This window comes from Actinomadura pelletieri DSM 43383 (genome assembly GCF_003634705.1).
Taxonomy (GTDB): Bacteria; Actinomycetota; Actinomycetes; order Streptosporangiales; family Streptosporangiaceae; genus Spirillospora; species Spirillospora pelletieri.
Genome location: NZ_RBWU01000008.1, coordinates 1 through 57,671, shown reverse-complemented (window position 1 = coordinate 57,671; position 57,671 = coordinate 1). Strand labels below are relative to the sequence as shown.

48 protein-coding genes, 4 pseudogenes and 1 CRISPR repeat array (1 of these 53 running past the window's edge) are annotated in these 57,671 nt (G+C 66.7%); of the genes and pseudogenes, 21 read left to right on the top strand and 31 right to left on the bottom strand.

Annotation, left to right across the window (positions count from 1 at the left end):
* The 10 genes from cas7e to BZB76_RS31165 form a co-directional block, all read right to left on the bottom strand.
* A protein-coding gene (gene cas7e / locus BZB76_RS31210) for a type I-E CRISPR-associated protein Cas7/Cse4/CasC (protein WP_121438036.1) crosses the window boundary here: on the bottom strand, window positions 1-139 show its 5' end (the start). Its footprint begins 1,016 nt before the window's first position; the window shows 139 of its 1,155 coding nt (coding positions 1-139); its start codon is at window positions 137-139; the stop codon falls past the left edge of the window.
* A complete protein-coding gene (gene casB / locus BZB76_RS31205; protein ID WP_121438035.1) occupies window positions 136-795 on the bottom strand; it encodes a type I-E CRISPR-associated protein Cse2/CasB in 660 nt (219 codons plus the stop codon). The genes cas7e and casB overlap by 4 nt, the downstream gene beginning before the upstream one ends.
* A complete protein-coding gene (gene casA / locus BZB76_RS31200) occupies window positions 792-2,336 on the bottom strand; it encodes a type I-E CRISPR-associated protein Cse1/CasA (RefSeq protein ID WP_121438034.1) in 1,545 nt (514 codons plus the stop codon). Before casA ends, casB begins: the two co-directional genes overlap by 4 nt.
* A gap of 184 nt (window positions 2,337-2,520) precedes the next feature.
* Window positions 2,521-5,310 carry a CRISPR-associated helicase Cas3' gene (gene cas3 / locus BZB76_RS31195; RefSeq protein WP_121438033.1) on the bottom strand — a complete coding sequence of 930 codons (2,790 nt, stop codon included), beginning with the start codon at window positions 5,308-5,310 and terminating at the stop codon, window positions 2,521-2,523.
* Between the two features lie 176 nt (window positions 5,311-5,486).
* Window positions 5,487-6,122: direct repeats of the CRISPR family, unit length 29 nt; unit sequence GTGCTCCCCACGCCCGTGGGGGTGGTCCG.
* Between the two features lie 4 nt (window positions 6,123-6,126).
* Window positions 6,127-6,633, bottom strand: a complete 507-nt coding sequence (locus BZB76_RS31190; RefSeq protein ID WP_121438032.1) for a tyrosine-type recombinase/integrase — start codon at window positions 6,631-6,633, stop codon at window positions 6,127-6,129.
* A 214-nt stretch (window positions 6,634-6,847) separates the two neighbouring features.
* The gene (locus BZB76_RS31185) at window positions 6,848-8,035 is read right to left on the bottom strand and encodes an FUSC family protein (protein ID WP_170180847.1); all 1,188 of its coding nucleotides are present in this window, start codon (window positions 8,033-8,035) and stop codon (window positions 6,848-6,850) included.
* Window positions 8,036-8,098: 63 nt separating this feature from the next.
* The gene (locus tag BZB76_RS31180; RefSeq protein ID WP_211343288.1) at window positions 8,099-9,688 is read right to left on the bottom strand and encodes an FAD-dependent oxidoreductase; all 1,590 of its coding nucleotides are present in this window, start codon (window positions 9,686-9,688) and stop codon (window positions 8,099-8,101) included.
* Entirely contained in the window at window positions 9,672-10,097 is a 426-nt protein-coding gene (trxA, locus tag BZB76_RS31175) for a thioredoxin (protein ID WP_121438029.1), read from the bottom strand. Before trxA ends, BZB76_RS31180 begins: the two co-directional genes overlap by 17 nt.
* A gap of 40 nt (window positions 10,098-10,137) precedes the next feature.
* Window positions 10,138-10,587 (bottom strand): Hsp20/alpha crystallin family protein, encoded by a 450-nt coding sequence (locus BZB76_RS31170; protein ID WP_211343287.1) that lies wholly within the window; start codon window positions 10,585-10,587, stop codon window positions 10,138-10,140.
* A gap of 89 nt (window positions 10,588-10,676) precedes the next feature.
* Window positions 10,677-12,251, bottom strand: a complete 1,575-nt coding sequence (locus tag BZB76_RS31165; RefSeq protein ID WP_121438028.1) for a Na+/H+ antiporter — start codon at window positions 12,249-12,251, stop codon at window positions 10,677-10,679.
* Window positions 12,252-12,422: 171 nt separating this feature from the next.
* On the opposite strand from BZB76_RS31165, the gene BZB76_RS31160 reads away from it, so the two are divergent.
* Window positions 12,423-14,960, top strand: a complete 2,538-nt coding sequence (locus BZB76_RS31160) for a winged helix-turn-helix domain-containing protein (RefSeq protein ID WP_147449614.1) — start codon at window positions 12,423-12,425, stop codon at window positions 14,958-14,960.
* Between the two features lie 82 nt (window positions 14,961-15,042).
* Here the strand turns inward: BZB76_RS31160 and BZB76_RS31155 are convergent, their stop codons facing one another.
* Window positions 15,043-16,944: an MFS transporter gene (locus BZB76_RS31155; RefSeq protein ID WP_117404670.1), complete on the bottom strand. Its 1,902-nt coding sequence runs from the start codon at window positions 16,942-16,944 to the stop codon at window positions 15,043-15,045.
* Between the two features lie 188 nt (window positions 16,945-17,132).
* Here BZB76_RS31155 and BZB76_RS31150 point away from each other — a divergent pair, with 188 nt between their 5' ends.
* Window positions 17,133-17,561 (top strand): DUF2267 domain-containing protein, encoded by a 429-nt coding sequence (locus tag BZB76_RS31150; RefSeq protein ID WP_121438026.1) that lies wholly within the window; start codon window positions 17,133-17,135, stop codon window positions 17,559-17,561.
* Here the strand turns inward: BZB76_RS31150 and BZB76_RS31145 are convergent.
* Window positions 17,548-20,400: a helix-turn-helix transcriptional regulator gene (locus BZB76_RS31145; protein ID WP_121438025.1), complete on the bottom strand. Its 2,853-nt coding sequence runs from the start codon at window positions 20,398-20,400 to the stop codon at window positions 17,548-17,550. The two genes, BZB76_RS31150 and BZB76_RS31145, sit on opposite strands and share 14 nt — an antisense overlap.
* A gap of 133 nt (window positions 20,401-20,533) precedes the next feature.
* Complete coding sequence (locus BZB76_RS31140; RefSeq protein ID WP_121438024.1) at window positions 20,534-20,983, bottom strand: DUF1931 family protein; 450 nt, start codon at window positions 20,981-20,983, stop codon at window positions 20,534-20,536.
* Window positions 20,984-21,325: 342 nt separating this feature from the next.
* Here BZB76_RS31140 and dnaK point away from each other — a divergent pair, with 342 nt between their 5' ends.
* Genes dnaK through clpB form a run of 5 tightly spaced genes read left to right on the top strand, consistent with a single transcriptional unit; the run spans window position 21,326 to window position 27,629 of the window.
* Window positions 21,326-23,206, top strand: a complete 1,881-nt coding sequence (gene dnaK, locus BZB76_RS31135) for a molecular chaperone DnaK (RefSeq protein WP_121438023.1) — start codon at window positions 21,326-21,328, stop codon at window positions 23,204-23,206.
* Window positions 23,169-23,744, top strand: coding sequence for a nucleotide exchange factor GrpE (locus tag BZB76_RS31130; RefSeq protein WP_121438022.1), 576 nt, complete (start codon window positions 23,169-23,171; stop codon window positions 23,742-23,744). The genes dnaK and BZB76_RS31130 overlap by 38 nt, the downstream gene beginning before the upstream one ends.
* Window positions 23,744-24,688 carry a DnaJ C-terminal domain-containing protein gene (locus BZB76_RS31125; protein WP_121438021.1) on the top strand — a complete coding sequence of 315 codons (945 nt, stop codon included), beginning with the start codon at window positions 23,744-23,746 and terminating at the stop codon, window positions 24,686-24,688. The genes BZB76_RS31130 and BZB76_RS31125 overlap by 1 nt, the downstream gene beginning before the upstream one ends.
* Window positions 24,688-25,032, top strand: a complete 345-nt coding sequence (locus tag BZB76_RS31120) for a chaperone modulator CbpM (protein WP_121438020.1) — start codon at window positions 24,688-24,690, stop codon at window positions 25,030-25,032. Before BZB76_RS31125 ends, BZB76_RS31120 begins: the two co-directional genes overlap by 1 nt.
* Window positions 25,014-27,629: an ATP-dependent chaperone ClpB gene (clpB, locus tag BZB76_RS31115; RefSeq protein ID WP_121438019.1), complete on the top strand. Its 2,616-nt coding sequence runs from the start codon at window positions 25,014-25,016 to the stop codon at window positions 27,627-27,629. The genes BZB76_RS31120 and clpB overlap by 19 nt, the downstream gene beginning before the upstream one ends.
* 19 nt (window positions 27,630-27,648) lie before the next feature.
* Here the strand turns inward: clpB and ligD are convergent, their stop codons facing one another.
* Together ligD and BZB76_RS31105 are read right to left on the bottom strand one after the other, a co-directional pair.
* Entirely contained in the window at window positions 27,649-28,587 is a 939-nt protein-coding gene (gene ligD, locus BZB76_RS31110) for a non-homologous end-joining DNA ligase (RefSeq protein WP_246007335.1), read from the bottom strand.
* Between the two features lie 152 nt (window positions 28,588-28,739).
* Window positions 28,740-29,804, bottom strand: coding sequence for a hypothetical protein (locus tag BZB76_RS31105; RefSeq protein ID WP_121438017.1), 1,065 nt, complete (start codon window positions 29,802-29,804; stop codon window positions 28,740-28,742).
* Between the two features lie 1,772 nt (window positions 29,805-31,576).
* Between BZB76_RS31105 and BZB76_RS31100 the strand changes: the two genes are divergently transcribed.
* A complete protein-coding gene (locus BZB76_RS31100) occupies window positions 31,577-32,545 on the top strand; it encodes a tyrosine-type recombinase/integrase (protein ID WP_121438340.1) in 969 nt (322 codons plus the stop codon).
* 54 nt (window positions 32,546-32,599) lie between these two features.
* Here BZB76_RS31100 and BZB76_RS31095 read toward each other — a convergent pair whose 3' ends face one another.
* On the bottom strand, window positions 32,600-32,830 hold the full coding sequence (locus BZB76_RS31095) for a hypothetical protein (RefSeq protein WP_211343285.1): 231 nt from the start codon (window positions 32,828-32,830) through the stop codon (window positions 32,600-32,602).
* Between the two features lie 495 nt (window positions 32,831-33,325).
* On the opposite strand from BZB76_RS31095, the gene BZB76_RS31090 reads away from it, so the two are divergent.
* From BZB76_RS31090 to BZB76_RS31080, 3 genes and pseudogenes are all read left to right on the top strand, one after another.
* The gene (locus BZB76_RS31090; protein WP_121438015.1) at window positions 33,326-34,882 is read left to right on the top strand and encodes a UvrD-helicase domain-containing protein; all 1,557 of its coding nucleotides are present in this window, start codon (window positions 33,326-33,328) and stop codon (window positions 34,880-34,882) included.
* A gap of 137 nt (window positions 34,883-35,019) precedes the next feature.
* On the top strand, window positions 35,020-35,589 hold the full coding sequence (locus BZB76_RS31085) for an SLOG family protein (protein WP_121438014.1): 570 nt from the start codon (window positions 35,020-35,022) through the stop codon (window positions 35,587-35,589).
* Between the two features lie 400 nt (window positions 35,590-35,989).
* Window positions 35,990-36,274: pseudogene (locus BZB76_RS31080) on the top strand (IS5/IS1182 family transposase); the annotation flags it as partial.
* A gap of 67 nt (window positions 36,275-36,341) precedes the next feature.
* Here the strand turns inward: BZB76_RS31080 and BZB76_RS36790 are convergent.
* The 8 genes from BZB76_RS36790 to BZB76_RS31050 all read right to left on the bottom strand — a co-directional run bounded on the left by BZB76_RS36790 (window position 36,342) and on the right by BZB76_RS31050 (window position 43,583).
* Complete coding sequence (locus BZB76_RS36790; RefSeq protein WP_420534845.1) at window positions 36,342-36,779, bottom strand: hypothetical protein; 438 nt, start codon at window positions 36,777-36,779, stop codon at window positions 36,342-36,344.
* Between the two features lie 383 nt (window positions 36,780-37,162).
* Window positions 37,163-38,338, bottom strand: coding sequence for an ABC transporter permease (locus BZB76_RS31070; RefSeq protein WP_246007356.1), 1,176 nt, complete (start codon window positions 38,336-38,338; stop codon window positions 37,163-37,165).
* A 122-nt stretch (window positions 38,339-38,460) separates the two neighbouring features.
* Window positions 38,461-39,117, bottom strand: a complete 657-nt coding sequence (locus tag BZB76_RS31065) for an ABC transporter ATP-binding protein (protein WP_121438012.1) — start codon at window positions 39,115-39,117, stop codon at window positions 38,461-38,463.
* Between the two features lie 14 nt (window positions 39,118-39,131).
* Window positions 39,132-40,388: a peptidoglycan-binding domain-containing protein gene (locus BZB76_RS31060; RefSeq protein ID WP_147449613.1), complete on the bottom strand. Its 1,257-nt coding sequence runs from the start codon at window positions 40,386-40,388 to the stop codon at window positions 39,132-39,134.
* Window positions 40,389-40,524: 136 nt separating this feature from the next.
* Window positions 40,525-41,463, bottom strand: a complete 939-nt coding sequence (locus tag BZB76_RS34400; protein ID WP_147449612.1) for a hypothetical protein — start codon at window positions 41,461-41,463, stop codon at window positions 40,525-40,527.
* Between the two features lie 162 nt (window positions 41,464-41,625).
* Window positions 41,626-42,120 carry a hypothetical protein gene (locus BZB76_RS34395; protein ID WP_147449611.1) on the bottom strand — a complete coding sequence of 165 codons (495 nt, stop codon included), beginning with the start codon at window positions 42,118-42,120 and terminating at the stop codon, window positions 41,626-41,628.
* A gap of 492 nt (window positions 42,121-42,612) precedes the next feature.
* Window positions 42,613-42,735 (bottom strand): hypothetical protein, encoded by a 123-nt coding sequence (locus BZB76_RS36785; protein ID WP_420534842.1) that lies wholly within the window; start codon window positions 42,733-42,735, stop codon window positions 42,613-42,615.
* Between the two features lie 473 nt (window positions 42,736-43,208).
* Entirely contained in the window at window positions 43,209-43,583 is a 375-nt protein-coding gene (locus tag BZB76_RS31050) for a helix-turn-helix domain-containing protein (RefSeq protein ID WP_211343283.1), read from the bottom strand.
* A gap of 600 nt (window positions 43,584-44,183) precedes the next feature.
* On the opposite strand from BZB76_RS31050, the gene BZB76_RS31045 reads away from it, so the two are divergent.
* The 4 genes and pseudogenes from BZB76_RS31045 to BZB76_RS36780 all read left to right on the top strand — a co-directional run.
* Complete coding sequence (locus BZB76_RS31045; protein ID WP_121438010.1) at window positions 44,184-46,397, top strand: glycoside hydrolase domain-containing protein; 2,214 nt, start codon at window positions 44,184-44,186, stop codon at window positions 46,395-46,397.
* Between the two features lie 50 nt (window positions 46,398-46,447).
* The gene (locus BZB76_RS31040; RefSeq protein ID WP_211343282.1) at window positions 46,448-46,858 is read left to right on the top strand and encodes a hypothetical protein; all 411 of its coding nucleotides are present in this window, start codon (window positions 46,448-46,450) and stop codon (window positions 46,856-46,858) included.
* A 215-nt stretch (window positions 46,859-47,073) separates the two neighbouring features.
* The gene (locus BZB76_RS31035; RefSeq protein ID WP_246007334.1) at window positions 47,074-47,619 is read left to right on the top strand and encodes a hypothetical protein; all 546 of its coding nucleotides are present in this window, start codon (window positions 47,074-47,076) and stop codon (window positions 47,617-47,619) included.
* A gap of 465 nt (window positions 47,620-48,084) precedes the next feature.
* Window positions 48,085-48,234: pseudogene (locus BZB76_RS36780) on the top strand (hypothetical protein); the annotation flags it as partial.
* A 51-nt stretch (window positions 48,235-48,285) separates the two neighbouring features.
* On the opposite strand, the gene BZB76_RS36190 reads toward BZB76_RS36780, so the two are convergent.
* Window positions 48,286-48,747 carry a hypothetical protein gene (locus BZB76_RS36190; RefSeq protein ID WP_246007333.1) on the bottom strand — a complete coding sequence of 154 codons (462 nt, stop codon included), beginning with the start codon at window positions 48,745-48,747 and terminating at the stop codon, window positions 48,286-48,288.
* 302 nt (window positions 48,748-49,049) lie between these two features.
* Window positions 49,050-50,156, bottom strand: a complete 1,107-nt coding sequence (locus tag BZB76_RS31010) for an IS256 family transposase (RefSeq protein WP_170180845.1) — start codon at window positions 50,154-50,156, stop codon at window positions 49,050-49,052.
* A gap of 8 nt (window positions 50,157-50,164) precedes the next feature.
* On the opposite strand from BZB76_RS31010, the gene BZB76_RS35460 reads away from it, so the two are divergent.
* The 3 genes from BZB76_RS35460 (at window position 50,165) to BZB76_RS35450 (ending at window position 51,570) form a co-directional block, all read left to right on the top strand.
* Window positions 50,165-51,010, top strand: a complete 846-nt coding sequence (locus tag BZB76_RS35460; RefSeq protein ID WP_337959799.1) for an ISL3 family transposase — start codon at window positions 50,165-50,167, stop codon at window positions 51,008-51,010.
* Window positions 50,983-51,156, top strand: a complete 174-nt coding sequence (locus tag BZB76_RS35455; protein ID WP_211343280.1) for a hypothetical protein — start codon at window positions 50,983-50,985, stop codon at window positions 51,154-51,156. The genes BZB76_RS35460 and BZB76_RS35455 overlap by 28 nt, the downstream gene beginning before the upstream one ends.
* Window positions 51,157-51,330: 174 nt before the next feature.
* Entirely contained in the window at window positions 51,331-51,570 is a 240-nt protein-coding gene (locus BZB76_RS35450) for a hypothetical protein (RefSeq protein ID WP_211343279.1), read from the top strand.
* A 129-nt stretch (window positions 51,571-51,699) separates the two neighbouring features.
* On the opposite strand, the pseudogene BZB76_RS31000 reads toward BZB76_RS35450, so the two are convergent.
* Window positions 51,700-52,290, bottom strand: a pseudogene (locus tag BZB76_RS31000) (transposase); the annotation flags it as partial.
* A gap of 98 nt (window positions 52,291-52,388) precedes the next feature.
* On the opposite strand from BZB76_RS31000, the gene BZB76_RS30995 reads away from it, so the two are divergent.
* The gene (locus BZB76_RS30995; protein ID WP_121438005.1) at window positions 52,389-52,976 is read left to right on the top strand and encodes a hypothetical protein; all 588 of its coding nucleotides are present in this window, start codon (window positions 52,389-52,391) and stop codon (window positions 52,974-52,976) included.
* Window positions 52,973-53,761: an IS21-like element helper ATPase IstB gene (istB, locus tag BZB76_RS30990; RefSeq protein WP_121438004.1), complete on the top strand. Its 789-nt coding sequence runs from the start codon at window positions 52,973-52,975 to the stop codon at window positions 53,759-53,761. The genes BZB76_RS30995 and istB overlap by 4 nt, the downstream gene beginning before the upstream one ends.
* 319 nt (window positions 53,762-54,080) lie before the next feature.
* Here the strand turns inward: istB and BZB76_RS30985 are convergent, their stop codons facing one another.
* From BZB76_RS30985 to BZB76_RS30970, 4 genes and pseudogenes are all read right to left on the bottom strand, one after another.
* Window positions 54,081-54,515, bottom strand: coding sequence for an NUDIX hydrolase (locus BZB76_RS30985; protein ID WP_121438003.1), 435 nt, complete (start codon window positions 54,513-54,515; stop codon window positions 54,081-54,083).
* A 169-nt stretch (window positions 54,516-54,684) separates the two neighbouring features.
* Complete coding sequence (locus BZB76_RS36185) at window positions 54,685-54,966, bottom strand: tyrosine-type recombinase/integrase (RefSeq protein ID WP_281273936.1); 282 nt, start codon at window positions 54,964-54,966, stop codon at window positions 54,685-54,687.
* Between the two features lie 218 nt (window positions 54,967-55,184).
* Window positions 55,185-55,422: pseudogene (locus BZB76_RS36770) on the bottom strand (Fur family transcriptional regulator); the annotation flags it as partial.
* Window positions 55,423-55,553: 131 nt separating this feature from the next.
* Window positions 55,554-56,765 carry a phospholipase D-like domain-containing protein gene (locus tag BZB76_RS30970; protein ID WP_121438002.1) on the bottom strand — a complete coding sequence of 404 codons (1,212 nt, stop codon included), beginning with the start codon at window positions 56,763-56,765 and terminating at the stop codon, window positions 55,554-55,556.
* A 338-nt stretch (window positions 56,766-57,103) separates the two neighbouring features.
* Between BZB76_RS30970 and BZB76_RS30965 the strand changes: the two genes are divergently transcribed.
* Window positions 57,104-57,277: a hydrophobic protein gene (locus BZB76_RS30965; protein ID WP_117404706.1), complete on the top strand. Its 174-nt coding sequence runs from the start codon at window positions 57,104-57,106 to the stop codon at window positions 57,275-57,277.
* Window positions 57,278-57,671 lie beyond the last annotated feature (394 nt).

Below are 57,671 nucleotides of genomic sequence, written 5' to 3'. Positions count from 1 at the left end.
TCCACGCCTGGCTGGACACGCGCGTACGCGGTGTCCCCCCGTAGACCAGGGTCTTCGGCGAACCGAGATCATCGCGGTTCACGTTGCTGTAGGGAAGTGTCTGGAGGATGTGGACGTCCAGGTACTTGGGGGTCTTCATCGGCCCTCGCTCTCATCGATCGGTGGGGGGGTCTCATCGGTCGGCTTCAGCCGGAAGTAGGTGCGGTAGTAGTCCTGCAGCCATTCCTTGGCGACGTAGTCCGCATCGGTGCCCCAACGGGACAGGTCGACAGTGAGCCGCGACCAGTCGACCGGCACGCGGATCGCCTTCAACTGGGAGACCAGGCGGGGCAACTGGCGGTGGAGCCCGTCGATCCGCTGGCGGCAGAGCAGGTGCAGGCGAGCCTCGACCGTGTCGAACTTCAGCGGCGAACCCGGCAGCGCCACGGCCCGCCCGAGTGTCGCGCCGAGGTTCCATGACTCCGGCGCTTTGACGCCGGTTGCGGCGTCCAGCTCATCAGCCGTTTCACCGTTCGGGACGTCGTCGTCCGAATCGTCCTGCGGAGACTGGCGGGGCTGCGCCGCGATCAGTGCCGCCACCGCGTAGAAGGCTCGTTCCACGGCCTCGTCGCTCTCCGGTGGAATGTGGCGGGCGACGAGCGCGATTGCGTGCCGAGACTGCGGGTGTTCGGGAGCCCGCCCGACCGAACGACGCAGGGCCGCTCTGTTTCCGGGACTCCTGGCGATTTGTTCACTGACGCTCTCGACGAGTCTGTCCGCAGCAGCGGAGACTCGCCTTCTCTCTTCCAACTTCATGATTCGTCCCTCGGAGTGGACTCGTTGAGCGCTCGGTAGATGAAGCCGCGAGCGCGTTCGATGGAGCGCTTGGCGCGCGGACGATGCGCGGCGGGCTCGGTGACCTCGTCGAACACCGCGGTTGCGGTGTTGACGAAACTGCGTGCCGCGTCCTCGAAGTCGCGGTGTCGGAGGCGGCGCCAGAAGACCGCCTCGGCCCGCGGCCAGTAGCGTCCGGCGGCGGCCCCGGGCCAAGGGCCCTGCCCGATGTCGCTCTCGCGGCGGACCGGGCGGCCGTCGCCGTTGGACGGATCGTTGATCGCTATCCAGGCATTGCGCAAGGCTCGTTGGAGGTGCCATTCAGCGCGTTCCGCGGCGTCCCGCGCCCGACTGAGCGCACCTGCGGTCTCGTGATCGCCGATCAGGGTACCGAGCACCGCCGGGGTCGTCGCGGCGAACCATTGCTGGTCACGCGTCTGACCGTCCTGGTGAAAGCCGTAGGCGCGGACCCGGAGCGCGTCACGGATGTCGAACGGCAGGCACTCTGCGGCGTCTCCGAAGACGGCGGGCCGTTTGCTCCTGCCTCCGCGGACACCGACATCGTTGAGGAGAAGAGCGTCCAGATCGCGCCACAGGGCACGCGCCAAGTCGGCGCGGCGCGGGTAAAACTCGCCCTCGTTGTTCGCCTGGTAGATGAGATACGGATCGTTGACCATCGGGTGCGGTTGGCGCCACCCCCACGTGAAGTAGGCATTGACGACCTTCGTCCGGTCGGGGTCTGGTTCCAGAAGCAGGGCGTGCCGGAACAACCCGGTGAGGACGCCGCCGACTCCGACGGGACTTGGAGGGACGCCGAGAGGGTCGGGCAACTCGTCGTACTCCCAGGGCGCGCGGTCGTCACCGCTCGCGCGTCCAAGAAACGGGATTCCGATAACGAGCGACTCGAACAGGTTCCGGCCCAACGGATGGAAGGAGACCACCCGCCGCAACGGTCCAGCGGTCGTGTTCGCGTACTTCTTGCCGTTGACGGTTCGGGCCGTGCAGCGTCCCGACGGCCCGTTAAAGAGTTGCGCGACGAGGTGGAACAGGGCCGTCGTCAGGTCGAGTGGTCCGGCTTCACCGTCGTGGTGGTGGTCGAGCCAGACCTGGTTGTTTCCGGCCGGGCGCTCCAGTGTCAGCTTGTTGATGCCTGACCGGCTATCGCACTCGGTCGCCAGCCGGGGGTCCTGAAGCCATGGCCGCTCGGGATGGAACAGGTTGAAGCGGTCGCGGTAGCGGTCGAAGTACGCGGTCACGGCGTCAGGGTCGAAGGCGCCCTGGTCGAGTACGGCGTCCCGCCGGTCGAACCACTCGTTGGCGCCGTCGTCCTGTCTGTCTAGCCCGGTGATGCGCGCTGCGAGGACCGTTAGGATGCGCCGGAAGCCCGCCGCCGCGGGCGGCATCGGTATATCAATGTCGAGCAGTTCGTGCGCGCGGGTCATCAGTTCCCGCAGACCAACACCACCGGACGGGTAGACCGGGATCAGTCCATCGGTGGCCAGGTCAGACCCGGTAGGGGGCATGACGTCCTTTCGAGAGTCTCGGTACAACGAGGCGACGAAATTCCCCACGACAGTGGGGGTGATCCGGTTGCGGTGGGCCGACGGGCAGCAGCTAGGTCAAGTTCCCCACGACAGTGGGGGTTGCAGGCAGAGCACCGAACACGGCAAGCTTCCTAAGAAGGTTGCTGTGGGCCGTCGTTCTGCGTCATCGGCACGCTAGACGCACGAGCCCCAGTTGTGGCGACAGAACGAAGGAATTGTTTCCGAACTCGGCTGGCCGTATTCGGCCATCGCCGTCAACGGGATGTCTCAGCAAGAGGACATCGCGCAGATGGGCGTTCTCACGCCAGGCGACCAAGTGCGGGTCCTTTGGGTCTGGTCCTCGCACCCACGCGGCAGGAACAGGGATCATCCGGGCGAGGAGCATCCGTACTTCGGCCTTGGTGAACCGTCCTTTGTCCAGGCTCCCCCGCACAGGGAGTTCGTCCCTCAGAGAAGGATCAAGGAACAACCTTCCGGATGGGGCCTGGTAACAGCAGATGATCCGCGCCGAATCGGCGCCGAGCCTGGTCCGGATGACCTCCTCGTCAATGTCCGAACTCGTCAGCGCATGAAGACTGGTGACGTCCGCGGGCTCCGGAATGGTGACCTGTTGCGATATGAACGTCTTGACCTGCTCGTCGGCGATGCGCTCAACATCGTCATCGGCCATCTGACTGTTCGGGTCGAGGAAGTCTTCATCGTAGACGGCATCGACCAGTGGCTGAACATCGTCGGGGATCCGGATCGGCGCCGTTGCGAGCTTTGCTAGCTCTTCCCTCGTACGGCGCAAGAGGGCGGCAGGATAGACGAACGGCCACGAATCCGGCACGGCGGGACGCCCACCCGCCGAAACCGGCGACAGGACCGCCAGCCGGGCCCGTGATACCCAACTGGGACGGGGATTGTGCGGATGCCGCCAGCACCGGCCAGCACGTTGCAAGAGCAACGCTATCGGCGCCAGGTCGCTGATGAGAAAGTCGAAATCCAGGTCGATGGATTGCTCCACAACCTGAGTCGCGACGAGAATCGCGGCGGTCGTCGGGCGTTTTCCGCTCGCCTTCCCCATCTTACCGAAAGATTCTACGACCGTCCGGGTGATTTCGGCACGCTCTTCCGCAGGGAACCGAGAGTGCAATAGTTGAAGCTGTGGCCGCCGTGTGCCATCAGCAAAGCTCTTGCCCAGCCAATCCTGAAGATCCTCGAAAGTCTGCTGCGCCTCGGCGACGGTGTTGCAGATGATCCCCACGCAACCTGAGTTCGTCTCGACCAGCGGCTTCAGGAGCTCTCGGAGAAAGGAACTGCGCTCGGCTCGGCCGTCCTTCCCGATGGGAACTTCGTGAAGCTCGACGTCCAGCGACCGCGATTCGGTGTCCAACGCCCTGGACGTGACCCGCCCGCTCCCAGCGTCCGCATACAACCACCCTGGATAACCAGCGGTCACCTCGATCGGCGAGCGGTGACCTGCGCCGAGAAGGTAAGCCTCGACCAATCGGTGGCCGATCTGCCGTGGAAGCGTGGCCGACAAAAGGACGACCGGTACGCCCAGCCTCCCGAGCCAGGTCAGCAGACGACGCAAGAGCCCCTGCATATAGGCGTCGTAGGCGTGGACCTCGTCGATGATGATGACCTTGCCTGATAAGCCCATCATTCTCAGCATGTTGTGCTTACCGCACAGCGCGGCGAGCAGAGCCTGGTCGATCGTGCCCACAGAGAAGGGGGCCAGTACTCCCCGGTTCCGCGCCTGGAGCCAGTCCGTGGCAGCAGTCCACGCCCCACGTGCGCCCTCCCCCGTCAAGATCTCGGCATCGGGCTCGCCGCTCGGCGGGACGTCTCGCGAATACACCGGATTCAGCCACGCCATGCTGTGCAACAGCGTCAACGGCGCCGGGTCGATCGCACGGCGCAGCCCGTACTCCATCACGCGCTCGTAGATCTGATCGGCCGTCGCCATCGTCGGAAGCCCCACGAAGATCCCGGGCACACCACAGGCCTCACCCATGACCCGAGCCGAGTGCAACGCGATCTCCGTCTTGCCATCCCCCATGGGCGCAGTGATCAAAAGCAGGCCAGGACGCTCACCAACCAGCGCGGGAAGCGCGTCGGCCAGCGACCGCTGGAGGTAGTTCGGGTTGAACGGGAACTCGTCCTCGAACGTGCCGGGTTGAAGCCTGAGCCGGCCCAGGCCCGCCTCCTTCAGCAACCCCGGTACCTGGCGCGTACTCTCCACCAGATGCGCCTTCAGAGAAGCCGCATCGTTCGCGTTCGGTCGCGCCTTGAGCCGCCCTTTGACGAAGAAGTCCTGGCTGACCAGCCAGTCCGCCAGAACCACGAGCCCGCACACCAACCCGGCAACGTCAGCGTCCATACGCTTTTCCGGTGGCTCTGGCTCCCCGAGAACAGAATGGACCGCACCGAGCAGGGCTTGACGCTGCTGCTCCCACTTACCGCCTCCCAGCGACGGGAAGTACACCAGCGGGTCACTCATATCCCGCTTCAACTCGAAGAACCGCCCATGATGCCCACCAAGGAGTTGCGCAACCATGAACGCCTCATCACGCAAGCTCCGCGCGCGGTAACCGACCTGCCGCAAAGCGGGCCCGAGCCACTGATGCACGGCCTGGTCGTGACGAATCCGCTCCCTGGGAACATCCGGATACCCCACCAACTCGGGGAACGCATCATCCGCCAGAGCCTGGAAGGTAAAGGTGACCTTCCCGATGTCATGAAGCGCCGCCCAGAACATCAACACCCGCCGAGCACGCTCATCATCGACGCCGAGCCCCGCAGCGATGTGCCGTCGTCCGGCAGGACTGACATAGAGATCCCACAGCACACCCATCGCGGCAGCCGCGTCCAAAAGATGACACACCACCGGATAGGGACCCGGCAGACCACGACGCTTTCCCCACAGCGCCAGATCGACACCGGGGACCTCAAGCGGATTCCCCGTCATGACCTCATTCCCTCATAGCCCGTGACTCACGATAGACCGACCGTAGCGACGAGGACTGACAGTCCGGGACCACCAGCCGAGAGTAAGCTCCACCCATGCGGCGGCAGACGGCACAAGAGCCGAACAACCCGAAATATAAACTCCAAGCGCACTTGTGAACCCGCAGGTCACGAAGTGTGCTCCCCACGCCCGTGGGGGTGGTCCGGGTCCTCGTCTGCCTTCTGCGGATTTGAGATCGTGCTCCCCACGCCCGTGGGGGTGGTCCGGCCGGGAGTCAGCAGCTCCCGGCCTCTCACGCGTGCTCCCCACGCCCGTGGGGGTGGTCCGCCTAATCCCGGTGAGCTGATCATTACTCTCCGGTGCTCCCCACGCCCGTGGGGGTGGTCCGGTCCCGCTCTCACGGCTCGCCCTGTGCCGGTGGTGCTCCCCACGCCCGTGGGGTGGTCCGGAGTTCACCGACAAGGCCGCCGCGCGGGCCGAGTGCTCCCCACGCCCGTGGGGGTGGTCCGTTCGACTACCGCACCCTCGAAGTGAACAAGAAGTGCTCCCCAAGCCCGTGGGGGTGGTCCGGAGCAGAGACCAGCGACGGCTCGATCAGGTGTGCTCCCCACGCCCGTGGGGGTGGTCCGTACAGGTTCGGCGGCGACCAGACGGTCACCTAGTGCTCCCCACGCCCGTGGGGGTGGTCCGACGGCTCTTGGCAGGTCGTGGAGAGTGCGCACGTGCTCCCCACGCCCGTGGGGGTGGTCCGAGCAGCGGCAACGGACGATCGAGCGGCACATCGTGCTCCCCACGCCCGTGGGGGTGGTCCGATGACTAGTTGCTCGAACCCGGCGCCGATCCCCAGCCGTCCGCCGGTTCCTGCCAGCTTTCCGTTTGGTCGTCCCAGACCAGCCGCGGAAGGGTGATGTTCTCTCGACGCAGGTTGACAGCCTCCTCCGGGCGTAGGCCGGCGTAGTAGAGCACGGCGAAGAATGCGGCAAGGCGCGGGCCGCTCGGCTGCTGTCCCCGTACGGCCTTCAGCAGGCGCCGGGCCTGACCGTGGTTAACGACCGAGCGCCGGTCGACCTCGGGCGAGGCTTTCGGGGCCTTCCACTTGATGGCCTTGACGGGATTGCCCGAGAGCGCGTTCAACTCGACCGCGTATTCACAGGCGTTGTGGAGAATCGCGCGGTTGCGTTGGACGGTCGAGGGAGCGGCGAGCGACCCGTCAAGCAGCGTCGCCGCCCGGTCGAGGACGGCGCGCATCACCTTGGGGTCGGCCAGCGCCGATACAGGCTTGGTGTTGCGGGCAAGCCACTTGAGGGTCTGGGTGGACTCCACCTGGTTTGTTTCCCTGTTTGGTTGCCGGCTTGTGCCGGCTCTAGCCGTGTTGCCCTTGATTCGGTGACGGCCGCCGTGCCGACGAGCTGGCAGGCGTGGATAGGCACGCGGACATGATCGCTTAAGGCTTGAATTCGGTGGGCTTCACCCCAGTTGATTCGGTTTGGGTTGGTTGGGGCGTGACGAGGCGCGGCTTGTCGATGGTGGGTGTGGGTTAGGAGCGTGCTCGGCGGAGGTCGGTTCGTCGCCGGATCGGGCTGAGTGTGGCGGGGGGTGAAGGCTTGGGGATGCGGAGTCGGCGGCTCGGGCGCCTTGCCGCTCGGGTTCGTCGCCCGGATTCCAGTTCGCTTCTCAGGCGGTCCAGGTGGACGAGGAGTTCGCCATGGAGCGGCCAGTCGGGGCTGTCGGCCCGCAGCATCCCGGTCAGCTTGACGCAATCTTCCCTCGCGGTGTCCAGGTGGGAGGCGATCGGGTCCTCGAGGTCGGTGTCGCCTGTGGTGAACTGCTGCCGGCGCATCCGCCCGTAGGTGCCCAGCGCCGAGGCCAGATGCCTCGTGGTCGTGGCCAGCAGGACGCGGGTGTCGCTGTTGGACAGGGGGTCCTCGCGCCCCTGCTCGGGTTCGTTGGCGTGGTCGGCGAGGCAGCGGGCGAGACCGCGGATGGTGACTCCGCAGTGTTCCAGTGCGACCAGAGTCTCCCGCAACGCCACCATGGACCGCAGCATTCCGACGCCTTGCGGATTGAGGCGGACGCTTTCCTCGGCGTGTACGAGTTCGGCGTCCACGCGTTGGACTTCCCAGGTGAGGGAGCGGGCCCGGGAGAGCAATTCGTCGAAGATGCGTGGTTCGGGGCGTTCTTCGACCGCGTCGGCGATGGCGTGGAGGTGACGGGCCATGGTGTCGCTGAGGTCCTCCAGCGCCTCCTCGGCTGCTTGGATCTTGATGGGCGAGGTCAGCAGCCCGGCGATCAGGCCGGTGAGCGCGCCGACGAGGGTCTCCACTATCCGCCCCGTGGCCGCGGCGCCGGTTTCGAGGGCGAGGATGAGCATCGCGCTGATCGGCACCTCGAGGACGTAGTTGCCTAGCCGCATGACGAATCCGCAGATCAGTGCGGCCGTGATAGCCAGGCCCAGGCTCCACCAGCTGAATCCCAACACGCTCGACAGCAGTGCCGCGACCAACACGCCGACGACGACGCTGACGACGCGTTGCCAGACATGGTGAATGGTCTGGTACAGCGTGACCTGGACGACGAGGAGTGCGGTCAGAGGGGCGAGGACGGGTCTTGGGCTGGTAGCGGGTAGCCAGGACGCGAACTGGAACGCAAGAACCGCTGTCACGGCGAGGCGGGCGATCACGATGGTCGTCGGCTGTGTGCGCAGCCGCTTCAATCGCACCCGCACCGGCGTGACGGCAGTGCGTGCCGCCCCACGTAGCCGCTGGTCACCGTTCATTCCACGCCCACATCACCCCAGGCGCTCGAACGCCAGGTGGACGGCCATCGCTCCCTCTCCCACCGCGGAGGCGACCCGCTTGATCGAGCCGCTCCGCACATCACCCGCGGCCAGCACGCCGGGGAGATTGGTCTCCAGCGGCAGGGCCTGTGGGCCGCCGGTGCGCACATACCCTCTGTCATCGAGGTCGACCATGCCGGACAACCAGGCGACGCAGGGGTCGGATCCGATGAAGACGAACAATGCGCGCACCCCGAAGCGGCGGACCTCACCGGTCCGGTGGTTCTTGGTGACGACCTCCTCCAGGAGATCATGACCGCGCAGTTCACGGATCTCGGTGTGCGGGAACACTTCGATCTCGGGGCAGTGTTCGATCCTGTCGATCAGGTAGCGCGACATGTTCTCGCCGAGTTCTCCGCCCCGGACGAAGAGCAACACGCGCGTGGCGTACCGGGCCAGGAAGACGGCCGCCTGACCCGCCGAGTTGCCGCCACCGACGATGGCCACCGGTACGTGACGGCACTGGAGCGCCTCCACCTGGGTCGCCGCGAAGTACACGCCGGCGCCGTCGTAGTCGTCAAGGCGCGGGACGTCCAGCCGGCGGTAGCGGGCGCCGGTCGCGATGACGACCGTGCGGCCGGACACCTCACCGCCTCCGTCGAGATCGACGGTGTACCGGCCGTTGCCCGCGTGCAACCCCGTGGCGCCGCCGGGCACGTGCAGTCTCGCGCCGAACCTTCTGGCCTGGATGACCGCCCGTTCGGTCAGCTCCGCGCCCGAGATGCCGGCGGGGAAGCCGAGGTAGTTCTCGATCTTGGACGACTTCCCGGCCTGTCCCCCGGTCGCGATGGCATCGACGACCATCGTGTCCAGGCCGTCCGAGGAGCCGTACACGGCCGCGGCCAGCCCGGCGGGGCCCGCGCCGATGACGAGCATGTCGTGCGCCGAGGAGGACGGCGCCGACGGCGGCAGCCCGAGCAGCCGGTAAAGCTCGTCGTCTCCCGGATTGCGCAGCACCCGCTCACCGTTCAGGATCACGACGGGAGTTTCGGACGCCGGGACGCCGAGCTTCGTGAGAAGCGATTCGGCGTCCTCGTCGTCCTCGACGTCGATCCACCGGTGCGGCAGCCGGTTGCGGGCGGCGAAGTCGCGCAGGCGCAGGCAGCGGGGAGAGAAGCGCGAGCCGATGATCCGTAGCCCGGCGCCGTGCTCGATGAGCAGGGAGCGACGGATGAGAAACGCGCGCAGGACGAGGTCGCCGAACCAGGGCTCCCGTTCGGCCAGCTCGCGCAGGCATCGCGGCCGTACCGCGATCACCTCACCGGGGTCCTCGACGCGGGCGGTGAGGAACGTCGGTTGACCGGTCAGCAGGCCGAGCTCGCCGAGGAAGCGTCCCGGTCCGTGCACGCGGATGACCTCGCCCTTGTCGAGCATCGCCACCGTCCCGGCCACGAGCACGATGAAGTCGTGGTCACGGTCCCCTTCCGAGAAGAGGACTTCGCCGCGGCGGGTCGGGCGTCGTTCCCCGTATGCCGCGACCAGCCCGATCTGCTCCCGGTCGAGTCGAGGGTAGGCGCCGTACAGATCAGGTGTCTCTTCCAAGGGCTTCCTCCACCCACGTGCGGAGCGGACCGGCAGGTGCGGCGCCCGCTCTCCGGTCGATCACCTTCCCGTCGCGCATCAGCAGCAGCGTGGGAACGGCACGCACGGCGAAGCGCTCCCGGATCTTCGGTGCCCGGTCTATGTCGATCTTCACCAGTTTCAGCCGCCCCGCCATCTTGTGGGCGATGCGCTCCAGTGCCGGGCTGACCGTGCGGCACGGCGCGCACCAGGTCGCCCACAGGTCGACGAGGACCGGTACGGAGGAGCGCTCGGCGACCTCGGTGAAGTCCTCGTCTCCGGCGTCTGCGATCCACGGGAGCGGCCGGTGACATTTGCCGCAGACCGGTCCGCCGGCGGCGGCGCCCGGCACACGGTTCTTCGTGCCGCAGTGCTCGCAACGGACGATCATCGGTCCCTCCCGCGGATGCGGGGGAAATGCCCCGTACGGGTCAGCCCTTGACCTCGATGTGGCGGTCCTTCTCGGTCGTGGCCTTGGGGAGCGACACGGTGAGCACGCCGTCTGACAGTTTCGCGTCGATCCGCTCGGCATCGATGTCACCGGGCAGGTACACGCGGTACTCGAACCGGCCGGTGCGCCGCTGCTTGTGATGCCGCAGCCCGCGCCTCTCCCGCTCCTTGACCTCCCCCGTGATGGTCAACTCCCGGTCGTGGAGGGATACGTCGATCTCGTCCTTCTTCAGACCGGGAAGTTCGGTCTCGATCACGTAGGCGTCGTCGGTCTCGCTCACGTCCCCCGCAGGCGCCCAGGGCAGATCCGTGGCGGTACCGGCGAAGGCTGCGTTGACCAGTTGTTCCATCTGCTCGTAGAGGGGGTCGAAAGCCCTCGGCCTCGGGTTGAGCATCGTGTCGGCGGGGCGGCGGATGCTGGGCAGTGCCATCGTCTGAGCCTCTCGTTGGACGTTGTCTCAATGGGACGTTGCCCGCCCGGCCGGTCCGGCACATCCTCAGGGTTGACAGGTCCTCCCGGTCAGCCGACTTCCCGGATGTCGGGGTCCTCGAGATCGAGCCACCGGTCCACGGCCCGCATCACCTCTGCGCTGATCCTGCCTTCGGAGTAGAGTCGGCGCAGCTTCTCGCGCTGCGTTCGCACCAGTTCGCGGCGCAGGGCGAGGACGTCGGTGACCTCCTCGTCGAGGTCCTCGCCGGATTCGGTGCGGACCTGGTCCAGGAGGCTCTCGTACAGCCGGCGGAAGGTCCCGCCGGTGCGATCGTCGACCTCGCCGTTCTCGATGAGCTCGTCCAGCCGGGCGAGGGCGGCGTCCACCACGGCCTTCCGCGCCTCCTGGTACTCGATCCGGACGCGGTCGGACTCGGTCATGCCCAGCCGTCTCAGCAGGCCGGGCAGCGTGGTCGCATACCCGATCAGGGCGATGAACACGACGGCGCCGATCACGAAGAGCCGCTCGCCGCGCCGTTCCGGCGGCAGACCCGGCGCGGACACCGGCAGGGACAGCACGATCGCCAGTGAGATCGCGCCGCGCATACCGCTCCAGCCGATGACGAGCCGGTCGCGCCAGGGCAGATGGTCGAAGGCGAGGTGCCGGCCGGGCAGGTACCGGGAGAGCGGGAAGACGAACTGCGTCCAGGCGAGCCGCAGGGCCACGATGACGGCCGTGACCGCGACCGCGCCGAGGATCGCCGACGACCACGCCGCGCCGGTCAGCTGGCGCACGATGAGGCGGACCTCAAGGCCGAGCAGCACGAACAGCGCCGATTCGAGGAGGAAGACCAGCACCTGCCAGAACAGCTGTCCGGGCAGCCGGGACGCCGGCTGGAGCATGCCCTCTCCGCGGGTACCGAGGTAGAAGCCCGCGCAGACGGTGGCGAGCACCCCGGAGAAGCCGAGCTCGTCGGCCGGGACGAACGCGAGGTACGGCGTCAGCAGGCTCACGACGATCTGGCTGCCGGGATCGCGGATCCTGCGGCGGAGGCGGGACGCGACGAAACCCACCAGGAGGCCGTACGCCACACCGCCGGCGACGACCTCGGCCAGCCGCGCGATGCCGTGCCCGAGGGTGAAGGACGTCGTCAGCGCCTCGACGGCAAGCACGAAGGCGGTGAGCGCAACGGCGTCGTTGATGAGGTTCTCACCTTCGACGATGGTCACGAGCCGGCCCGGCGCGTTCAGCCGCTTCATGATCGAGATCGCGGCGACGGGGTCGGTGGGGGCGACGGCGGCACCGAGGGCGATGGCGGCCGCCCAGCTCAGGTCGGGCAGGATCCCCCGCAGGACCGCGGCGACGGCGAGGGTGGTCACCGTCGTCAGGCCGATTGCGAGCGCCGTGATCGGCACGGCGTCCGCCTTCGCCTCGCGAGGGGCGCTGAAGAACGCGGCGTAATAGACGAGCGGGGGCAGGAAGCCCAGCAGCACCACTTCCGGTGGTAGCGCGATCTCGGGCATGCCCGGCAGGAATGCCGCCGCCGCGCCGAGCACGACGAGAAGGATCGCGTCGGGCACTCCCATACGCGCGGCCAGGGCCCGGGAGAGCAGTACCACGACCGTGACGGCCAGGCCGACGATGAACAGGGACTCCGGACCCATGATCGTGGCCTTCCCGGGAAGGCCACGTCCAGCCGAAGACGCAGGTAGGGAAATGTACAAGCGGAACTGATCCTCCGGTGACCACCGCCGGGTCACTCGAGGGCGCTCATCGTCGGTTGCTACCCGTACTGAGGATATGGGGCGCGTTGCGGCACGCGCAGGGTGGTGGGCGTGACCGAGGTACCACTGCTGGGTTCGAAGCTGGAGGTGCCCGCCCCTCCACCGGGGCTGGTGGAGCGTCCACGCCTCGGCCGCGTTCTCGACACGGGACTGCGACGGCCGTTGACGCTGGTGAACGCTCCGCCCGGCTGGGGGAAGTCCGTGCTGCTGAGCTGGTGGACGAGGGCGACGGACCTCCGGGTCGGCTGGCTCGGCGTCGAAGACGGGGACGACCCCCAATTCTGGTCCTACCTGCGGGCGGCGCTGAACTCCACGGGAGGATTCCCGGGCGACGCCCTGCCGTCGCCGGACGAGGCGCCCTATGACGTGTTCCTGGCCCGGCTGGCGGCCGTGCTGGCCGGATCCGCCGCACCCGTAGGCGTCGTCCTCGACGATTTCCATCGGATACGCGACCCGCAGATCCTGAAGGGGCTGGAGTATCTGGTCCGGCACGCCGGGCGGACACTACGAGTGATCATCGTGACGCGCGGTGGCCCGGGACCCCCGCTGGCACGTTCACGGCTCGCCGGCGCGGTCACCGTGCTGGAGGCCGCGGAGCTTTCGTTCACCATGGCGGAGACCGTCGAACTGCTGGCCACGCTGGGCCTGGAACTGCCCGACCGATACACGCGCATGCTGCTCCAGCGGACAGAGGGCTGGCCGGCGGGCCTGCGGCTCGCGGGGCTGTCCATGCGAGGACACTGTGATCCGCCGCGCTTCGTGGCCGGGCTGACCGGCGACCACGAGACCATCGCGGGCTACTTCGCCGCGGAAGTGCTGGACGGTCTCGACGGCGGGCATCTGGAGGTCCTGCTGTGCGGCTCTGTGCTGGAACGGCTCACCGGCGGCCTGGCGGACGCCCTCACCGGCCGGTCGGACGGTGAACGGATTCTGGCCGAACTGGGCGACGCCGGCGCCTTCCTCGACCCGGCCGGCGACCGGCGCTCCGCGTATCGCTGCCACCGTCTTCTCGGCGAGTTCCTTCGCCGTGAGCTGGCCAGGCGCGCGCCTCGGCGAGTCCCCGACCTGCATCGGCGCGCGGCCGCATGGTACGCCGCGCGAGGCTCATCCCCGGAGGCGCTCCGGCACGCCCTCCTGTCCCCGGACTGGCGGATGGCCACGGATCTCCTTGCCGATTACTGGCCCGATCTCGTGCTGTCGGATTCGGCCCCACCGTTCTGGGCGTCCGACCCCGCGCCACCGGAAGCGGCGCTGCGCGACAACCCGGATCTTGCGCTGGCCTGCGCGGTGAACCAGCGGATCCTCGGTGATCGGCGAGGAACCGACCGCTACCTGCGGCTCGCCGAGGACCACCACGCGGCCGAGGCCGGCGATGAGAAGGCCACGGCGATCCGCCTTACGCGTTCGGTGGCGGCGGGGGACGTCGCCGCGACGTTCTCCCAGGCATCGCGGCTTCTCGCGCACCGGGAGGACGGCGAAGGCGCCCGTTCGGTCGCCCTTTCCGCACTCGGCACGGCCCGGCTGGCGACCGGGGACCTGCGCACGGCGGAAAGGGCACTGGACGACGGGCTGGCCGCGGCCGAGCGTGCGGGCCTGGACCGGGCCCGGGCGGTGTGCGTCAGCAGGCTCGCCGTGGCCCGTGCCCTGCTCGGCGAGCTCCATCTCGCGGGACGGACCGCCCAGGACTCGCTCGGCTTCACGGCGGCGCCCGGAGTCCGCGGGTACGCCTATCTCGCGTTGGCGATCACGCACCACGAGTGGGGTGAAGGGAACGAGGCCGCGCGGTACCTGGATCTCGCGGAGAATTCCGGTGACCGGCTGCTCGCCGCGCTGATCGGCATCGTCCGGCTGTGGTCGCTTCAGGCGGGCGAACACCGCTCCCACGCGGACGAGGTACTGCGTGAAACCCACCACGAACTCACCGGCTGGGCGGTGCCGACATACATCGCGCACCGGTTCACCGCTGCCGAGGCGGTGCTGCGGACGAGCCTCGGGGACACCGGTACGGCCGCCAGGCTCCTGGCCGACCAGGCGGGGGCATCGGGCGGCTCGGCGCCGCTGGCGGTCGCGCTCGCGCGCATGCAACTGCAGGACGGCGATCCGGACACGGCGATGCGGACGGCCGCCGGCGCGCCGAACGGTGAACTGGGGCTCAGCCTGGAAGCGGGCCTGCTGGAAGCGTTGGCCGCCGACCGTCTCGGCCATGACCGGCACGCGTCCACGACCCTGGAGAAGACCCTGCGGCTCGCCGATCACGAGCGTTTCACGGGGGTGTTCCTCCGCGAGGGCCGGGCCGCGCGGCGGCTGCTGAGCGCCCATCTGGACTCGGGGACGGCATGCCGGCCGTTCATCATGGAGATCGTCGGATGCGCCGCCGAGGGGACGGACGGCCCCCTCGAACCGCTGACCGAGCGGGAGTTGACGGTGCTGCGGTACCTGCAGAGCGTCTTGACGACCGAGGAGATCGCGGCCGAACTGCACCTCTCGGTCAACACCGTGAAGACACACACGCGCCACATCTACCGGAAGCTCACCGCCTCCCGGCGCCGGGAGGCGGTGCGCAAGGCCCGGGAGGCTCGGCTTCTCTGAACCTCCCGGGCCTTGCAGTCGCTCACCGCAGCCGATCACCCGACCTGCTACGGCGGCGGTTCGCCAGGAGGGCGGGCGAGCGTCATTGCTCGTCCCTTCTGGGGTCTCCGGGGCCGTACCTGTGGTGCGGTAGCCGCCGCAGGCGCCCCTCCTTGGTCGCCTCGACCAGGGCGCTTCTGAACCGGCCGGGGCCCCAGCCTCGGGCACCGACCCGCTCCGCCAGGTCGCGCCGCTCCACCGGACCCTCCGCGGTCGCGCGGGCGAGATCCTCGATCTCATGGTCGAGTTCCCGCTCGGCGACCGCCGTCGATCGGCTTGGCGTGCCCGTGGTCCCCATCATTCCCGGCGAGTAGGCCTGCGAGCCCCCGGGGCCGGGACGGAAGCGCTGCGGCCCCGTCGTCTCCCGCTCATGGCGCCGGGCCGCACGTTCCCGGACGCGGCGATCGCGTTCGGCGGCCAGGCGCATGTCCTCCGGCGACAGCTCCCGCTCCATTTCGGCCCGCCGGAGGCTCTCCTGCTCCTGCGGCGTGGCGGCGTCGGCCTCCTCCGCGGTCAGCGGACGGGCGATGTTCTCCAGAGACTGCTGTTCGGCGCGGACACCGAAGATCAGCTCGGCGATCCCGCCCAGCATCATCGCTCCGCACCCGATGAAGAACCCGAGAGCGACCAGATCCAGGCGGCCGCTGCCGATGAACTGGCCGAAGAGCGCCGGGCCGGTGATCCCGCCGACCGCGGTGCCGACGGCGAAGAACAGGGCGATCGCGAGGGCCCGGGTCTCCATCGGGAAGATCTCGCTGACCGTGAGGTAGGCGGAGCTGGCCCCGGCCGACGCGACGAAGAAGCTCAGCGCGACAAGGACGATGAACGTCGTCGAGGTCAGCATGTCCGCCATGAGCAGGGCGGCCGTCGTTGCGATCAGCGCCGCGGAGCCGAAGTAGGTGCCGGCGATCATCGGCTTGCGGCCGACGGTGTCGAAGAGGCGTCCGAGCACCAGCGGCCCCATCAGGTTGCCGAGCGCGAACGCGGCCATGAAGTAGGGCACCGTGCCGGATGCGACGTCGAAGAAATCGCTGAGGATAGTGCCCAGGTCGAACGTGACGGCGTTGTACATGAACGCCTGGCCGACGAAGAGTGAGAGCCCGAGCACGGTGCGGTTGGGATAGCGCCTGACCGTCACGCGGGCGATCTCACCGAAGCCGATCGACCTGCGCTGGCGCACGGTGATGCTCTGCGCCGGAGGAGGCAGCGGCTTCCGCTTCTCGGCCTGGACCTCCCGTTCGATCCGGGCGACGATCCGTTCCGCCTCGTCCTCATGTCCATGAATGAACAGCCATCGGGGGCTTTCCGGGACGTTCCGGCGCACCAGCATGATCCCCAGCCCGAGGACCCCGCCGATGGCGAAGGCCAGCCGCCAGCCGAGATTCGCCGACAGCAGGGCATCGTTGAGGAGCAGCACGCTGCCGAGGCTTCCGACGGCCGCGCCCAGCCAGTAGCTGCCGTTGATGGCGAGGTCCACCCGGCCGCGGTTGCGTGCGGGGATCAGCTCGTCGATGGCCGAGTTGATGGCCGCGTACTCACCGCCGATACCGGCGCCGGTGAGGAAGCGGAACAGGAACAGGTACCACGCCTCGGTAGCGAAGGCGGTCGCCACGGTCGCCACCAGGTACAGCCCCAGTGTGAGCATGAACAGTTTCTTGCGTCCGAAGCGATCGGTGAGCTGGCCGAAGAAGAGCGCACCCAGGCATGCGCCGGCGACGTAGAAGGCCGCGGCGGTGCCTATGCCGCCGCTGGAGATGTCGATCCCGCTGCCCGGCTCGGTCATCCGGGCGGCGATCGAACCCACAATCGTGACCTCCAACCCGTCCAGGACCCAGACGGTCCCGAGGCCGATCACGATTCTCCAGTGGAACCTCGACCAGGGCAGACGATCCAGCCGAGAGGGAACCTGCGTCTGGATAGTGCCCAGTTCACTGGCAGTCGTCATTTCTCCCCCCTTGCAAGGCAGGTCGCTGCCATCGACCAGCGTCCGGGCCAAGGGGGTGAACGAGCATCGCCCAGGCCGGGTGAAACGGGCCCGTCTCCGGCATCACCCTGATCGGGTGACGTGTTCTCACCCGATCCGGCGCGATGCTCGGGGACGGAACGTCCACCTCATCCGGAAGGCAGGCTGACATGGGCGCTACGGGGTTCTCGACCTTCGACAAGACCATCGACAAGACGAACCACGTGCTGCGGGAGATCGAATATGCCTACGGGTGGTCGAAGGAACAGCGGAACGTGTCCTATGACGCGTTGCGCGCGGTCCTGCATGCCTTGCGCGACCGGCTGACCGTGGACGAATGCGCGCATCTGGCCGCCCAGTTGCCCTTGCTCGTCCGCGGCGTCCACTACGAGGGCTGGGACCCCAGCCGGGTGCCCGTGAAAATGAGCAGGGAAGCGTTCCTTCAGCGCGTCCGGCGCGACTTCCCGCACGAGGTCGGTGATACGGAGCAACTGGTCTCCACCGTCCTGCAGGCGCTGCGGCAGTACGTCACAGAAGGCGAGTGGGAGGACATCAAGTCCAGCATCTCCCGGGATCTGCGCCCGCTCATTCCGGTCTAGGCCGTCGGCGGGCCAGAGGCGACCCGGCCTCCGTGCCGTCGTCAGAGTCCTTGGAATGCGCGCGGGGAAGGTCGTCGGAGTGTTCGAGGACCTGGCGCGCCAGCTCGACGCGCGAGCGGACGTCGAGTTTGCGGAAGACCTGTCGCAGGTGGAACGCGACGGTGTGTGCGCTGATGAACAGCTGATCGGCGATCTTCTGGTTGGTGAGCCCCTGGGCGACGAGCCCGGAGATCCGCTGCTCGGCCCCGGTGAGGCTGGCCCAGCCGCTCGCGGGCCGGTCCCGGTGGTGCCAGTGCCGGCGGCGTTCCCCCATACGCCGCAGGCGCCCCCGGATCCGGGCCGCGTCCCGCTCGGCACCGGCCGCCTCGTAGCAGGACAGGGCCTCGTCGAACCATTGGATCGTCCGGCCGCGTGTGCCGTCCCGCCCGCCGAGCAGCGTGCCGAGGTCCTCGTAGGCGGAGGCGCGCGCCCACCGGTCGGCATGGTCCGCGGCGGCGTCTCGCAGGAGGTCGGGTTCACCGTGCAGCAACCCGCGGGCGTGCCCGGCGGCGGCGGACAGGCTGAGCAGCCCCGGGTTCAGCCGGGCGAGACGGTCGGCCGCCGCGACGACCTTCTCGGCCGGTCCGGCCTCACCCGCCGCGACCGCCGTCCGTACCAGCCAGGCCGCCGCCGTCGGGTCGCAGAGGAGCGCCCGGCTGTGCTCGGTCAGGTCGTCGAGAAGCCGACCCAGCCCGGTCATGGCAACCCGTGGCCCGTCGCAGGCCTCGGTGACCTGCGCCCGGACCAGCTCGCTACGGGTCAGGTCGAACGGAGGAGGTGCCGGTCCGCCCGCGTCTTCCTCACCGTGGGTGTGCTCGACGGCCGTTTCGAGGTCGCCGGAGCGCAGTGCCGCGACGCTCAGCGCGGACCGGGCGGAGGCGCTCAGCAGGCGCGCGCCGGCCGCGTCGGCCGCCTCCAGAGCCGCCCACGCGTCGCGGATCGCCTCCTCTGGACGCCCCTCCGCGAGGGCGATGCGTGATCGCACGATCGCCGGTCCGGCCGCCCAGCCGCCCCTACCGATCCCGTCGACCCCACCGGTTCCCAGCACCATCGTTCGCTGTGCCTCGTCCATGAGCCTGGCGTCCACCAGCAACGCGGCCAGGACCAGGCCAGGGTGGAGTCGACCATCCTGCGCGCCGTCGCTGGAGGCCTGCCGCACACTCGTCCGTGCGAGGCCGAGCGCGTCGTCCAACTCGCCCTTGTCCCAGCCGTTCAACGCGAGGACGATGAGCGCCCCGGTCGCCAGACCCTGGCCGGGCGCGTCATCTGCCTTGACGAACGTTCTGGCCCGGTCCAGTGCGCCCGCGCCCTCGGGCAGGCCCGTGCCGGCCTGCAGGAGGGCCAGTTCGGCGCGGTCGCGCACCTCGTCCGGCAGATCCGGCATGTCCAGCACGGCCCTGGCCGTGTCCGACGCCCTGACGGCCTCGCCTTTCGGCACCAGGACGAAGGACAGCGCAGTCAGCAGTTCGGCGGTGGACGGGCCGGGCGCGCAGTGGTCGAGCGCGGCCTCCGCGAGTTCCGCGGCTCCCTCTAGGTCACCGGCGGCGGCGAGCGTGCGGATCGCCGTCATCGTGCGCGCGAACCACCGCGGGTCGGCGAGCTCGGTGAGGTCGAGCGCCCGGCGCGTCAGCTCGGCGGCGACCGCCGGGTGGGTGTCGAGCATCTCCGCGCTCGCCCGGTCCAGGCTCGGCAGGACCTCCGGAACGCCCGGCACCGCCCCCGCCATGAGGTGGGACGCCGCGGCCCGCACCCGGCCGCCGTGCTCCAGCAGGGTCCTGCCGATCTGCACGTGCAGCGCCTGCCGGACGGGACCGGGGATATCGGCGATCACCGATTCGCGCACCACCTCGTGCCGGAACACCAGCGCCTCTTCCCTCGCCGCCAGCAACCCGGTCGCCAGCATCGCCTCAAGGGACGGCAGCAGTTCGGAGGGGGTGATGCCGAGCAGGTCGGCGGCGACCAGGGGGTGGAACGCGGGCCCCAGCATCGCCACGAGTTCGAGGAGTCGCCGGGCCGCCGGATCCAGGTCGTCCAGCCGGCCTTTGACGGCGAGACGGGCCCGCTCCGGCAGCCGGGAGGTGACGAGGCGGGCGCGGCCCTGGGAGATCACCACCCCGCCCTCGTCGAGCAGGCCGTTCATCAGCTCGAGAAGCAGCAGCGGATTGCCGCCCGCCCCGTCCGCGAGCACGCGCAGGTCGAGGTCGGGGGACGCGCCCAGCGTGGCGGTGACCAGGTCGGAGACGGCCTCGTCCGGCAGCGAGCGGAGCCGGAGCAGCGCGGCGCCACCCTCCTGCAGGCGGAGGAACAGCCGATCGAGTTCGGCGTCGCCGCGGCCGGTGCGGCGCGCGAGAATCCAGTGAACGGGGGACGACGCGAGCCGGATCGGCAGCGTCTGCAGCGCGCGAAGAGCCGCCGGGTCGGCTCCTTCGAGATCGTCCAGCACTACCAGCAAAGGGGTGGAGCGAGCCCGCTGCTCCAGGGCGGCCCGCAGCCGCTCGGCCGGCCGGTCCTGTCCGCCGGACGGCCGCGGAGGCGGGCGGGGCTCGTCGAGTACCGGCAGCAGTTGCTCCAGGTCGGCGGGCCGACCCAGGCCGGAATCCGGGTCCGCGACCACCACCGCGAAGCCCCCGTCGGCGGCCCTCCGCGCGGCGTCTTCGAGTAGGTGGGTACGCCCGATTCCCGACTCCCCCTCGACGAGCATGACCCTCGGGCCGTCGACACGCGTCAGCAACTCATCGATGCTCGCTCGTTCCCGTCGGCGACCGAAGGTCGCGCCCCGCGTAGGCGGCCTGCCATCCATGGAGGCACCGTGCCCCTGATTCGGCAGGGGATACACGCTGTCACCGCGTCACAGGCCCATTCTCGGGCAAATCAGAACATTTTTGAACAAAGGCGGATTGTTCGCCGCGAAGCAGCCAGAGCGGCGGTCCGGCTCACAGGAGCAGGTCGAAGATGCGCTGGACCTCCTCCCACTGCTCGGTCTGCGGGTTGCGCCGGTCCGGGAACATGATGCGGAAGGCCTGCGCCAGCGCGTAGGAGAGACCGCCCGCGATCTCGGGAAGCCTCTCGTCCGTGACATCGCGGACCGTGAGGTCCAGCGGCGGTCGCCTCGCCAGCAGCTCCAGGATCGGCTCGACCTCGATCTCCTCGTCCAGCCGGCGGAACCGGTGGATGCTCTCCTGCAGGCCCTTCGTGATCGGCAGGTCGAACGGCTCGATGATGTCGCGCCCGCTCGCCTTCGCCCTGGCCTGTCCGATGAGGAGGAGATCGTACAGTTTGGCGTCGAGGAACTCGTGGTAGCGCCGCAAATCACTCTTGTCGATGTCCAGCCCTGCGGCGGCCCTGAAGAAGCGCTCGAACCTGCTGATTCCGATCACGGCCATGGAACCACCTCCCCTGTCATCTCCCGCCGAAGCGGAAGAACTCCTTGCAGCCTCGCCATCGGTCGCGACCTTCACATCGTCAGATCTTGTAGGCACGGCTCGCGCGAGGAGGCCGCCCGCCCGCGCCGGTCGGCGTGAGGACCGCGTCCCGCCCGATCGTCTTCCTAAAAAACGGCGGCCTCACCCACCCTCCACAGTGGGCGCCGAGCACATACCTACACGGTCGGTGGATGCGCCGGGCCCACTCATCACGCAGCGTCGGTGGCGAAGGCGTTGCCACCTCCGGCAACGGTGTACGCCATCTCGCCGGTATCCGCGGTGAGGACCATCGGAAGGAACCTGATGGCTAGAGCAGTTGGCATAGACCTCGGCACCACCAACTCGGTCATCGCGGCGATGGAAGGCGGCGAACCCCGGGTCCTCCCCAACGCGGAAGGGGCACGGACGACCCCGTCCGTGGTGGCCTTCACCGAACAGGGCGAGAGGCTGGTCGGCCAGCTCGCCCGGCGGCAGGCGATCCTAAACCCGAAAGGCACCATCACCTCCGCGAAGCGCTTCATCGGACGGCGCTACGACGAGATCGAGAGCGAGAAGGACGCCGTCTCCTTCGACGTGGTCGAAGGGCCGGACGGAACCGCGCGCTTCGAGGTGCGCGGCAGGCAGTACGCACCGGAGGAGATCTCGGCCCAGGTACTGCGCAAGCTGGCGGACGACGCCGGAAAGTCGCTCGGCGAGAAGGTCACCGAGGCGGTCATCACCGTGCCCGCCTACTTCAACGACGCCCAGCGGCAGGCGACGAGCGACGCGGGGAAGATCGCCGGGCTGGAGGTCCTGCGCATCATCAACGAGCCCACGGCGGCGGCACTGGCCTACGGCCTCGACAAGAAGGCCAACGAGACCGTGCTGGTGTTCGACCTGGGCGGCGGCACCTTCGACGTCAGCCTGCTGAACATCGGCGACGACGTGGTCGAGGTCCGCGCCACCTCCGGTGACGGCCATCTCGGCGGGGACGACTTCGACCGCCGGATCGTCGATCATCTCGCCGACGGCTTCCAGCGGGACAACGGGATCGACCTCCGCGCGGACCCCCAGGCCCTGCAGCGGCTGTTCGAGGCCGCCGAGAAGGCCAAGGTCGAACTGTCCACGGTGTCCCAGACGCAGATCAGCCTGCCGTTCATCACGGCCGACGCCACCGGCCCGAAGCACCTCGACGCCTCGCTGATGCGTTCCACGTTCGAGCAGATCACCGCGGACCTGATCGAGCGCTGCGTCGGGCCGGTGGAACGGGCGATGAGCGACGCCAAGGTCACCGCCGACGACATCGACGAGGTCATCATGGTCGGCGGGTCCACCCGGATTCCCGCCGTGCAGAGCCTCGTCCGCAGGCTGACCGGCGGCAAGGACCCCAACATGTCGGTCAATCCCGACGAGGTCGTGGCGCTGGGCGCCGCGATCCAGGCCGGCGTCCTCAAGGGCGAGGTCAAGGACGTCCTGCTGCTCGACGTCACGCCCCTGTCGCTCGGTGTGGAGACCATGGGCGGGGTGATGACCAAGATCATCGAGCGCAACACGACCATTCCCGCCCGCCGCACCGAGACGTTCAGCACCGCCGAGGACAACCAGAACGCGGTCGACATCGTGGTCCTGCAAGGGGAACGGGAGCGGGCCGCCGACAACCGGGTGCTGGGCCGCTTCCGGCTGGAGAACATCCGCCCCGCGCCACGCGGCACGCCGCAGATCGACGTGACCTTCGACATCGACGCCAACGGCATCCTCAACGTCTCCGCACGGGACAAGGACACCGGCGCCGAGCAGCGCATCACGATCAGCCAGAGCTCGAACCTCGATGAGAGCGAAGTCGAGCGCATGATCGCCGATGCGGAGCGGCACCGGCAGGAGGACGCGCGGCTGCGTGCGCAGGTCGACGCGCGCAACGAACTGGACTCGGCCGTTTACCAGGTCGAACGCCGGCTCGGCGAACTCGGCGACTCGGTGCCCGTGCACGAGAAGGCGCGGGCCGAGGGGCTGATCGAGGACGCCCGGCAGGCCGTCAAGGAGGAGGCGCCGCTCGACCGGCTGCGCACGCTCACCTCCGAACTCCAGCAGATCCTGCACGGCCTGGGAACCACCACCGGAGCGGCGGGCGCGGGCGAGCGCTCCGCCGGGGCCACGACGGAAGGCTCGGATGACGATGTCATCGACGCGGAATTCACGACGGACTGACCAGACCGGGCAGCCGGCCGACCAGGACCGGCCGCCCGAGCGCCCCGAGCAGGACGGCGCCGCCGAGGCGGCCGGCCCGGATCCCGGCGAGGTCGAACGGCTCAGGGCGCGGGTCGAGGAACTCGAGGACCTGTGGCGGCGCGCTCTCGCCGATCTCGACAACATGCGCAAGCGCATGACGCGTGAGCTGGAGACGCAGCGCCGTGCCCAGCGGGCGGAGGTCACCGCGATGTGGCTGCCCGTTCTCGACGACCTCGAACGCGCCCTCCAGCATGCCGAGTCCGATCCGAAAAGCGTCATCGAGGGCGTTCGCCGCGTGCGGGACCGGGCCGTGGCAACGCTGCGCGACCTCGGTTACCCGCGCCGCGATGAGTTGGGGGTCCCGTTCGACCCGGCCCGGCACTCGGCGGTCGCCGTGCGCACCGACTCCGACGCTCCACCCGGAACGGTGGTCGAGGTGCATCAGCCAGGTTACGGCGACGACGAGAACCAGTTGCGTCCGGCGCTGGTGTCGGTGTCGGCCAAGGCCGATGACTGATGGCCGTCCGCGATCCGTACGAGGTGCTGGGGGTCTCCCGGGACGCCGACCAGGACGAGATCCAGCGGGCCTACCGCAAGCTCGCCCGTGCCCATCACCCCGACATCAACAAGGACCCCGAAGCCGAGGAGAGGTTCAAGGACGTCTCCGAGGCATACGCCATCCTGTCCGACCCGGAGCAGCGCCGCCGCTATGACGCCTTCGGGCCCGACTTCCGGCGGGTTCCGGAGGACGTCGACCCGGACATGTGGGCGCGGTCCCGGGCGGGTGCCACCGCGGGACGGGCCGGCTCCTACGCCACCACGGGCGGCGCCCACACCGGCGGGTTCGGCGAGGACATCGACCTGGAGGACCTGTTCGGCGGGATCTTCGGCGGCCGGTGGCGGGGCGGCGACCGCAGGTCCGCCTGGTCGCCGTCACGCGGCGCCGACCAGGAGGCCGAGATCGAGGTGAGCGTCGAGGAGGCGTACCGGGGGACCAGACGCACCCTCACCCTCAACCGTCCGGAGGGCCCGCGGAACATCGACGTCACCGTTCCCGCCGGTGTGACCGACGGCCAGCGCATCCGGCTCGCCGGCCAGGGCGGGAGCGGCGACACCGCCGGAGACCTCTACCTGGTGGTGCGGATCACCCCACATCCCCGCTACCGCGTCGAGGGACGCGACGTGTACACCGACCTCCCCCTCGCGCCTTGGGAGGCCGCCCTCGGCACGACGGCGGGACTGCAGACGCCCGGCGGCGAGGCCAAGGTGAAGGTGCCCCCCGGCACGTCCAGCGGGCGGCGGCTCCGGCTGCGCGGCCGCGGGCTGCCCAACCCGCGCGGCACCCCGGGCGACCTGTTCGCCGAGGCCCGCATCGTGGTGCCGCCCGAGCCGTCCGAAACCGAACGCCGGCTGTTCGAGGAGCTCGCATCGGCGTCACCGTTCGACCCGAGGAGATCGTGATGGAACATCTGCTGCCCGGCACGGTCTACGCCATCATCCCGACCCGTCCCCGGCGGATGGACCTCGACGCCTTCGCCGACGCCGCCGGAATCCATCCGGAGCTGGCCCGCCGGCTGGTGCGTCTCGGCCTGCTCGACCCTGAACGCGACGCGTCCGGCCGACTCTGGTTCGCGCCCGTGCACGTCGCCGCGTACGCGCGCCTCGAACGCCTGCGGACGGGACTCTGCCTCAACTACGCCGCGCTGGGACTCGTGGTCGAACTCCTCGACCGCATCGCCGAACTCGAGCGGGACCTGCGCACCCGACACCACACCGGAGGCCGAACGTGGACCCCAACCGCCTGACCCAGAAATCCCAGGAGGCCCTGCACGACGCCCAGACCAAGGCCCTGCGCTTCGGGCACGTCGAAGTGGACGGCGAGCACCTGCTGCTCGCCCTGCTCGACCAGGCCGACGGGCTCGTCCCGCGGCTGCTCACCGAGGCGAAGGCCGACCCGGCACGGTTGCGGGAGGCGCTCGAGGCCGAGCTGGGTCGCCGTCCGAGCGTGAGCGGTCCGGGCACCGAGCCCGGCAAGGTGCTGGTGACCCAGCGGCTCTCCCGCCTGCTCGACACCGCCCAGCAGGAGGCCGAACGGCTGAAGGACGACTATGTCTCCGTGGAGCACCTGGTCATGGCCCTGTTGGAGGAGGGCTCGTCGACGGCGGCGGGACGGCTTCTGGAGCGTCAAGGCATCACCAGAGACTCCTTCCTGGAGGCCCTCACCCGGATCCGCGGCAACCAGCGAGTGACGTCCGCCATGCCCGAGGTCGCCTACGAGGCACTGGAGAAGTACGGCCGGGACCTGGTCGCCGACGCCGCGGCGGGCAGGCTCGACCCCGTCATCGGCCGGGACGCCGAGATCCGCCGCGTCGTCCAGATCCTGTCCCGCAAGACCAAGAACAACCCGGTGCTGATCGGCGACCCCGGCGTCGGCAAGACCGCCATCGTCGAGGGCCTCGCCCGGCGCATCACCGACGGCGACGTCCCCGAGGGCCTCCGCGACAAGACGATCTTCAATCTGGACATGGGCTCGCTCGTCGCGGGCGCCAAGTACCGGGGCGAGTTCGAGGAACGCCTCACCGCCGTCCTCAACGAGGTCAAGGCGGCCGAGGGCCGGATCCTGCTGTTCGTCGACGAACTCCACAACGTCGTCGGCGCGGGCGCCACCGAAGGTGCCATGGACGCCGGCAACATGCTCAAACCGATGCTCGCCCGCGGCGAACTCCACATGATCGGCGCCACCACGGTGGAGGAATACCGCAAGCACGTCGAGAAGGACGCGGCCCTGGAGCGGCGCTTCCAGCCCGTCCTGGTCGACGAACCCACCGTGGAGGACACCGTCTCGATCCTGCGCGGCCTGCGCGAACGCCTTGAGGTCTTCCACGGCGTGAAGATCCAGGACGCCGCCCTCGTCGCCGCCGTGACGCTCAGCCACCGCTACATCTCCGACCGGTTCCTGCCGGACAAGGCCATCGACCTGGTCGACGAGGCGTGCGCCATGCTGCGCACCGAGATCGACTCCATGCCCGGGCCGTTGGACGAGCTCACCCGCCGCGTCATGCGCCTGGAGATCGAGGAGGCCGCGCTGTCCAAGGAGGAGGACGCGGCGAGCAGGGGCCGCCTGGAGAAACTCCGGGGCGAACTGGCCGACCTGCGCGCCGAGGCCGACTCCATGCGCGCCCAGTGGGAGGCCGAGCGCCAGGCATTGCGCAAGGTGCAGGCGCTGCGTCAGGAGATCGAACAGGTCCGGCAGGAGGCCGATCGGGCCGAGCGCGACTACGACCTCAACCGCGCCGCGGAGCTGCGCCACGGCCGGCTGCCCGAACTGGAGCGGCGGCTGCGCGCCGAGGAGGATCGGCTGGCCGACAAGCAGAACGGCGGCCGGCTGCTGCGGGAGGTCGTCACCGAAGAGGAGATCGCGTCGATCGTGTCCCGCTGGACGGGCATCCCGGTGAGCCGTCTACAGGAGGGCGAGCGGGACAAGCTGCTCAGACTCGACAAGGTTCTGCACGAGCGCGTGGTCGGGCAGGACGAGGCCGTCCAGCTCGTGTCCGACGCCATCATCCGCGCCCGCTCGGGCATCAAGGACCCGCGCCGCCCCATCGGTTCGTTCGTCTTCCTCGGCCCCACCGGCGTCGGCAAGACCGAACTGGCCCGCACCCTCGCCGCGGCCCTGTTCGACACCGAGGAGAACATGGTCCGCATTGACATGAGCGAATACCAGGAGCGGCACACCGTCAGCCGGCTGGTCGGCGCGCCCCCCGGCTACGTGGGATACGAGGAGGGCGGCCAGCTCACCGAGGCCGTCCGGCGCAAGCCCTACTCGGTCGTGCTGTTCGACGAGATCGAGAAGGCGCACGGCGACGTCTTCAACACGCTGCTCCAGGTTCTCGACGACGGCCGCCTGACCGACGCGCAGGGTCGCACCGTCGACTTCCGCAACACCGTGATCATCATGACGTCCAACATCGGGTCGGAGCACCTGCTGCAGGGCGCCACCGCGGAGGGTGAGATCGCACCGGACGCCCGCGACCGGGTGATGGGCGAGCTGCGGCGCCATTTCCGTCCCGAGTTCCTCAACCGGGTCGACGACATCATCCTGTTCAAGCCGCTCACGCTGCCGCAGATCGAGCAGGTCGTCGACCTAATGTTCAACGACCTGCGCGCCCGGTTGGCCGACCGGCGGATGCGCCTGTCGATCGACGAGGACGCCCGGCGGCTGATCGCCGAGCAGGGCTTCGACCCGGTGTACGGTGCCCGCCCGCTCCGCCGCTTCATCGCCCGCGAGGTCGAGACCCGCCTCGGCCGCGCACTCATCGCGGGAGACGTCCGGGACGGCGCCACCATCCATATCACCGCCGCGAACGGGGAGCTGAACGTCCGCTACGAGAACCCGGAGTGACCGGTCGGGCCTGCCGGCCCTATTCGCGGCGGACCTCGCCCGGTTCCTTGTCCGTGCGGACTCCGCGCCAGCTCGGATGCCGCAGTCGGCCATCGCCGGTCCACTCCGTGAAGACGACCTCACCGACCAACTCCGGCCGCACCCAGCGGGCGTCCCGCGCCTGCTGGGACGGTACGTCGGGAACCGGCGGTTCGTCCTGCCGCAGCGGCGCGAGACGCCCGGCGAGGCCGTTCAAGATCGCCTCGGTGAAGCCGGTACCGACCTGACCGGCGTATCTCAGGCGTCCCCGCTCATCGTTGACGGCCAGCAGAAGCGCGCCGATCCGGTCGGCGCGGCGGCCCTCCCCGGGCTTCCAGCCGACCACGACCACTTCCTGCGTCCGAAAGTTCTTCGTCTTGGTCCAGTCCCGGTGCCGTTTTCCCGGCCGGTACGGGGAGTCGACGCGCTTCGAGACCACGCCCTCCATGCCGAGACGGGACGACTCGGCGAAGACGTTCGCGACGTCATCATGGGAAGTGGTCGTCTTCCAGCGCGGCCCGTCCAGCCCGAGCCCCTGAAGAACCCGGCGCCTCTCGGCGTAGGGCAGGGCGATCCGCGACTCATCGCCGCAGTGCAGCACATCGAAGATCATGTAAGAGACGGGGTCGGACCGGGCCAGGGCTTTGATACGGTCCGGCTGACGCAGGTGCATCCGCGGGCCGAGCGCCTTGAATGACGGCCTGCCGTCCGGTCCGAACGCCACGATCTCCCCGTCCAACACCACCGGCACATCGACCGCGGCGGCGAGCGGGGCGAGCTCGGGCCAGGCGACGGTGATGTCCTTTTCGTTGCGCGACATCAGCTGTAACCGTTCGTCGCGGATATAGGCGACGGCCCGGACTCCGTCCCACTTCAACTCGGCCGCCCAGCCTTCCGTGGTCGGCAGTTCCCCCAGCACGGCCAGCATCGGCGGATACATCGGCAGGCTCCCCATCACCACGATCTACCGCCCAGGGGACGGCGACATGCCGGCCTACTGCAATGAACAGGGAAATTCCGCTTCCGCCCGTCCGAGATCCGCGCCTGGGCAACCAAAAACCCACCAGCGGTGACCATCACGACAGACCCCGATCACGAGGTGTTGCGCTTCCTCTGCTGTTCCAGGCGGCTGCGTTGACGGACTCCGTACGCGGAGTCACGCACGGCCGACTCGTCTTCCAGCCCCGATCCGAGCGCACCACCGGCCGTCGCCATGGACGTGGCGAGCCAGGCCATCGACAGATAGAAGCCCCACTCGGCCCCATGGCCGAGGCTGGGCCGTAGCGCGCTGCCGGTCAGCACCACGGGCACCAGCACGATCGTCAGCACGAAAACGGCCCCATAAAGGCACAGCACACCGATCAGCAACGTGACCAGGGTGACAGCGTTGTACAGCTTGGCGCGCTGGCGATTGATGACGTCGTCCGGACGTTCCCACAACCGATGGTCGATGATCAGCCACGCCAGCAGGGCCGCGACCGCCAGCACCGCCAGGATCGCCTGCCGGACCGGGCCGAGCGCATCGGTGATCTGCCAGACGGAGGCGTTGACCACCGCGAACGCCACGGTCGCCAGCACCCCCGCCAGCGCCTTGGACAAGCCGGTGAACAGCCGCCAGGGCCGGTTCGCCCGGATCATCCCGGCCAGCAGTCGGAACCGGCCCGGCAACCCCGGCGTCACGAACCGCTGCTCAGCCTGCCGTCCGGAATCGGCTCGGCGGACGGTGTACTCCCGCGCGAACCTCGGCGGCGTCCCGTCGCAGACCAGCGCGACCAGGTCCACCACACCGCGGCGAGCCCGACTCTTCCGAGAGAACCAGCCAAGTGCGGGAAGCGACAACAAGGCGAGCTTTTCAGCCCTGCTCACTTCCGCCAGAATCGGCTGAGTTTCCCGACGGCGCGGCAGATCGGTCACGAACACGGCGATGTCGTACCCGTCATCGGGGAACTGACCGGCCAGGACATCCGACAGGCGCTCCGCCTCCACCTGCTCGTCGGCCGTCAACGCCCCAGGCCCGGCGTCGACCTCCCAGTCCACCGGCGCCGCCGAACGTTCCCGCATGTCGGCGGGCAGCGACTCGGCGATCTGACGGACGATCTCCAACGACAGTCCAGGATCAGCACGCAACACCACGCGCACCACGTTGTCGTCGGCCACCGCCGCACCCCCCGACACGAACAATCGAGTGCCTTACCCGAAAGAGGCAACTGAAACACCGCACACGACCTTCGGCGGGAGGTCGCGAACGACCTATCGCCAACTGGTCGCATCGGCTCCTTGCCAGCTCGGCGGTTCCGAACGGACTAGCACGGAGCGGAATGAACCGCCCCGACCTAAGACCTGGACACCCGCGGGCGCGCGGCCACGCTTCGAGGGTGTCGGCCTCGCGGTCGGTCAGCACCTCGACGTGCTGCCTGGTCGGGCGTCGATCAGCACGGCGGTGTCTCTGCGGCGCTTGCGCGAGTCAAAGCCGTCCATGGAAAGTCTGGGTGCAGCCGTGGATCGGACCGTGTACCAGCGCCGACCCGGCCCCGCAACCCGGGCACGCCGCCGGGCCGTTGGGCGCCCTCCTCAATGACCAGCGGAGACAGTTCGGAGAACACCAGCCCACAAGATCGTCGATCTCCTGCAGACGGACTTTGATATCACGAGACCAGGCTCTGCGCCTCCCCCGCCTTGCTGCGATCCTCGCCCGCCAGCGAAGGCGGGCGCCACGGCACCTGAACTGCAGAAACTACCATCTGTTACCAGAGCAGTACAGCATCAGTGCAGACAATTCCCCCAAAGCTTCCCATAGTTACTTCGGAACCTCTCGGGATTTCCACGCGCACTCCTGGTTCCGAACCTGTCGCAGGGGTCGGGACACTTCGCCAGCAATGGGCTAGACCACGAGTGTCTTCCTCCGTAGCTAGTGGAGGCAACGCTTCTGAGGGTGAGGGAGAGGTGTTTCGTCGGATTTGTGGGAAGTTGTCCGGTGAATCGTTCAATGCTTGTTTGGCCATAGTTGCTCCGGGAGACCTGCCACTGTCGCCCGTCGGCGTCGGTCCACCGGATCTGCGCGGCTCGAAGCGGTAGTGCCAGCTCCGGTTCGGGCACCATGGGCGGCAAGCGTCGAGGCACAACTCTCCGTGATTGCCACTGGGAATCACGATCCCGCTCTCCGAACCCCAGCCAGCGGGGCCGAAGCAACAGGTCGGCATGGCTCCCAGATCTCTCCCACCACGCCCATGATAAATCGCTCGCCGTGATTGACAACCGCGCCCGTCACAACGTGGTGGCTCTGGCCCGTCTGGGTGCGTTAAGTGTCCGGATCGGTATCGAAATCAGGGCCCTTCACTCCAGGCGGGGCTTGGGTGAGTAGGACGAGGAGCTCTTCGGACGGAAAGGTACCTGGCCGCCCGAAGGGACGGGCTCTCGTGCGGAGTGGTCCGCGGCAGGCGTCGACGAAGAAGACGACCGGCCACGCTTGGTAGTCGGTGAGCTCGGCTGGATGGACCAGCTCCAAGTTGGCCCGGATGAGCACCGGTCTCACTAATGGCAGACACGAATGAGTTTCGAACGATCCACTTCACACAAAAGCGACCCGATCGGAGCAAGCGCCTGGATTACGAAGTACGTCCCCAAGGGACACCGAACCTACGAGGGCTCGCTGAAGGTTGCAGGGCAAGGTGATGATTCTGCTGCCTAGGCTTGACCACACAGACGCTGGGTATGCAGATCGTAGCGCAGCGTGTTAGCCTGGTGGGGAACACAATCCGCTTATCGGCTTCTCGCTCGTGGGCGACCTGGGTTTTTGCAGGTCAGTACAGCGCTCAGGCGTTGTGACCTGAAAAGCGGAAGGTCGGCGGTTCGACCCCGCCCCTGCCCACACAGGTCCTCTGACCAGCGAAAACACCGATAACGGGTTGATCACCGACGGTGTACACCGCTTGAACAGAGGAAAACTATCCCCCGATGGGTACCGCCCGTACGCGGCGTTCGAAGGACCTCCGCGCAGGCACCTTCCAAGCCGCCATCAACTCCTTCACCCTCCACCTCCACGCAGAGGAAAGTCCCCCAAAACCGTCCGCACCTACACCGAAGCAGCACAGTGGTTCGCGGCCGAGCACCTTCGACGCAACACCGACCACACCGACTGGGACCAGGTCACCGCCAACGACGTCCGCGCCTGGACCGTCCGGCTCCTGGACACCTACTCCGACAGCTACGCCAACAACCAGTACCGGGCCCTGCAGCAGTTCTTCAAGTGGTGGTCCACCGACGAAGAACAGCCCAACCCCATGGCCAAGCTCCGCCCACCCGCCGTCGGCGAGAAGATCGTCCCCGTCTTCACCCACGAGGAACTCGCCAAGCTCCTCAAGCACTGCGAAGGCAAGACCTTCACCCAACGCCGCGACTTCGCCATCCTGTCCCTCTTCCAAGCCACCGGCCTGCGCCTGTCCGAACTCGCCGGCATCACCTACGACCCCGAGGACACCCACCGCAGCGACCTCGACCTGATGCGCCGAGAACTCCTCGTCACCGGCAAGGGCAACAAACAACGCATCGTCCGATTCGGACACCCCTCCGCACGCGCCATCGACCGCTACATCCGCATCCGCACCAAACACACCCACGCATCCAGCCGCCGCCTATGGCTGGGCACCAACAACCGCCCACCCATGACCGCCAACGGCATCTACCAAATGGTCGTCCGCCGCGGCGGAGAATGCGGCGTCACCGTCCACCCCCACAAGTTCCGCCACCACTTCTCCCACACCTGGCTCGACAAAGGCGGAGCCGAAGGCGACCTGATGGAACTCAACGGCTGGTCATCACCCCAAATGCTGCGCCGCTACGGCAAGAGCGCCGCCAGCACCAGAGCCCGCCGCACCTACGACCGCATCATGGAAGACTAGAAGCTCTCGACGACAAAGCCCCGGCGCACCCAGCGCCGGGGCCTCGCCATTGATTCAGCCCTTCCTCCGCACCTGGGCCGACCGCTTGGCCAGCCGCAACATGTACGCCCGCTTTGCCAGCTCAGCCCGCTCCCGCCGCTCCTCAACGGGAAGCACACCCTCCGGATCGACCTCCCGCTCGAACCTGGCCAAAAACGCCTCCCTGGCCGGCCTCGTACGCCGCTTTCTATCCCTCGTCCTGCTCCAGGACACAAGAACAGCGATCCGCTTGTCGATCTCCGCCACAACAACCCCCACATCCAGCAGCGGAAAACCTCAGGCCATCTCCCTCCACCACCAGGCCGATCCCAAGGAACGCCCACCACACCTAAGGCGTCACGTTCCCACTCACCCTCCGGGAGATGCCCCCACCCCCACCAGCACAAACACCGATCAAACCACCTCCCCCAGACAACCATCCTCTAAGCCACCCCAAACCGCCACAAAGGCAACCCAACCCTTCGACCCCACGCACCACCCAGAACCAACACCACGGCGCGATTCTTCGGACCCGATGTCGAAAATGCCGCAACCCTCGCCCGCAGCCACGCTAGACGCCGGGCGGCACGAGCTGCGATCCTCGCCCGCCAGTGAAGGCGGGCGCCACGCGTACCCACTGGCCGACCGCGACGGCGTTCGTGGTGGTGTTGGATCCTCGCCCGCCGGCGAAGGCGGGCGCCACACCACCGGCCCCGCTGTCTGATCTGCACGTAGTACGCTCACCAACCCGCAGCTGATCAGTTGCGTGAACGCCTCACCGACCTATGGGTCGAGTCTCGTTCGACGCTATTTGTCGGGACGGTGCACGGGTTTGCTTTCAGGCGCATCATCGCCCCGTTCGCTCGCGCGGCCGGGAAATCCAATGTTGCAGACCTCCAAGTCGCGGACCCCAGGCTCGCACGTGGCTTGCTCGGTCAGGTCGTTGATCGCCATTTCGGGAGATACGAGAAGCGCGAGCGGAGGCTGGCGAAGTTTACGATTGAGCACAACCGTAAGCAGCCCGCAACTGATCAACAATGGTTGCGATCTGAGCAGAGGATAGTCCAGGCAGGACGCCAGTACGAGCAAGAGCTGCACCAGCGCGGTCTCATGGACTTCGACGACATTGTGCGCTTCGCAGTGGAGCTGGTCGAGGGCGATGAGACCGTCCGAAAAACACTTGTCGCCTGCTACCCGCACCTCTACGTCGACGAGTACCAAGACCTTGCGCCAGGACTCGACCGACTCGTACGTGCGCTGTGCTTCGACTACCGAACGCCCGTCGACTTGTTCGCCGTGGGGGACCCGGACCAAGCCATCTTCGGTTTCACCGGCACCCGGCCCGAGCTCCTACTCGAACTCACAGCGCGGCCGGGCGTCACACGAGTGCCGCTCACCGTGAACTATCGGTGCGGCATCGAGATCATTCGCTGTGCCAAGCGCCTACTCGCCGACCCTGATCGGGAGATCACGGGCCAACGATCCGGAGGCCGCGTCGAGGCACACCACGAGCCCGAAGGCTTCTCCGCCCAGGTCAACGCTGCTGCACAAATCGTCCGCACTGCTACTGCTTCCGGAACTCCACTCCACGAGGTGGTGGTCCTCTGCGCTACCAACACGAACTGCGAATCGGCGGCTGCGGGCCTGCGCGCGCAGGGCCTCCCCGTGTACGTCCGCGGTTCGGAGTATGACTGCACCCCAGCCACGCAACTCATCGAAGGTCTTGCTGCTTGGACCACCCTGGGGCGCGAACGCAGCGGTCACCGTTTGAACGATCTGCTCTACCGGTGGCGTGACGCCATGGGCGATCAATGGAGCAAGCAAGGCGAAATCAAGCTCGTGGAGAAGATTCTGGAGCTGTCTAAGAAGGTGGACGCGCCAGCGATGCAGTTGATCGACGAGCTTGACCTCCTTGGATTCACCAGTGCGCTCGAGAAGGCGAAGCGGGGGGACGATGCGGCCTCAATTGGGGACATGATGGCGGCGCTCACAAGCGGCAGCCTCAGAGGGCACACGATCACCGAACTTGGCGAGCGTGCCCGCAATGCAGACCGAATCGAAGTCACCACAATGACATCAGGTAAGGGGCTCGAGTCTGACGTTGTCATCATTCTCGGTGCCGAAGATGGTGTCATCCCATTCTTCGCCTCAGCTGATGGCTCCAAAGAGATGAACGAAGATCGCCGAAAGTTCTACGTTTCGATCACGCGAGCTCGCAGAGCTGTCGATATCTCTTACTCCGGATTCACGGTCACGCAATACGGCAAAAAGTACAATCCACCGAGCAGGTTCATCAGGCAACTTGGGATCATTGCTTAGGCGAGCGGGGGGCTTCCCGTAGCCAGCCGAGGCAGCATGTCGGTCTGCAGCTGCGCTTCTGTGGTGTTGGTCGGTCACGGCGATCTCCGTCCGGTCGGGTGAATACCCTCAGGCCCGCCGTTGAACGAGCGGAGGTCATGGTGCTGGACCTGGATGATCCGAGGGTGCTGGTGTGCGGCGGCCGGACCTACCGGTCGACGGCGACTGTCCACGAGGTACTGGACCGGCTGCTGAAGCGGTACGGCACCCGGCTGGTCGTCATCGAGGGTGCCGACAAGGGCGCCGATGAAGCCGCCCACCACTGGTGTGAGCTGCGGGGGCTCGGTGCCGACCGGCACCTGTGCCAGCCGGTTAACTGGGAGCGGGAGAAGCAGGTGCGGCCGCGGTCGTGGCGTGCGGCAGGCCCAGAACGCAATACCCGGATGTTGAGCGAGGAGCCGCAGTTGGTGGTCGCCTTTCACACCTGGTTCCGGCCGGGCACCGGAACCGGCGGCACCGTCGACATGACCCTCAAGGCGGTCTTGGCGGGGGTGCCGGTGTGGTTGGCGCCCGGCCAGGATCTCAACGTCGGACGGTGGATCCGCCTGCAGGAGTTCCCGCACAGCCGTGCCGCCGAAGCCGCCAAGGCGCTGCGCCGGGCGGGGCTCGGCGACCGGCTGGTTGCCGATTTCGACGCAGACTCGGCGGGGAAGCGGACATCGCGTTGACCCTGGGGTGGCCGAGCCCGCATTCCCCGACCACACTCCCATCCGCCGACTCCGCATTGCTGACCCGTTGTAACAGGCCTACCGACAGCAGGACGTTCCTTGGAAGCACTGCACGCCCGCCGAGCTCGCCCAGCTCGCCGAGGCCGAGCGGCAGCACGCCTCACGGTAAGAGCGGCGCCGCACCGGCCGACCGCCGCGAAAAGCAGCCGACGAGCAGTGCGGCGCGAGTCTCGGCAGAGGACCTAGCCGACGATCACCCTCCCGAGCCCTCAAGGCCGGAACCGGCGCCGCCCTTTGGCCACACACCCGACTGGCACAAGAGCACGCGCACGTGCCGGACAGGACGATCCCTCGCGGGTGGACCGCCCCGGCAAAGTTGGAGGCTAGGTCGGTTGGTTCTCGGTCGCGGCGCGGACCGCGCCGGCGCCGCCCTGGCAAGCTGCACGCCGACCCGGGATACGACTCCGCCGACCTGCGGCTGCGTCGCCGGGGCATCGGCCCACGCATCGCCCGCCGCGGCATCGAGGCTTCCAACCACCTGGGGCAGCACCGTTGGGTGGTGGAGCGGACGGCGTCGTGGCTGAACGGCTTGTGCCGCCTGCACCGCCGCTACGAACGCAAGCCCGAGTACTTCCTGGCCTTCGTTGGCGTCGCCGCCGCCCTCATCTGCCACCGCCAACTCACCAAAAGAGACGACGTCGAAGAAGCGCCATCCCCCATGCGCGCGGAGCACCTGCGGCAGTGCGAACAGGTCATCCAGCAGGCGGGACCATCCCCGTGCGCGGGGAGCACAAGTGCGGCGAGGGCCGGACGCTGGTCACGGGGGACGAGGCCGGACGACCATGGGCGCCTCCTTGCGCTGCTCGGCCCCCGTCGGCCCTCCCCGCGATGAGTGCGCCCAGCCCCCGCCAAGCGCCGCGGGTCGGATCGTCCACGCGGGGCAGGTAGACTTGGACCTGTTTGAGCTTCTTCTCCTGGGCAGGGCTACGCCGCCAGGCCGTCATCTTGAGCATCTCGGCGCGGTCGAACGCCGCATCGGCGGCCGGCCGATCGCCCGCCATGGTGATGCCGTGGCCAAGGTGGACCAGCGCTAGCACGCGGACCTTGGGGCACATGCGCGGCTCGTCGTCCAGCGCGGCGTGGGCGTAATCGACAACCGCCCCCGCGTCGCGCTCGTCGATGGCCTGCATCGCTCTGCTGGTGAGTGCGTGCTGACGGGCTGCGGATTGTCGGAGCGGTGGGCCATCTCCGAAGGTCCGCCAGTATCCGGACTGCTGGAGGTCGGCGTCCTGGTACAGCCAGCCAAGCAGCTCAGCATAGGCGACGCCCACCTCCAGCAGGCCGCATCGGACGGGTGCAGCAGTGGCCTGGACGAGATGCCGGATGAGGTCGGCCTGTGCGTTGACGGTCGGGTTCGATTCCCGCCACCTCCACTGCTGAACAGCGCCCCCAACCCCCCGATGTGGGGATCTCCCCCACACCCTCCTGGTGGACGTACCGTCGATGTGGGCGGCGGCATTCCTGCAAGCACGGGGCCACCGGGACCGACGACAATCGCAGTAGGGTTCGACGTTTAATAGCTGCGGAGAGCGTCTTGGGGCTCGATAAGTGCCGCACGAAGTGCGGGGTAGATTCCGGCCAGGAAACCGGTCAGACCGCCGATGAACGGTGCCGGCATCACCGTAAGCGGCTCCAGTACAGCGGACCACTCCCTGGCCACGGCGACGGACAGGACGGCTCCGATGGCGAGGCTCGTCCCGATGAGCCCGCCTAGCAGGCCCAGCGCGGTCGATTCGGCGAGAAACTGCATCGCGATATGCCTTGACTTGGCGCCCAGCGCGCGCCTAAGGCCGATCTCGCCGGTTCGTTCAAGGACCGCAACAAAGGTTGTGTTGGCGATCCCGAGCGCACCGATAGTCAGGCAGATGCCCGCGAGTACGAGGAACAGACCACCGAGCTCGTCCTTAACTCTGTTGCGCAGACCCTGAGGGTCCGGTGGTGGTTTGGCCGCGAGAAGCTTCGGTTTGTCAGCGCGCAGCGCGAAAGCTGCCTGGCGTGCGATGAGTTCCGCGGCTCCGATGCGGGTGCGAATAAGCATCTGTGCCGGAGCCGCTGTGCGAGGAGGTCCGTAAATCTCGGTGGCGGTGCTTCTGGGGATCACGACCGCCTGGAGTGTCTCGGGAAGTTGGGAGACATCAGAAAGGATGCCGACAACGGTGAAGGGCCGGCCGTTGACGAAGACGGCGGGCCTGGTCGCCAGTTGCCGGATCCCCAGGCGCTCCGCGAGTACGGAACCGATCACGCATACGGCCTCGCCGCGATTCTCGTGAAAGCTGCTGAAGAACGCCCCGTGCCCGAGTTTTGCCTCTATTGCGGCGAAGGTCCCCGGCGAGGCGGCGAGGACCGTCGAGGTTTGCCCAGCGTCGGCGTTCGCTCCGGGCCGCACGGCCGGGGAACCTGCGATCAAGGGGTCAGCGCCCAGGTCCACGCTCCACCACACACCAGCGGCTACCACGCCGTTCAGGCGGCTCACCTTTGCCTCGGCATCGGGCGGGAAGGCGACGGGCGGCGCCACCCCCGTCTGATCGCTAAAGGTATTGCCGTGCGACCCGGTTTGCGACGTCACATCGGTTACGGTCACTGTGGTGGCGCGCAGAAGGTTAAATTCGCGGCCGATCTGGGAGGCCGCTGTGGCCGTCAGCCCAAGCACCGCCACGAAGGAGCCGACGCCGAGTATGGTTCCCAGCATGGTCAGCACTGACCTACCGGGTCTTTGTAGCATGCCAGCCAAAGATTCCCGAACGAGGTCCGCGAACCGAAACTCGGACTGACTGCCAGAAAGTTTCGATGCCGAAGAGGACCTGGCCAAGATCAAACACCGCCGTCTATCAGGCCGTCCGATATGGTGATGGTCCGTTCAGCACGATTGGCCACGTTCGGGTCATGTGTGATTACCACGACCGTCTGTCCGCTCATGTGAACCTTCTCCAGCAGAAGCAGGATCTTCTCGGCTGTTTTAGAGTCCAAGTTTCCTGTCGGTTCATCGCATAGGAGGAGACTTGGGTTGTTGACGAGCGCTCTGGCAATCGCGGTACGTTGCTTTTCTCCTCCCGACAGGGTGCTGGGGAGGGCGGTCATGCGATGTGAGAGCCCGACGCGGGCCAGGGCATCGGCCGCGGCGGAGCGGCGCCGCGCATTACCTCGTGAACTGTACAGGCGCCCCAGCATGACATTCTCTAACGCTGTTCGGTACGGGAGGAGATGGAAAGCCTGGAAGACGAATCCTATGCTTTGACCGCGGATTGAGGTGCGATCGCCTTCGCCGATCTCCGCGACGTTCGTTCCGTTCAGCTCGTAGGTGCCCGAAGTCGGGCGATCGAGCAATCCGAAAAGATTGAGCAAAGTCGTTTTCCCGGAGCCGGAGGGCCCGACAATGGAGAGGTATTCCCCGCGGTCGACGGTGAGGTCTATGCCGCCCAGTGCGGTGACCGGGGGAGGGCCCGGGTAAATGCGCACGATGTTTCGCATGACGATTGAGGGACTCACTTGCCGATCACGACCTGCTGCCCCTCGGCCAGTTCCCCCTTACGTGGGCGCACTTCGACCAGGCCCTCGGCCGACATGCCTGCTTCCACTGCCACTCGGCGCTGTGACCCGTTCTTTTCCTGAACCGTGACCACGGTAAGGCCGTCAGCCGCTGTGCTCAGCGCCGATTGAGGGACCGCGAGAACCGGTCCTTCGGTACTCGCCGCCGTCACAGTGACCCTGACGTTCTCTCCATCAAGCTTGGCTGGCCAAGCCTGCTTCGAGATGATCTGGACCGGACGGTACGGAGTTATTGCTTCCTCCTCGGCTCGGCTCCCACCAGCGCTCTCCGTGGACCCTGATCTGCGGGGTGTGACGATCTGGCCTACCGGACCGACCAAGGCATCAAGGCTGATGCCCGTCATCTCGGAGTACACATGCACGCGTTGGCCGGGTCTGACCGAATGAGCCTGTTCCTGGTCCAGTTTCGCGGTCAGCCGAAGTCGGCGAGAGTTCAACGTCACCAGCGGGTCCGGTATTTTCCCTCCCACTTGTGTGGGGATGGATGTGATGACGGACGGGAACGTCGGCACGTACATGACCTCGGACATCGGAACCATGACTTTGGCTACCGTCTTGCGACCATTGTCGGCGGTCTCTTTGTCCATCGCCGCGGGAACGTTGCCCTCCGGGGTGCCAGCCGGGGGGCGGCCCGATTCCTGACCGCCGGCGAACCCGGTGGCGAGCGGGACGGGGTAGCCGATCTTGGCGTAGAAGCGTTTGACTGCGCTCGCCGTGGCGCCGGAAAAAACTCCCGGCTCATCACCCGCGGTGCTGAAGCCTACTTCGGCGAGGGCGCTTTGGAGCTGGCTTACGTCTCTACCGGACATTCCCTGCGAGAGGTCCCGCACCGCGGGGACCTGGCCGTGCAACACGAAGACGGGTCGGTAGGAGACTTCGGCAATGACTGAGCCTGCCCGAGCCTTTTGTGCCAGCTTTTTAAGTACCCTGGAAACGACCAGGATTGGGGAACCGCTCGACCTCCCATCGGGCGAAAGCACAGATGATGGAGTGAACGACGTGGTTTGCGCGGTTTCGAATGTTCCGCGTACGACGACCGAGTTCCGAAGGACTTTGTAAACGACTGGAGCGGTGATCACTGTGGCAGTCGGCGGGTCGGTGTTTGCCGCAACCTCGGCGGGGGACCGGACCCATCCCGACGCCGCCACCCCGCCAATCGAGAGCACCGTGGCGCCACCGGTGATCCACAGCACAAGGCGTTGCCGACGCGCTAGAGACGACCGTCCCGCAAAAGCGCGTGCAGGCTCAGGATTCCGGTGCATGCCGAGGAGCTTTCGGGACCTCCGCGATGCAGGACTGCTCGGCTCGGAAGGCGACGGAACGCGGCGGTCAACTTCCATTGGTGCCCATCAGTTTTTCGATGGCCTTGAGCTGCTGCATCAAAGTCTTCCGGATGCTTGCCAGTTCCTCTGCATGCCTGTCGATTTCGGTGTTCTGATATTCAGACTCGATCGCGTATTCCACGCCGATGAGGTTGGTCTTCTTCTTACAGTCGATGTCCGCTAGAGCAGTCTCGACGTGTGCTTTTCCCGGACGGTTTCCCTCACGCGTCCAGCGCTTATCTCCCAGCGCCTTGAAAGGATTCTCGTAGCTGTATCCGCGTTCTTTCATGCACGTCGACCAGCTCTGGAACACCTTTAGAACACGAGGATCGGATTGTGTGCGAACAAAACTTCTCTGCAGGATTTGCGCAGGTAGTGCGGCGGGCCCCGCAGTGCCCTTCTTGGTGCTGAGTCCCACACTTGACAGTTTGCGCTCGGCCTCTCCCGAGCACCCACCAGGTGGAACCTGGTGCCCGGCAACCGAACGCTTGCTGTCGTCGGCGGTACCGTCCAAGACTATGAACTCCGCGTCGGACATTTTTTCCATTGGCCGAGGTTCGGCCCCCTGCACCCAAGGGGGCAGCCCATAACCGTAAAGCAATACTGACTCTCGATTTGTTACTCCATAGCGACGCGAATTAAACTCGGTGAACACCCTTGTCGCCAGTGATGCTTTGCTCGGTGGAGTAACCGGGTAATCGAACCCGAATCTTCTCATGCACTGCTGAGTCAGGTAGTCGCTGGCGCGCTCCACCTTAGCCTCTTGAGCAGGATCGAAAATATATTTCGAGATCGGCAAGCTGAGCCCGGTCATAGAGTGGGCGACGGGGGTTGGAACGGGCTGGGGCTTAGTGGGCTGCTCTGAAGAGCATGCCGCGATCAGCATCCCGGTCAAACCACTACAAACAACTGCAACAGGACGCCACATCATGTTCCGTGCCTTCACCACGACGATCCTATCTTTCTGCTGCTGACTGGAACGAATAATGATAAACGGCGCTCACCACGGGTGCCTTGCGTTTTGGTCAGGCCTCGCCATCTCGTCCAGCCCAGTGCGGATCGGCCTGGGCCTTCCCCATCGTGATGGAACGCCCAGGCCGACCGGGCGTCAGGTGCAGGTATTGGCTCCGATAGATGCTTCATTGTTACGAAGCAGGACCGATCCCTCGGTGAGGTTCCCCCACTTGCGTTTGTGGAGCCAGTTGAAGTTTCCACCCCAGTTCGGGTAAACCCACGTGGTCACATTGCAGTTGGTGGTGCTATTTCCCATGCTCGCCGCGTTGTTGCGTACAGGCTGATTGTGCCCCGCGCCTCCGCGGTTCATATTGTAAAATGTGTACCAGCTAAGGTCCGGTTCCGCCTTCGGGTAGTGGCCGACGTCCGAGATACCGCTCCCCGAGCCCCGCAGGTTCGGGGAGTAGTAGAGGCACATGTACTTACCGCAGAAGTCGGGGTTAATGTTCCCGGCATTTATATTCGCTCCGGCCGCGATGGCGGGCGGCGCGGACACTAGCGCTAACGCGGGGGCGACAAGTGCAACGGAAAGTGCCGTCAGGCCAGCTTTTTTCGTCTTCATCCCTTTTCCCTTTCGCTTGCGGTTCATGCAGAGTCGCTGTATCAGCCATAAATCGAGAGGGGCGGCACCGTGCCGTGGAGAGAGCTCGGACTCAGCGGCAGAGGGGGAGTAACGCCCTTAATGATTTACGAAAGAAGGGCTACTTCCTCTGAGAACGAATCCCTTACTAACGGGGACGGCGGCGCCTGCGGCGGCGGAACGGGCCGACGTCGTACACGGAGCACCCCTTTCGAACACGAGTGTGGGAGGCACAGCACAAGCGTTGGTTCGCGGGGTTGATCAACTATGTATTCAGTTAGCCTCACCGGTCAAGCCTCGGAGCTGACTTTTCATTGACTAGCCTTGTTCTGGCCGAGCCGACCTCGCGTTATCGCGGGAAGAAGCCGCTCTACGCCGGAGTGTGACCTTCGATTCTTGAGGGCCGGCAGACCTAGAGAGGTTCGATAGTCGGGTTACCGATTGGCAGGTGGGTGTGGGTGAGGAGGCCGTTGAGTAGGTCGGGCGGAAGCTGGATGCGTTTCAGGCTGTTTTGATCAGGCGCATAAGCTGGTCGAGGGTGTGCTTGGTGGGCGTTGCCATGGACCGTTTCAGGTGTGACCATGCGCCCTCGACGGGGTTGGGTTCGGGGGCATGGGGCGGCAGGTGGAAGACGGTCAGCCGATCCTAGGCGGCCGGATAGCGGCGCAGCCGGTCCGAGCGGTGGGTGCCCGAGGTTGTCCCACACGACGACGATCGGTCCGCCGAGCTGCTGGTGAGCGGCATCCACCAGGCGGATGCAGTCGGCTTCGTCGAATTTCTTCCTCTCGTCTTCTCAGCCGCGGTAGGCGTGCGCCCAGTAGATCAGTCGGGGCTGCTGGCCGGGTTCGACCGCCACGGGCGTGGCCGGCGGGATCCGGTGGGTGCCGCGGGAGGTGACGCGCACCACCGTCGTGCGTCCGCGTCGTCCCCAGGTGGTGCCTTAGGCGACCTCAGCCCCTGGCCGGCCTCGTCTTCGAAGCAGGTCCAGGCGCCCGAGTCCGCCGCGATGTTTCCACCGTCGACCACACCTCCGCCCGCCACCGGTCGACCCGCTGCTGGTCACGCTCGGCTGCGCTGCGCGAGGGCATCTGCACGCTTCACCCGATCCGGTGCAGCAGCACATTCACCCCGGCCGGGGTGCAGGAGACCCGAACCGGCCCCAGGCCACCTCCGCCGATCCGCGCCGGTGTCCACCGCTGGTCCTGGGGCCGGCCGTGCGCGGCCGGCCCCAGCTCCAACGCCCCGTCCAACAGGATCACCTGGGCATCGCTCAGTTCGCACTTCGCGCCGCCGGGTCCCTTGGACGCCAACGCCGCCGTCCCGCCGGTCCGCCAGGCCCGCCGCCACCGGTTCACCGACATCCGCGACACCCGGGATCGGCGCCCGATCTGCGCATCCGACAGCAAGCACTCCTCGAACAACCGGGCGGCCTCCAGCCGCAGCGCCCGCCGCGCCCGCTCCGCAGCGGTCAACCCGCCGCCCTCGCCATACCGTATCCACCCGAGGTAACCCACCCACACCCGACAGGGCCAGTAACCATCAAGCCACAACCGGTAACTCTAGCCATTGAAGCTCGCTAGCTTTTCGATCGGTCCAACGCGCGCTTTTCATCCTCGGGCGGTGGCCTGAATCTCACGATCCTGCAGTACGTGGATGGCCTAGGCGCGTTGTCCGGCCTTATGCGGGCAGCAGCGTAGCTTATGCAGAACGCGCCATGTCTTGGCCGCTGAGCTTCGCGTGGGCGCGATTGACGCCTTCTGATCACGCTGTGACCTTGGCGCCCACAGTCGAAGACGAAGTGCTTTCACTGTGATCTACATCACGTTGTCCTATCCGGCATTCCAATCTATGTTCACTGCATCATAAAACTTTTCCTTCGTTGAGAGTATTCAAAGAACCGCCGCACCTCAACCCCGAGTTCTGACTTTGAGTGACAAAAAGATTGCGCCCCGCGACCAACAAGGTGGCAGGCGAGCTCTCCTTTTTGGGGTGCATCGGAAGCTTCGGCCTGACGCCATCGACACGGCGATCCGCATTAGCCAGCAAGGTCTAGGTGTGAAGGAGAATTCAAGTTGGCCGACGAGATGGTGCGCAAAGCACAGCAGTTCGTCAATAACATTTATGGTGGCCGGATCGGAATGACTGTCAAGGAGGACGGCCAGACAGGCTGGAAGACCATGTACGCCCTCACCCGGGCGCTACAGGTCGAACTCGGAATTTCACCTGTGTCCGACGCCTTCGGTTTAACGACCCTGGCCACACTCAGCTCGAAATATCCGAGCCTCAACGCGTCGACCGTCCCGAATGAAAATTTCTGCAAGATCATTCAATCCGGCCTGTACTGCAAAGGCTATGACGGAGGTGAGATCGACGGGAAATACAACTCTCGCGTCCAGACCGCGATGACCACGCTGAAGACGAACATGGGTGTGGACCTCGCCTTCCCTGGCGGCGAACTCACCCCGAAGGTGTTCAAAGGGCTCCTAAACATGGACGCCTATGTCACCATCAACTCCGGTTCCGAGGCAATCCGCAGCGTTCAGCGTTGGCTGAACGGCCGCTACGTGAACCGCAGAGATTACTTCATCATTCCGTGTGACGGCCACAACTCCCGAGATGTGGCCAAATTCATGCTTTTCGCCATCCAGTATGAACTGGGTATGGCCGATGGCACGGCCAACGGTGTTTTCGGCCCGGGGACTCGGGCCGGCCTGAAATCTCACACCATCGCTTCGGGTGACATGGGAGTGTGGGTCTCGCTATTCTCTGCCGGGATGGTGCTCAACCAGCGCCCCGTCCCGTTCGCTGCCTCCTTCGACGCCAACCTCGCCCAGCGGGTGAGGGAGTTCCAGGATTTCGTCAAACTTCCAGTCACCGGTAAGGGAGATTTTCAGACCTGGGCCTCGCTGCTGGTCTCCTACGGAGATCAGGATCGCAAAGGCGCGGCATGCGACGGCGTCACAAAAATTACCCCAGCCCGGGCCAAAACACTGAAGGAAAACGGAATCACCTACGTCGGCCGCTATCTAACCAATCCCAGCACGACGTCGCTGCCAGAGAAAGTGGTCCAGCCGGGCGAACTGCAGACCATCGCCGACAACGGATTACGCTGCTTCCCGATCTATCAGACCTACGGACGCGGCGTCGAGGACTTCAGCTATCCACTCGGACGCGCCGCGGCCCAGGCCGCCATCAACGCCGCCCTCGACCACGGTTTCAAGGCGGGAACACGGATCTTCTTCGCCGTTGACTTCGACGCGCTCGACCAGGATGTCACCAACGCCGTTCTTCCCCATTTTAAGGGGATCCAGGACGCGGTCGCCGACGACGGCAACAGGTTCGCGGTCGGCGTTTACGGACCACGTAACGTCTGCACCCGCGTCTCCAACGCCGGCCACGCGTCCGCCTCATTCGTGTCCGACATGTCTTCCGGATTCTCCGGAAATTTCGGTTATCCCCTCCCTGCGAACTGGGCGTACGACCAGATCGTCACGCGCACTATCGGGTCCGGCGCCGGCAAGATCGAGATCGACAACAACATCGCCTCCGGTCGGGACATCGGCCAGGGGACCTTTAACGCGCCCCGAGCGAACAAACCCGATACCCGACTCAATGCGGACATCTCCGCCATGCAGACCGATGTCGGCAAGTACATGGAGTCCCTCGGTTACCCGAACGATGGCGGCACCAAGAGCTACCGGCATTGGAAGTGCTTCCAGACCACCGTAGTCGACCATGACGCACTGATCACCAGTCTGTCGAACAAGTACAACATGCGCAAGGCGCTAATCCAGACGACGACCTACTGGGAAATGCGGCACATCGACCCGGCCGACGAGAGCGCGTGGGCGGCTGTGATCGCCGCTTACGCCGTCACTGGAAAGTACATCCGAGACACCTCCACCGGCATCGGCAAGCAGCGGGCTTTCACCCTCATCGGGGCATGGAACCACTGCCTCCGCCAGGGATATGTCACGGGTCGCCCGATCCTCGACGTGAACAAGGACGCCGACAAGTACGGCATCTGGAGAGACGCGAACCAGGACGAGGGGTTCGCGCTCACCAGTGTCGCCATGATCCACATGTGGGACATCGACGGGAAGCCGGGCGGCGACGACAACTCTCCGGCACTTCGGCGACCCAGTCTGGACTACACCGACAAGGAGATCTACGAAGTTCTGCGTCGCTATCAGGGGCCTGCCGAGCCGGCTTTCAGTGAAGCGAAGAAGCGCATGGGCCTGTACTACGTGATGGAGAAGTACAACTCGATCGCCCGGAACTCTTAAGGGGAGCGGTGTCAGGAGACGAACCCTACGCCGGCCACAACCCTGTAGCAGTGCTGCTGCTGATCCTGGCCGGGACCCCGGCCACTATCTGGCTGGTGCTCTACGGTGTGCGCCTGCTCGTACGTGCCTCCCGCCTGCGAACAGCCACAGCGACGCTCAAAGCCGGAGCCGTCCTGGCCTGGGCGGCCACGATCGGCATCTACACCTGGGCCGTGCTCCCCCTGCTCTTCTTCGACGATCCCGACCAGTCCAAGGCGTGCAACGAGGCGGTGGGCGCGAAACGCCTGGCCGGATACGAACCGTCCTTCGTCCCACTGCGTTTCGGCTGCCGTACTGGCGACGGACACACCGTCGAGGCAATCATCCCGTCTTACGTCAACCTGTCCGTGACTGTGCTCGGCCTTTGCGCCGTCGTGCTGACCGGACTTCTGCTCTTCCAGCACAAGGAGGACACCAAGTGATGGCCCCCCTGTCACGACGCGCCGCTCTGCAGCGTGCCGCCTTCATCGCAGCAGGAGCTGCCGTCGGATCACAGTTCTTGGTCAGCCCGGCCTACGCAACCGCTGGTAAACCGGATTTGAGCAGACTTCGTCGAGATTTAGAACAGGCCGAGAAGCGGGCCCGCCAGCGTGCGAAACACTTTTCGACCGGCATCCCGTCGAAGAACGGATGGGAAATGGAGAAGATCACAGACGACCACGGCCACGTCTACACCCGCCGTGCCCCGGGCACTCCTATCGAGTTTCAGGTTCGTATGGGAGAGGTCGAGACCGTCCTCGTCCATGTCATCCGCCGTTTCCACTACCAGATCGACACCCTCCTCAGTGCGGAGGAGGTGGTTGGATGGCGTGCCCCGTCCGCGGTACAGCGGAAACTGGCAGAGTCCAACCAGGCCTCCGGGACGGCGGTGCAGATCCGCCCGGGCCACTACCCGGCGGGTGCCCGCGGTGGCTTCTACCCCCAGCAAGAACTCGTCGTCCGTGACATTCTCGCCGAACTCGACGGCGTGGTCCGCTGGGGTGGCGACGACCGCAGACCGGACGAATCACTGTTCTACATCGCTCTCAAGCCCGGAAACCCGCGCTTGGCCAAGGTCGTACAGGAGATCCGAGGCTGGAAGGACACTCCCGGCCTGGGCGCAGGATCGGGCATCGACATCACCTCCCCCGAACGGCGGAGCGCGGCCAAGAAGCTGGCACGGCTCCAGCAGGCCCGCGCATAGGCAGCCATCAACGATTCAGCGCGACGTGGCGAAGCCCCGGCCGGCCAGCGGCTCGCGCGCCGACGTGCGCGCCTGGGGGCGACCTCATCGCCGAGGTCGCCCCGCTGCGCGCCTCAGTCGGTGGTGGAGTCGGTGAGAGTCATGTCGGTGAGGCGTCCGTGGATGAGCTTTCCGGCCGCGGTGCGCGGGAGGTCGGCGACTAAGCACGTGGCGGCGGAAGCGGTCGCCGATGATGCCGCCGCAGAGGATGATTAGTGCGGGGAACGCGTTGCAGGCCAGGACAATCGACCTTTCGCGCGCTCCGTACCCCGTGCTCATGACGCTCCAGGCGAGAGCGAGGTGCCCTATCCCCACGCTGAGGCTGGAGATCACGCGGGACATGGACAGCGGCGTGACGGATCTACCTGAACTGAGCTTCCCCCGTCCACCGGACACCTTGATGTTGCCCCCGTTTGACGGGCTTGGATGTTGAGAGGGGTAGGATTCGGCGATCTTGTGAAGGAGATAGTTCTCGTGCCCAGGCCTTACTCGCCGGAGTTTCGTCGGCGTGCCCTGGATGAGCTGGAGTCGGGACGATTGGTGCGGGAGGTGGCCGCATCTCTGGGCATCGCGGAGTCGTGCCTGCACCGCTGGAAGCGGCGGGACCTGATCGACCGTGGCCTGAAGTCACCCAGCCCCGCAGAGGCCGAGGTTGGCTGCGAGCCGGCGGATCGGCGGCATCCTCGTGCCGACGGCGAGCGAGCGGTCCTGGATCTGCCACGCCATCTGGGCCCGGAGTTGCTCGAAGGGCGGCGTCGGCGATGCCGCGTCGATGACGATCATCGGGTGGCCATGGCTCGCCGCGCCGCCGTTCGCGACACCGGCGCTCCGGATCAGCCAGAGCGCGATGACCGCCGCCACCACAAGCGCCAGCGCGACTGCGTTCCACCAGCCGAACGAGTCTCCGTACAAGAAGATGGCCAGCAGAAACCAAACCTGACTGGGCGCTGCGAGGGCGCGGGCGTCCTCGACCCGCATGATGACATCGGCTGTGGGCGGCGCCTCGCCCTGCGCCACGGCCGGGCTCGTCAGCACTTGGCGCAGCTGCATGACGATGCTGGCGCCGGCCCCGGCGAGGCCAATCAGCACGTGGAGCCCACCGGGTTCGTGAAGTCCTTGATGAGAACGCCGTCACTGGGGCGGTTGCGGACTACAGCCTGTCCCATGGCTCTGGAGGCCGGGTGAGCGAAACGTTGAACTGGCTCTGCCCGCTGGGCCATTTCAGGTAAATCACCAGCTGCTGTGCCACGCGCAGCGCGACGTCCTGCCCGTGGTCGTCGGCGACCAGCGCGAGCGCCAGGTCCAGGCACGCGCTCAGTCCGGCGCCCGTCTACACGTCGCCGTCGCGAATGAAGACCGGGTCGGCGAAGTCCACCACTCCGCCGGAACCTTCAGCGGAGTGTCCACGAGGAACGTCCCCAACCTCCGGACCGTGCCCCACTGCACCGCGCACCCGAACTTGGCGCCGGGCGCCGCTTGTCCGACACCACCGCCCGCGCCTTCGCATCCGGACGGAAGCACCGCTCCAGCTCGCCGACCGTCACCTCAGCACGGAACGGTCGAGAGCTTGTAACTTCAGGTGTGGAAAGTCCTTGCAGGTAGATGGTGAAGTCCGCTCTACCTGATGCGTCCGGGATAGGCCTCGGCGAGTTCGTTGAGCGCTTCACGCCATCCGGCGACGCGTTGTCCCTCGACGAGGCGTGCTGCTGAGAAGGCGTGCTTGTCGCCGTTGTGACGTTTGACGGCGCGTTCCTGGGCGCGTTTGTCCTCGATGTTGATGATGGCCAGCCACAGCAGCTGACCACGGCGTCGTCGGTGGGGAAGTGCCCGCGGGCCTTGGTGACCTTGCGGAGCTGGTAGTTCAGCGACTCGATCCCGTTGGTGGTGAGAGCAGGCGGCGGACCGGGCGGGTGAAGGCGAAGAAGGGCGTGAACCGGTCCCAGGCGTCCTTGAACCCGCACGCTCTGGGGATACCTGCGGCCCAGATCAGTGTCGGCGAACTCGGCCAGGGCCTCCAGCGGCGCGTCGGCGTCCACGGCGGTGTAGACCTTCTTCAGCTGTTTGGCCACCGCCCCGGTGTCCTTGCGCGCGACCGGCCGCAGCGCGTTGCGGATCAAGTGGACGACGCATGTTTGCACCACTGTGGCCGGGAACGCGGTGTTGATGGCGTCCTCGAAGCCCTTGAGGCCGTCGCAGCAGGCGATGAGGATGTCGCGGACGCCGCGGTTGCGCAGGTCGGTGGTCACCGAGGTCCAGAACCGCCAGCTCTCGGTGGCGGTGGCGGTGGCGGCCGGGGTGCGCGCCAGCCAGATGCCCAGCACATGTTTGTGCCCATCGGTGTCGATACCCACCGCGATATAGGCGGGCTTGTTCTGCACCACGTGGTTGTCGCGCACCTTGGCTCTGTCGCAAACCGTGTGATCTCGGCGCACCTGATGCGCGAAGATGATCTCTGTGTGATTCAGATGTTGTCGAGCTTTTCTTCCCCCGATGGGCATCGCTGCAAGTGGAGCTCTGCGAACGACGTGACGGCGCTGTGGTGGTCCAGGCGAGGGCGAAGGCGGTGGCCGCGTCATGCTCGCGTTGCGAGGCGGTGTCGGGTCGACGGCATGGCTGGTATGTGCGGCGCCTCCAAGACGTCGCCGCGTCCGGCTGTTCCGTAAGACTTGAGTTGAGAGTTCGCCGTTTCCGGTGCGTGAGCAGCGAGTGCTCGGTGAACACGTTCACCGAGCAGATCCCGGGACTGACTCGGCCCTACGCCCGGTCAACCACGTCCTTGCGTAACCTGCTCACCGAAATCGGGCTCGCACTCGCCGGCCGGGCAGCAGTTCGGATGGCTGCGACCTTGGGAATCGCAGTCGGCAGGGACACGCTCTTGCGGTTGGTCAGAGCGATCCCGGATCCACCTGTCGGCCAGGTTCAGGTCCTAGGAGTGGATGATTTCGCCATTCGGCGAGGACATAACTACGGAACCATCCTGATCGATCTGGGAACGCGGCGTCCGGTCGACCTGATCGATGGCCGGGACGGCGATGCCCTGGCCGCATGGTTGCGTTCCCGGCCGCTGCCGGAGGTGATCTGTCGGGACAGAGCCGGCGGTTACGCGGAGGGAGCCCGGCAGGGAGCGCCGGACGCATTGCAAGTCGCTGATCGTTTCCACTTGTGGCGCAATCTCGGCCAAGCGGTGGAGAAGGACGTCTCGGCAGCCCGGGCGGGCTTGGCAGCGGCATTGGCGGCCGCTGTGGAGTCACGGCGCACCAGCGACGCCCCCACGGTGGTCAATCATCGTGAGCTGCAGGTCGTGGCCGGAAGCATCATGCCGCTGTGCACGAACTGCTCAAGCAGGGACTGAGCAAGGCCGCGACCGGACGGCGGCTCGGTCTGCATCAGGCGACGGTCCGCAAATACGCCAATGCGACGGTCGAGGAGGGCACCGCGGCCAACCAGCAGCGTGCCAGCATTCTAGACGGCTATCACGAGCATCTGCACCGCAGGTAGAACGAGGGCATCCGCAACGCCACCCAACTCACCAGAGAGATCACCGCACTGGGTTATCGCGGAACAGCACAACAAGTCCAACGCTATCTACGTCGTTTCCGACCTGCTGGAACGAGCGAGGTCGAGATTCCGCCTCCCCGGCCACCGGCCGTCCGGGACCTCACACGCTGGATCATGTCCAATCCCGAAAACCTCGACCAGGAGTCGACCATTAGATTCCGGGAGATGCAGCGTCTCAGCCGAGATTTGCGCAGGCCGACCAGGTACGTGAAGGATTTCGTTGTGATGCTCACCCAACTCGAAGGCCACCGGCTCGATGACTGGATCACCCGCGTCGAAAAGGAAGCTCTCACCGCGATAGCCGGGTTCGCGCGAAACCGCGGCGTAACTACGATGCCGTCCGTAACGGATTGACCATGTCCCATAGCTCCAGCCCGGTCGAAGGGCATGTCAACTGCGTGAAAATGCTGAAACGCCAAATGTTCGGAAGAGCAAAGCTTGACCTTCTCCGAAAACGAACTCTTTACGCCCCGTGAGATCACCCCGGATCTTGACGTGAACGGCGTCCAGGAAGATCACCGGGTACACGCTGTCGAGCGGCCGGTTCTGCCACTCGGTCATCGAGTCCAGGACCGTGTCGGTGATGGTCGAGATCGTCTGTTTTGACACCGAGGCGCCGTACACCTCGGCCAAGTGCGCCGAGATCTCTCCGTGTGTGAGGCCCTTCGCGCTCAGAGACAGCACCATGTCGTCCACACCGGTCAGGCGCCGCTGCCGCTTGCGGACGATCTTCGGCTCGAAGGTGGCGTCCCGGTCCCGCGGGACGTCGATCTCGACGGGCCCGACCTCGGTGGTCACGGTCTTGGACCGATGCCCGTTACGGACGTTCCCGCCGCCTTCACCGGCCCGTACGTGGCGGTCACGGCCCAGGTGGTCGGTGAGCTCGCCCTCGAGCGCGGACTCCAGCACCCGCTTGGTCAGCTCGGCCGGCAGACCGCCCTCACCGGTCAGCTCCAGGCCCTGCTCACGGGCTTGGGCGACCAGCCGGCCGACCAGCTCCTGCTCCACCACGGCCAGCGGACCGAGCTTCTCGTCGGGCTCGGCCACCACGGCCTCCGTCTTCACTTCGGTCATCATCAGGTGTCACTCCATGATCAGGAGACACACCGAAACCGTACAGTCCCGCGCGCTCGGCTGTCGGGGCTGGTCTGGACCCGTGTGCAACGAACCGGATGTGGGTCGATGTTGACCCGCCCAAGGCCAGCACAACAACAGGGATCCTGAGTCGTAAGCATCCGCGGCTGAGCGGCCACGGCGCCGAACGCATCGTGCTGGACCATTACCTGGAGGTGCTGCTGACCAAGCCTGGAGCGCTGGCCGGATCCGAAGCACTGGACCAAGCCCGCCGTCAAGGCGTCTTCACCGCGGTCCATGAGGCGTTGTGGGCCCAGGCCACCGGGCGGCTCGGCGAGAGCGAAGGCACCAAGACCCTGGTCCAAGTCCTGCTGCTGCACCGCCACCTGCACGGCGACGACGTGTTGGCCGGCATCAGCCGCTGCCTGCAGACCGGCACCGTCTCGATCGACGCGATCTCGCTAGAGGCCCGCAAATCCGCCGAGACCCACGGCCGTTCACCCACCGTCACCAGTGACCTGGAGCCGCCACCACCGGCAGCGCAGGCCGACCAGCCTGCGGTGACCAGCCTGGACGAGCATCGCCGCGCCCTGCTGCACGACACCCGGCCGCCGCCACGCCTGGAGAACTGGGACCAACTGCTGCACCGCACCCGCAAAGACGCCCGGAAGGAAGGACCGCGATGACACGCCAGCACAACCTGACCGACCCGGCCGTCGACGCCGCGATCGACACCGCCTGCCGGTCACTTCGCCTGCCGACCATCCGCGCCCAGTTCACCGACCTGGCCGACCGCGCCGAACGCGACCAGCTCACCTATCGCGGATTCCTGGCCGAGCTGCTGATGGCCGAATGCGAAGACCGCGACCGCCGCCGCTCCGAACGCCGGATCAGAGCCGCCCGCTTCCTCCGTGAAAAGTCGCTGCGCGACTTCGACTACGACGCCAATCCCAACATCCCGCCCGCCGTCATCAACACCCTGTCCACCGGCGACTGGGTCCGCCGCGGCGAGCCGCTCTGCCTGATCGGCGACAGCGGCACCGGCAAGTCCCACCTGCTCATCGCGCTCGGCACTACGGCGGCCATGGCCGGATACCGGGTCAAGTACACCCTGGCCGCCAAGCTCGTCAACGAACTGGTCGAGGCAGCCGACGAGAAACAGCTCACCAAGACCATCGCCCGCTACGGACGCGCCGATCTGCTCTGCATCGATGAACTGGGTTATCTTGAAGTCGACCGCCGCGGCGCCGAAATGCTTCTCCAGGTTCTGACCGAACGCGAGGAAAAGAACAGCGTCGCGATCGCCTCCAACGCCTCCTTCAGCGAATGGGACAACACCTTCTCCGATCCCCGGCTCTGCGCCGCCATCATCGATCGACTCACCTTCAACGGCACCATCATCGAGACCGGAAGCGAGTCCTACCGCCTCGCCCACTCCAAAGCCCGCCAGAACCTCGCCACCACCAGATAACCGTCCTGTCTCAGAGAAGCTGGCCCGGTGGGACTCTCTGAGCTGGGCGGGCCAGTTTAGTTGAGACGGCAGGCGGCCTTGATTCTCATCTAACCAGACCCGGCGGTTTGTTCTCTTCGGGGCGTCTCATTGAATCTGGCCGGATGCCCCGTGCCGGGGATGTCCCTCGGGCCAGGGCCGTGGCCTGGGAGAGAAATTTTGAGTGGTGAAGCGGAGCCGTGAGAGGTGGGCTTTGTTCGGCGGGGGGGCGGGCTTTGCCAATAGGTCTTGCTCAGCCATGAGTTCGGCAGTTCCCGCGGTAGTCGGGGTATGGATGCTGTCAGTCGTAGAGCGCGCCGAGTAGTGCGCCTTGGCCGGATTGAAGGACGTGAGCCGCTTCCAGCGTGATCCAGAAGCACTCGAAGTTGGTGGGGTCCTGTTCACCGTCGTGGAGTTCTTGGCTGGCCCATCGCTGCGGGGTGGGTTCGGTGAGCTCCAGTTGGAAGACGTGGCGGCGGTGGATCTCAAATCGGTAGGGGCTGATGTCGTAGGTGACCTCACCCAACTTCCGGACGATCCTGAACTGAGTGAACCCCGTCTCCTCCCTTGCCTCGCGCAGGGCGGCATCCTGCGGAGTCTCGCCTGGTCGGATACTTCCGGCGGGGACCTGAATTCCGACCTCCTCGTAGCTGTAATCAGTGTGACGGAAGACCAGCAAGCATCCATCACGAACGACGTAGCACAGCACTTTGTCTTTGATGACCTTGTCCGTCATCAGTTCCCTCCCTGGAACAGCCAGCTGTAGCGAGACGAACCCAGCAAACGGGCCAGATTCCTTGAGAACGGGCCGAGATCACTGAGACAGGACAATACCCCCGGACATTCCGGCTAGATCCACTAGCCCGGGGCCGAACCAAGCCGTCCCACGGGGCCACTTCAAACCCTCATGACGTTCCGAACTGGCCCCACCAGCGGGGCCAGTTTAAGACGTCCTGCCGGGGCCACTTACGAACGTCATGGCCAATCGTTACCTCGATGTCGCTGTGGCCGACGATCTCTCGCACGATGTGCGGTGGGAGGCCGAGGTCCAACAGGAGCGACACGCAGGTGTGCCGCATGTCGTGCAGCCGCATCGAGCCGAGGCCCGCAGCGGCACGGATACGGCCCCAGCTACGGCGATGGTTGTCCGGCTCCATGGGAGTGCCGAGGCGGGACGGAAAGACCAGCCCGAAGTCCTGTCAGTTCGGCCAGGCGTCCGTCCGTTCGGTCTCCTGCCTCACTTTGTGCTCGCACAGAGCCGTGATGCACAGGTCCGGGAGAGGAACCCTGCGCTTGGAGTCATCGGTCTTGGGCGGGACGAACCGCAGTGCTCCCCCGACCCGTTGAAGCGTCTGGACGACTTCGAGCGTGGCGCTCTCGAGGCCGCTGCCGGCGCGCGAGGTGGGTGGTGGTCGCCGACCCGTGACTCGTAGCGCGCCACGGAGCCGGATGGTTTGATGCGCCTCACCAGGCGCGCCGCCGTCAGCCTGCAGCGAGTGGTACACGGTCTGATGGGACACCTTCGGGGACTCCCCGTGCAGCGTACGGATGGTCGAGTCGGTGTCGGCATGCGGATGCGCGTACTCCGCGCTGAGCACTGCCAGCTGCGGGCGGGTCACCCGCAAAGCGGCTTCACGCAGCATCCGCTGGGAGTCCAGAGGTGGATCCGCGTTTTTACACACTGACCAATTTTCTTGAATCAGTCGAGGTTGGTAGGGGTCCACTCTGCCTGAGGCCATCCCGCATCGAGTCGCCCGCCCTGTGAGGGGCGCGGTCAGAGGAAGCGGCGGATCGGCGTGATGGCCAGTTCCTTGGCGCGCTGCCGCATCGGGCGTCGCTCCCACTGGCCGGGCTTGATGGCTTGGCTACGTTCGAGGTCTTGCTCGAAGTGGGCGTCGAGGGTGGCGGTGAGGTCACGGTCCAGGACCGCGAGCATGACCTCCTCGTCGTGGTCCATGGAGCGGCGGTTGAAGTTGGTGGACCCGACCAGGGACACGATCCCGTCCATGGTGACGATCTTGGTGTGCAGCATGGACGGCTGGAACTGGTGAATCCTCACCCCGTCCTCCAGTAGTGAGGCGTAGTGGCGCTGGCTGGCCAGGCGGCTGACGCGCTTGTCGGCGTGCGGGCCCGGCAGCAGGATCTCCACCTGGACCCCGCGGCGCGCGCACTGGGACAGCAGTTCGGTGAAGTAGGGGTCGGGCGCGAAGTAGGCCGAGGCCAGCCGTAGCCGCTTTTCGGCCAGCTCCAGGATGACCCGCATCAGGGTTTGCATGTCCTGCCAGCCGATGCTGGCCGATCCCCGCACCACCTGGACCACGGCCTGCCCGGCCGGGGGTTGCTGCACGAACCGGTCGCGGTCGTCGAACAGTTCGTTGTGGCATTCGGCCCAGTTCTGGGCGAACGCGGCGGCGATTCCGTCGACAGCGGGCCCTCGGACCTCGAAGTGGGTGTCGCGCCACTCGTTCGATTTGCGGGCGTCGCCGCACCATTCCTCGGCGATGCCGACGCCGCCGGTGAAAGCAAGTTGCTCGTCGACCACCAGCACCTTGCGGTGGCAGCGGTGATTCTGTTTGAAGGGCGACAGGTAGGCGGGCTTGCGGAACCAGGCGACGGTGACGCCGGCCTCGCTCATCCGCTCCACCAGGTCCTTCTCGATCTGCCAGCTGCCGATACCGTCCAGCAGCAACCGGACCCGCACACCGGCGCGGGCCCGATCGGCGAGCGCGTCCGCGAACCGGCGCGCGATGTCACCGCGCCAGTACACGTAGGTCATCATGTCCACGGTGCGCCGCGCGCTCGCGATGCCGTCCAGCATCGCCGGGAAGATCGCGTCGCCGTTGCGCAGCGGCAGGACGGCGTTGCCTTCGGTCGCCGCCACACCGATCAGCCGCTCCAGAGCACGCCGGACGTGGAGACTGCGATCCTTGTCCAGCCCTTGCACGGGGCTTGCCGGATGGTCCGGACGTTGGCGCGACACGGTCACCTGGATCTCCTTCCACGGCGTTGAGGACGTCGGCCCGTCGCGGCCGTGTCCGGGACGAGCCGCCCGAAGACGCCGCGCTCGACCCAAATGCTTGGGTTTGCCGCCCACACCTTATGGCCGCCGCAGAACACAACGGACCGGCTTCTCTGGTCTTGGCCGTCTGCCTTCTCCACCCCTCGTGCCGGTGCCGTCAAGCGGGCAGCGGCATCTCTGGCCGCGTGTCCCCAGCCGTGAAGGAGCGACAACGAACCAAGTGATTCGAAACCGTGACCTGGGTTCGGCGTGAACGTCAGCTCGCTGGGGAGATTGCGCGCCGAATACGAAACAAGGAGGTTCACGTGCCCTGGCTGATGATTCTTGTTCTCCTGCTGGCCCTCGTCCTGCTGGGCGCCGGCTTCGCGCTCAAAGTCCTCTGGATCCTCGCGGTGATCGTCCTGGCACTGTGGCTGCTGGGCTTCGTCGCCCGTGGCACGGGCGCATCCGGGAGGCGCGGCCGCTGGTACCGCTGGTAACACCCCCTCGATCCGCAGGACGGGGCGGCGGCCAGAGCCTGACCCCTCGACTTGATCGATGCCCCATCCCGGCCGCTCCGGGTCGGCGCCTCGATATGGGCGCCGACCCGGTGGGAGGCCGCGGTGTGGGGACGGGCGTTGGGGACAACGAGTCTTCGAATGGGGAGATGGACTTGGCGGCCCAACGTGGAGGTTGAGCTCAAGTACGAGGCCGACAGCGGCTTCACCCTTCCGGATCTAGGAGACGTCCCCGGTCCGAGCGCCGTCGGCAACCCCCGGAGCTACCACCCTCGCCCCTTAGACGTCATCTCATTTGGGTTGGCGCCGGTAGTCTGCGGCCGTGGAGATGGTCGAGCGGCTGGTGCCGGAGGAGTTGTGGGAGCTGTTCCAGCGG

Coding starts and splice junctions, on each gene's coding strand:
- casB (WP_121438035.1), bottom strand. CDS start 795: ATGAAGTTGGAAGAGAGAAGGCGAGTCTCCGCTGCTGCGGACAGACTC.
- istB (WP_121438004.1), top strand. CDS start 52,973: ATGACACGCCAGCACAACCTGACCGACCCGGCCGTCGACGCCGCGATC.
- BZB76_RS31120 (WP_121438020.1), top strand. CDS start 24,688: ATGGAACATCTGCTGCCCGGCACGGTCTACGCCATCATCCCGACCCGT.
- BZB76_RS31125 (WP_121438021.1), top strand. CDS start 23,744: ATGGCCGTCCGCGATCCGTACGAGGTGCTGGGGGTCTCCCGGGACGCC.
- BZB76_RS35450 (WP_211343279.1), top strand. CDS start 51,331: ATGTCCAATCCCGAAAACCTCGACCAGGAGTCGACCATTAGATTCCGG.
- BZB76_RS31140 (WP_121438024.1), bottom strand. CDS start 20,983: ATGGCCGTGATCGGAATCAGCAGGTTCGAGCGCTTCTTCAGGGCCGCC.
- dnaK (WP_121438023.1), top strand. CDS start 21,326: ATGGCTAGAGCAGTTGGCATAGACCTCGGCACCACCAACTCGGTCATC.
- BZB76_RS31035 (WP_246007334.1), top strand. CDS start 47,074: ATGGAGAAGATCACAGACGACCACGGCCACGTCTACACCCGCCGTGCC.
- BZB76_RS34395 (WP_147449611.1), bottom strand. CDS start 42,120: ATGAACCGCAAGCGAAAGGGAAAAGGGATGAAGACGAAAAAAGCTGGC.
- BZB76_RS31065 (WP_121438012.1), bottom strand. CDS start 39,117: ATGCGAAACATCGTGCGCATTTACCCGGGCCCTCCCCCGGTCACCGCA.
- BZB76_RS31145 (WP_121438025.1), bottom strand. CDS start 20,400: ATGGATGGCAGGCCGCCTACGCGGGGCGCGACCTTCGGTCGCCGACGG.
- BZB76_RS31170 (WP_211343287.1), bottom strand. CDS start 10,587: ATGGCACTGCCCAGCATCCGCCGCCCCGCCGACACGATGCTCAACCCG.
- casA (WP_121438034.1), bottom strand. CDS start 2,336: ATGCCCCCTACCGGGTCTGACCTGGCCACCGATGGACTGATCCCGGTC.
- BZB76_RS31165 (WP_121438028.1), bottom strand. CDS start 12,251: ATGGGTCCGGAGTCCCTGTTCATCGTCGGCCTGGCCGTCACGGTCGTG.
- BZB76_RS36790 (WP_420534845.1), bottom strand. CDS start 36,779: ATGCAGGCCATCGACGAGCGCGACGCGGGGGCGGTTGTCGATTACGCC.
- BZB76_RS31150 (WP_121438026.1), top strand. CDS start 17,133: ATGGGCGCTACGGGGTTCTCGACCTTCGACAAGACCATCGACAAGACG.
- cas3 (WP_121438033.1), bottom strand. CDS start 5,310: ATGACGGGGAATCCGCTTGAGGTCCCCGGTGTCGATCTGGCGCTGTGG.
- BZB76_RS30995 (WP_121438005.1), top strand. CDS start 52,389: ATGTGGGTCGATGTTGACCCGCCCAAGGCCAGCACAACAACAGGGATC.
- BZB76_RS31010 (WP_170180845.1), bottom strand. CDS start 50,156: ATGCCCATCGGGGGAAGAAAAGCTCGACAACATCTGAATCACACAGAG.
- BZB76_RS30985 (WP_121438003.1), bottom strand. CDS start 54,515: ATGACGGACAAGGTCATCAAAGACAAAGTGCTGTGCTACGTCGTTCGT.
- trxA (WP_121438029.1), bottom strand. CDS start 10,097: ATGATCGTCCGTTGCGAGCACTGCGGCACGAAGAACCGTGTGCCGGGC.
- BZB76_RS31085 (WP_121438014.1), top strand. CDS start 35,020: ATGGTGCTGGACCTGGATGATCCGAGGGTGCTGGTGTGCGGCGGCCGG.
- BZB76_RS31070 (WP_246007356.1), bottom strand. CDS start 38,338: ATGCTGGGAACCATACTCGGCGTCGGCTCCTTCGTGGCGGTGCTTGGG.
- ligD (WP_246007335.1), bottom strand. CDS start 28,587: ATGTATCCGCCGATGCTGGCCGTGCTGGGGGAACTGCCGACCACGGAA.
- BZB76_RS31155 (WP_117404670.1), bottom strand. CDS start 16,944: ATGACGACTGCCAGTGAACTGGGCACTATCCAGACGCAGGTTCCCTCT.
- BZB76_RS31130 (WP_121438022.1), top strand. CDS start 23,169: ATGACGATGTCATCGACGCGGAATTCACGACGGACTGACCAGACCGGG.